The organism is Micromonospora sp. NPDC004336 (assembly GCF_053602615.1).
Map to the genome: position 1 here is coordinate 1 of NZ_JBSGDY010000017.1, position 55,306 is coordinate 55,306.

58 protein-coding genes (1 of these 58 cut by a window edge) are annotated in these 55,306 nt (G+C 73.4%); 30 read left to right on the top strand and 28 right to left on the bottom strand.

Annotated elements, in window-relative coordinates; all coding sequences use genetic code 11:
* Window positions 1-2,083, bottom strand: a 2,083-nt coding sequence (locus ACWENR_RS06285) for an MMPL family transporter (RefSeq protein ID WP_452276053.1), incomplete at its 3' end; no start/stop codon positions are given.
* 138 nt (window positions 2,084-2,221) lie between these two features.
* Between ACWENR_RS06285 and ACWENR_RS06290 the strand changes: the two genes are divergently transcribed.
* The 3 genes from ACWENR_RS06290 (at window position 2,222) to ACWENR_RS06300 (ending at window position 5,517) form a co-directional block, all read left to right on the top strand.
* On the top strand, window positions 2,222-3,526 hold the full coding sequence (locus tag ACWENR_RS06290) for a sensor histidine kinase (protein ID WP_452275990.1): 1,305 nt from the start codon (window positions 2,222-2,224) through the stop codon (window positions 3,524-3,526).
* Window positions 3,478-4,122 (top strand): LuxR C-terminal-related transcriptional regulator, encoded by a 645-nt coding sequence (locus ACWENR_RS06295; RefSeq protein ID WP_452275991.1) that lies wholly within the window; start codon window positions 3,478-3,480, stop codon window positions 4,120-4,122. The genes ACWENR_RS06290 and ACWENR_RS06295 overlap by 49 nt, the downstream gene beginning before the upstream one ends.
* Before the next feature lie 213 nt (window positions 4,123-4,335).
* Window positions 4,336-5,517, top strand: coding sequence for a peptidoglycan DD-metalloendopeptidase family protein (locus ACWENR_RS06300; protein WP_452275992.1), 1,182 nt, complete (start codon window positions 4,336-4,338; stop codon window positions 5,515-5,517).
* 197 nt (window positions 5,518-5,714) lie between these two features.
* Here ACWENR_RS06300 and ACWENR_RS06305 read toward each other — a convergent pair whose 3' ends face one another.
* Entirely contained in the window at window positions 5,715-6,803 is a 1,089-nt protein-coding gene (locus ACWENR_RS06305; protein ID WP_452275993.1) for a sensor histidine kinase, read from the bottom strand.
* Window positions 6,800-7,462, bottom strand: coding sequence for a response regulator transcription factor (locus tag ACWENR_RS06310; RefSeq protein WP_452275994.1), 663 nt, complete (start codon window positions 7,460-7,462; stop codon window positions 6,800-6,802). The genes ACWENR_RS06305 and ACWENR_RS06310 overlap by 4 nt, the downstream gene beginning before the upstream one ends.
* A gap of 117 nt (window positions 7,463-7,579) precedes the next feature.
* Between ACWENR_RS06310 and ACWENR_RS06315 the strand changes: the two genes are divergently transcribed.
* Entirely contained in the window at window positions 7,580-8,467 is an 888-nt protein-coding gene (locus tag ACWENR_RS06315; RefSeq protein ID WP_452275995.1) for an ABC transporter ATP-binding protein, read from the top strand.
* On the top strand, window positions 8,464-9,453 hold the full coding sequence (locus ACWENR_RS06320; RefSeq protein ID WP_452275996.1) for a transporter: 990 nt from the start codon (window positions 8,464-8,466) through the stop codon (window positions 9,451-9,453). The genes ACWENR_RS06315 and ACWENR_RS06320 overlap by 4 nt, the downstream gene beginning before the upstream one ends.
* Window positions 9,454-9,464: 11 nt before the next feature.
* On the opposite strand, the gene ACWENR_RS06325 is transcribed toward ACWENR_RS06320, so the two are convergent.
* Window positions 9,465-10,610 (bottom strand): CapA family protein, encoded by a 1,146-nt coding sequence (locus tag ACWENR_RS06325; protein ID WP_452275997.1) that lies wholly within the window; start codon window positions 10,608-10,610, stop codon window positions 9,465-9,467.
* A 148-nt stretch (window positions 10,611-10,758) separates the two neighbouring features.
* Here ACWENR_RS06325 and ACWENR_RS06330 point away from each other — a divergent pair, with 148 nt between their 5' ends.
* Window positions 10,759-12,366, top strand: coding sequence for an amidohydrolase (locus ACWENR_RS06330; RefSeq protein WP_452275998.1), 1,608 nt, complete (start codon window positions 10,759-10,761; stop codon window positions 12,364-12,366).
* Between the two features lie 209 nt (window positions 12,367-12,575).
* Here ACWENR_RS06330 and ACWENR_RS06335 read toward each other — a convergent pair whose 3' ends face one another.
* Both ACWENR_RS06335 and ACWENR_RS06340 read right to left on the bottom strand, forming a co-directional pair.
* Window positions 12,576-12,989, bottom strand: coding sequence for an SgcJ/EcaC family oxidoreductase (locus tag ACWENR_RS06335; protein WP_452275999.1), 414 nt, complete (start codon window positions 12,987-12,989; stop codon window positions 12,576-12,578).
* Between the two features lie 51 nt (window positions 12,990-13,040).
* A complete protein-coding gene (locus tag ACWENR_RS06340) occupies window positions 13,041-13,994 on the bottom strand; it encodes an alpha/beta fold hydrolase (protein WP_452276000.1) in 954 nt (317 codons plus the stop codon).
* Between the two features lie 222 nt (window positions 13,995-14,216).
* Here ACWENR_RS06340 and ACWENR_RS06345 point away from each other — a divergent pair, with 222 nt between their 5' ends.
* The 6 genes from ACWENR_RS06345 to ACWENR_RS06370 all read left to right on the top strand — a co-directional run bounded on the left by ACWENR_RS06345 (window position 14,217) and on the right by ACWENR_RS06370 (window position 19,011).
* Window positions 14,217-14,678 (top strand): MarR family winged helix-turn-helix transcriptional regulator, encoded by a 462-nt coding sequence (locus ACWENR_RS06345; protein WP_452276001.1) that lies wholly within the window; start codon window positions 14,217-14,219, stop codon window positions 14,676-14,678.
* A gap of 181 nt (window positions 14,679-14,859) precedes the next feature.
* Window positions 14,860-16,008 carry a sensor histidine kinase gene (locus ACWENR_RS06350; RefSeq protein WP_452276002.1) on the top strand — a complete coding sequence of 383 codons (1,149 nt, stop codon included), beginning with the start codon at window positions 14,860-14,862 and terminating at the stop codon, window positions 16,006-16,008.
* The gene (locus ACWENR_RS06355) at window positions 16,001-16,711 is read left to right on the top strand and encodes a response regulator transcription factor (protein ID WP_452276003.1); all 711 of its coding nucleotides are present in this window, start codon (window positions 16,001-16,003) and stop codon (window positions 16,709-16,711) included. The genes ACWENR_RS06350 and ACWENR_RS06355 overlap by 8 nt, the downstream gene beginning before the upstream one ends.
* Before the next feature lie 17 nt (window positions 16,712-16,728).
* Complete coding sequence (locus tag ACWENR_RS06360; RefSeq protein WP_452276004.1) at window positions 16,729-17,505, top strand: ABC transporter ATP-binding protein; 777 nt, start codon at window positions 16,729-16,731, stop codon at window positions 17,503-17,505.
* Window positions 17,502-18,287, top strand: a complete 786-nt coding sequence (locus tag ACWENR_RS06365; protein WP_452276005.1) for a hypothetical protein — start codon at window positions 17,502-17,504, stop codon at window positions 18,285-18,287. Before ACWENR_RS06360 ends, ACWENR_RS06365 begins: the two co-directional genes overlap by 4 nt.
* Before the next feature lie 13 nt (window positions 18,288-18,300).
* Entirely contained in the window at window positions 18,301-19,011 is a 711-nt protein-coding gene (locus ACWENR_RS06370) for a hypothetical protein (RefSeq protein WP_452276006.1), read from the top strand.
* A 144-nt stretch (window positions 19,012-19,155) separates the two neighbouring features.
* Here ACWENR_RS06370 and ACWENR_RS06375 read toward each other — a convergent pair whose 3' ends face one another.
* Both ACWENR_RS06375 and ACWENR_RS06380 read right to left on the bottom strand, forming a co-directional pair.
* A complete protein-coding gene (locus ACWENR_RS06375; protein WP_452276007.1) occupies window positions 19,156-19,647 on the bottom strand; it encodes an SRPBCC family protein in 492 nt (163 codons plus the stop codon).
* A gap of 213 nt (window positions 19,648-19,860) precedes the next feature.
* Window positions 19,861-20,505, bottom strand: coding sequence for a dihydrofolate reductase family protein (locus ACWENR_RS06380; RefSeq protein WP_452276008.1), 645 nt, complete (start codon window positions 20,503-20,505; stop codon window positions 19,861-19,863).
* A 470-nt stretch (window positions 20,506-20,975) separates the two neighbouring features.
* On the opposite strand from ACWENR_RS06380, the gene ACWENR_RS06385 reads away from it, so the two are divergent.
* Window positions 20,976-21,290 carry a PadR family transcriptional regulator gene (locus ACWENR_RS06385; protein WP_452276009.1) on the top strand — a complete coding sequence of 105 codons (315 nt, stop codon included), beginning with the start codon at window positions 20,976-20,978 and terminating at the stop codon, window positions 21,288-21,290.
* Window positions 21,290-22,195 (top strand): hypothetical protein, encoded by a 906-nt coding sequence (locus ACWENR_RS06390; protein WP_452276010.1) that lies wholly within the window; start codon window positions 21,290-21,292, stop codon window positions 22,193-22,195. The genes ACWENR_RS06385 and ACWENR_RS06390 overlap by 1 nt, the downstream gene beginning before the upstream one ends.
* A gap of 75 nt (window positions 22,196-22,270) precedes the next feature.
* On the opposite strand, the gene recD2 is transcribed toward ACWENR_RS06390, so the two are convergent.
* The 3 genes from recD2 to ACWENR_RS06405 form a co-directional block, all read right to left on the bottom strand.
* Window positions 22,271-24,475, bottom strand: coding sequence for an SF1B family DNA helicase RecD2 (gene recD2 / locus ACWENR_RS06395; RefSeq protein WP_452276011.1), 2,205 nt, complete (start codon window positions 24,473-24,475; stop codon window positions 22,271-22,273).
* Window positions 24,476-24,724: 249 nt separating this feature from the next.
* Entirely contained in the window at window positions 24,725-25,009 is a 285-nt protein-coding gene (locus tag ACWENR_RS06400; protein WP_452276012.1) for a DUF3817 domain-containing protein, read from the bottom strand.
* A complete protein-coding gene (locus tag ACWENR_RS06405; RefSeq protein ID WP_452276013.1) occupies window positions 25,006-25,506 on the bottom strand; it encodes a hypothetical protein in 501 nt (166 codons plus the stop codon). Before ACWENR_RS06405 ends, ACWENR_RS06400 begins: the two co-directional genes overlap by 4 nt.
* An 82-nt stretch (window positions 25,507-25,588) precedes the next feature.
* Between ACWENR_RS06405 and ACWENR_RS06410 the strand changes: the two genes are divergently transcribed.
* The 4 genes from ACWENR_RS06410 (at window position 25,589) to ACWENR_RS06425 (ending at window position 27,771) form a co-directional block, all read left to right on the top strand.
* Complete coding sequence (locus tag ACWENR_RS06410; protein WP_452276014.1) at window positions 25,589-25,936, top strand: helix-turn-helix transcriptional regulator; 348 nt, start codon at window positions 25,589-25,591, stop codon at window positions 25,934-25,936.
* Window positions 25,933-26,664 (top strand): permease prefix domain 1-containing protein, encoded by a 732-nt coding sequence (locus ACWENR_RS06415; RefSeq protein ID WP_452276015.1) that lies wholly within the window; start codon window positions 25,933-25,935, stop codon window positions 26,662-26,664. The genes ACWENR_RS06410 and ACWENR_RS06415 overlap by 4 nt, the downstream gene beginning before the upstream one ends.
* Before the next feature lie 92 nt (window positions 26,665-26,756).
* Entirely contained in the window at window positions 26,757-27,278 is a 522-nt protein-coding gene (locus tag ACWENR_RS06420) for an Imm21 family immunity protein (protein ID WP_452276016.1), read from the top strand.
* Between the two features lie 58 nt (window positions 27,279-27,336).
* Window positions 27,337-27,771, top strand: coding sequence for a VOC family protein (locus ACWENR_RS06425; protein ID WP_452276017.1), 435 nt, complete (start codon window positions 27,337-27,339; stop codon window positions 27,769-27,771).
* An 89-nt stretch (window positions 27,772-27,860) separates the two neighbouring features.
* On the opposite strand, the gene ACWENR_RS06430 is transcribed toward ACWENR_RS06425, so the two are convergent.
* The 4 genes from ACWENR_RS06430 to ACWENR_RS06445 form a co-directional block, all read right to left on the bottom strand.
* Entirely contained in the window at window positions 27,861-28,268 is a 408-nt protein-coding gene (locus tag ACWENR_RS06430; protein ID WP_452276018.1) for an arsenate reductase ArsC, read from the bottom strand.
* Window positions 28,269-28,395: 127 nt separating this feature from the next.
* Window positions 28,396-29,481 carry an ACR3 family arsenite efflux transporter gene (gene arsB, locus ACWENR_RS06435; RefSeq protein ID WP_452276019.1) on the bottom strand — a complete coding sequence of 362 codons (1,086 nt, stop codon included), beginning with the start codon at window positions 29,479-29,481 and terminating at the stop codon, window positions 28,396-28,398.
* Window positions 29,478-29,786, bottom strand: a complete 309-nt coding sequence (locus ACWENR_RS06440) for an ArsR/SmtB family transcription factor (protein ID WP_452276020.1) — start codon at window positions 29,784-29,786, stop codon at window positions 29,478-29,480. Before ACWENR_RS06440 ends, arsB begins: the two co-directional genes overlap by 4 nt.
* Before the next feature lie 212 nt (window positions 29,787-29,998).
* Complete coding sequence (locus ACWENR_RS06445; protein ID WP_452276021.1) at window positions 29,999-30,328, bottom strand: ArsR/SmtB family transcription factor; 330 nt, start codon at window positions 30,326-30,328, stop codon at window positions 29,999-30,001.
* Between the two features lie 62 nt (window positions 30,329-30,390).
* On the opposite strand from ACWENR_RS06445, the gene ACWENR_RS06450 reads away from it, so the two are divergent.
* Window positions 30,391-31,509, top strand: coding sequence for a flavin-containing monooxygenase (locus tag ACWENR_RS06450; RefSeq protein ID WP_452276022.1), 1,119 nt, complete (start codon window positions 30,391-30,393; stop codon window positions 31,507-31,509).
* 39 nt (window positions 31,510-31,548) lie between these two features.
* On the opposite strand, the gene ACWENR_RS06455 is transcribed toward ACWENR_RS06450, so the two are convergent.
* A complete protein-coding gene (locus tag ACWENR_RS06455; protein WP_452276023.1) occupies window positions 31,549-31,923 on the bottom strand; it encodes an ArsR/SmtB family transcription factor in 375 nt (124 codons plus the stop codon).
* 86 nt (window positions 31,924-32,009) lie between these two features.
* On the opposite strand from ACWENR_RS06455, the gene ACWENR_RS06460 reads away from it, so the two are divergent.
* The 7 genes from ACWENR_RS06460 (at window position 32,010) to ACWENR_RS06490 (ending at window position 37,235) form a co-directional block, all read left to right on the top strand.
* On the top strand, window positions 32,010-32,159 hold the full coding sequence (locus tag ACWENR_RS06460) for a hypothetical protein (RefSeq protein ID WP_452276024.1): 150 nt from the start codon (window positions 32,010-32,012) through the stop codon (window positions 32,157-32,159).
* Between the two features lie 16 nt (window positions 32,160-32,175).
* Window positions 32,176-32,418 carry a hypothetical protein gene (locus ACWENR_RS06465; protein ID WP_452276025.1) on the top strand — a complete coding sequence of 81 codons (243 nt, stop codon included), beginning with the start codon at window positions 32,176-32,178 and terminating at the stop codon, window positions 32,416-32,418.
* Entirely contained in the window at window positions 32,415-33,659 is a 1,245-nt protein-coding gene (locus ACWENR_RS06470; protein ID WP_452276026.1) for a M28 family peptidase, read from the top strand. Before ACWENR_RS06465 ends, ACWENR_RS06470 begins: the two co-directional genes overlap by 4 nt.
* Window positions 33,660-33,667: 8 nt before the next feature.
* Entirely contained in the window at window positions 33,668-33,997 is a 330-nt protein-coding gene (locus ACWENR_RS06475) for an ArsR/SmtB family transcription factor (RefSeq protein WP_452276027.1), read from the top strand.
* On the top strand, window positions 33,997-34,494 hold the full coding sequence (locus ACWENR_RS06480) for an N-acetyltransferase family protein (RefSeq protein WP_452276028.1): 498 nt from the start codon (window positions 33,997-33,999) through the stop codon (window positions 34,492-34,494). Before ACWENR_RS06475 ends, ACWENR_RS06480 begins: the two co-directional genes overlap by 1 nt.
* A 78-nt stretch (window positions 34,495-34,572) precedes the next feature.
* A complete protein-coding gene (locus tag ACWENR_RS06485; protein WP_452276029.1) occupies window positions 34,573-35,982 on the top strand; it encodes an FAD-dependent oxidoreductase in 1,410 nt (469 codons plus the stop codon).
* The gene (locus ACWENR_RS06490) at window positions 35,982-37,235 is read left to right on the top strand and encodes an MFS transporter (protein WP_452276030.1); all 1,254 of its coding nucleotides are present in this window, start codon (window positions 35,982-35,984) and stop codon (window positions 37,233-37,235) included. Before ACWENR_RS06485 ends, ACWENR_RS06490 begins: the two co-directional genes overlap by 1 nt.
* Before the next feature lie 152 nt (window positions 37,236-37,387).
* Here the strand turns inward: ACWENR_RS06490 and ACWENR_RS06495 are convergent, their stop codons facing one another.
* On the bottom strand, window positions 37,388-38,167 hold the full coding sequence (locus ACWENR_RS06495) for an NAD(P)H-dependent oxidoreductase (protein ID WP_452276031.1): 780 nt from the start codon (window positions 38,165-38,167) through the stop codon (window positions 37,388-37,390).
* Between the two features lie 143 nt (window positions 38,168-38,310).
* On the opposite strand from ACWENR_RS06495, the gene ACWENR_RS06500 reads away from it, so the two are divergent.
* Complete coding sequence (locus ACWENR_RS06500) at window positions 38,311-39,174, top strand: helix-turn-helix transcriptional regulator (RefSeq protein WP_452276032.1); 864 nt, start codon at window positions 38,311-38,313, stop codon at window positions 39,172-39,174.
* 8 nt (window positions 39,175-39,182) lie between these two features.
* Here ACWENR_RS06500 and ACWENR_RS06505 read toward each other — a convergent pair whose 3' ends face one another.
* From ACWENR_RS06505 to ACWENR_RS06545, 9 genes are all read right to left on the bottom strand, one after another.
* Window positions 39,183-39,788, bottom strand: coding sequence for a hypothetical protein (locus ACWENR_RS06505; RefSeq protein ID WP_452276033.1), 606 nt, complete (start codon window positions 39,786-39,788; stop codon window positions 39,183-39,185).
* Window positions 39,785-41,122 (bottom strand): hypothetical protein, encoded by a 1,338-nt coding sequence (locus tag ACWENR_RS06510; RefSeq protein WP_452276034.1) that lies wholly within the window; start codon window positions 41,120-41,122, stop codon window positions 39,785-39,787. Before ACWENR_RS06510 ends, ACWENR_RS06505 begins: the two co-directional genes overlap by 4 nt.
* Window positions 41,119-41,916: an ABC transporter ATP-binding protein gene (locus tag ACWENR_RS06515; RefSeq protein WP_452276035.1), complete on the bottom strand. Its 798-nt coding sequence runs from the start codon at window positions 41,914-41,916 to the stop codon at window positions 41,119-41,121. Before ACWENR_RS06515 ends, ACWENR_RS06510 begins: the two co-directional genes overlap by 4 nt.
* A gap of 24 nt (window positions 41,917-41,940) precedes the next feature.
* Entirely contained in the window at window positions 41,941-42,729 is a 789-nt protein-coding gene (locus ACWENR_RS06520) for a zf-HC2 domain-containing protein (protein ID WP_452276036.1), read from the bottom strand.
* Window positions 42,726-43,268 carry an RNA polymerase sigma factor gene (locus tag ACWENR_RS06525; RefSeq protein WP_452276037.1) on the bottom strand — a complete coding sequence of 181 codons (543 nt, stop codon included), beginning with the start codon at window positions 43,266-43,268 and terminating at the stop codon, window positions 42,726-42,728. The genes ACWENR_RS06520 and ACWENR_RS06525 overlap by 4 nt, the downstream gene beginning before the upstream one ends.
* Before the next feature lie 378 nt (window positions 43,269-43,646).
* On the bottom strand, window positions 43,647-45,035 hold the full coding sequence (locus ACWENR_RS06530; RefSeq protein WP_452276038.1) for a multicopper oxidase family protein: 1,389 nt from the start codon (window positions 45,033-45,035) through the stop codon (window positions 43,647-43,649).
* Window positions 45,032-45,487, bottom strand: coding sequence for a hypothetical protein (locus ACWENR_RS06535; protein ID WP_452276039.1), 456 nt, complete (start codon window positions 45,485-45,487; stop codon window positions 45,032-45,034). Before ACWENR_RS06535 ends, ACWENR_RS06530 begins: the two co-directional genes overlap by 4 nt.
* A gap of 11 nt (window positions 45,488-45,498) precedes the next feature.
* Entirely contained in the window at window positions 45,499-46,656 is a 1,158-nt protein-coding gene (locus tag ACWENR_RS06540; RefSeq protein ID WP_452276040.1) for an amidohydrolase family protein, read from the bottom strand.
* A 180-nt stretch (window positions 46,657-46,836) separates the two neighbouring features.
* Complete coding sequence (locus ACWENR_RS06545; protein WP_452276041.1) at window positions 46,837-47,970, bottom strand: citrate/2-methylcitrate synthase; 1,134 nt, start codon at window positions 47,968-47,970, stop codon at window positions 46,837-46,839.
* Window positions 47,971-48,038: 68 nt separating this feature from the next.
* Here ACWENR_RS06545 and ACWENR_RS06550 point away from each other — a divergent pair, with 68 nt between their 5' ends.
* Window positions 48,039-49,238: a citrate/2-methylcitrate synthase gene (locus tag ACWENR_RS06550; RefSeq protein WP_452276042.1), complete on the top strand. Its 1,200-nt coding sequence runs from the start codon at window positions 48,039-48,041 to the stop codon at window positions 49,236-49,238.
* Window positions 49,239-49,811: 573 nt separating this feature from the next.
* Window positions 49,812-50,801 (top strand): ArsR/SmtB family transcription factor, encoded by a 990-nt coding sequence (locus ACWENR_RS06555; RefSeq protein WP_452276043.1) that lies wholly within the window; start codon window positions 49,812-49,814, stop codon window positions 50,799-50,801.
* 6 nt (window positions 50,802-50,807) lie between these two features.
* Here ACWENR_RS06555 and ACWENR_RS06560 read toward each other — a convergent pair whose 3' ends face one another.
* Together ACWENR_RS06560 and ACWENR_RS06565 are read right to left on the bottom strand one after the other, a co-directional pair.
* Window positions 50,808-52,787 carry an ABC transporter ATP-binding protein gene (locus ACWENR_RS06560; protein ID WP_452276044.1) on the bottom strand — a complete coding sequence of 660 codons (1,980 nt, stop codon included), beginning with the start codon at window positions 52,785-52,787 and terminating at the stop codon, window positions 50,808-50,810.
* Between the two features lie 223 nt (window positions 52,788-53,010).
* Window positions 53,011-53,181: a hypothetical protein gene (locus tag ACWENR_RS06565; RefSeq protein ID WP_452276045.1), complete on the bottom strand. Its 171-nt coding sequence runs from the start codon at window positions 53,179-53,181 to the stop codon at window positions 53,011-53,013.
* A 219-nt stretch (window positions 53,182-53,400) separates the two neighbouring features.
* On the opposite strand from ACWENR_RS06565, the gene ACWENR_RS06570 reads away from it, so the two are divergent.
* On the top strand, window positions 53,401-55,306 hold the 5' portion of the coding sequence (locus ACWENR_RS06570) for a lantibiotic dehydratase (protein ID WP_452276046.1). The gene runs 1,196 nt beyond the window's last position; the window shows 1,906 of its 3,102 coding nt (coding positions 1-1,906); it begins with the start codon at window positions 53,401-53,403; its stop codon lies beyond the right edge, outside the window.

The following is a 55,306-nucleotide window of genomic DNA, read 5'->3' on the forward strand; positions in this document are numbered from 1 at the left end:
CCCGGACCGGCGCCGCCCGCCGCGACAGGACGCCCGGCCACCAGGTGCGGCGGCCGATCTCCAGCGCCAGGGCCGGGACGAGCAGGCTGCGCACCAGGAACGTGTCCAGCAGGACGCCGACCCCGACGATGACGGCCGACTGCACCGACGGCACCAGCGGCAGCACGGCGAGCGCGCCGAAGGTGGCCGCCAGCACCACGCCCGCGCTGGTGATGACGCCGCCGGTCACGGTCAGCGCGTGCAGCACGCCCCGCCGGTGCCCGAGCCGCGCCGCCTCCTCCCTGGCCCGGGTGGCCAGGAAGATCGTGTAGTCCACGCCGAGGGCGACCAGGAACAGGAACGTCTGCAGCGGGATGCCGACGTACAGCCTGGGGTAGCCCATCGCGTCGAGGATCAGCCCGGCCGCGCCCATCGCCGCCACGTAGGACAGCACCACGCTCGCCAGCAGCAGCAGCGGGGCGACCAGGGCCCGCAGCAGCAGCACCAGCACGGCGAAGACCACCGCCAGGATGAGCGGGACGACGACCCGGTTGTCCCGGCCGACGGTGCGCTCCTCGTCGAGCAGGTACGCGCTGTCGCCGCCGACGAGCGCCTGCGCGCCGGGTACGGCGTGCACGGCGGCGCGGAGCCGGTCGACGGTGTCCAGGGCGGCGTCGCTGTCCGGCGTGTCGGCGAGGACGGCGGCCACCCGGACCCATCGGCCGTCGGGGGAGCGCTGCGGCTCGCCGACCTCGGCGACTCCGGGCACCGTACGGGCGGCGGTCACCACCTGGTCGGCCGTGCCGGCGGCGGCCAGGATCTCGGCGGGCGCCACCGTCCCGCTCGGGTAGTGCGCGGCGATCATCCGCTGGCCCGTGACCGAGCCGACCTCGGTGGTGAACGACTGCTCCCCGGGCATGCCGATGCTGAGGTTGCCGATGCCGAAGGTGAGGGCGACCAGCGCCGCGGCGGTTCCCACCCAGACCGCGCGAGGGCGGCGGCCGACGACGCCGGCGACGCGGCGCCACAGCCCGTGCCCCGCGGTGTCGTCGTCGCCGACCGCGTCGGGGCTGTGCCGGGGGACGAACGGCCAGAACAGCCAGCGCCCGAAGACGACCAGCACGGCGGGCAGCAGCGTGGTCATGGCGAGGAACGCCGCGGCGATGCCGACCGCGCCGACCGGGCCCAGGCCCCGGGTGGCCGGCAGGTCGGCGGCGAGCAGGCACAGCAGGCCGACCGCCACGGTCGCCGCCGAGGCGCAGATCGCGCCGATCGAGCGCCGCAGCGCCACGGCCATCGCGGCGTGCCGGTCGGCGTGCCGACGCAGCTCCTCCCGGTACCGGGCGATGAGCAGCAGGGCGTAGTCGACGCCGACGCCGAAGACCAGCACCGTGAGGATGCTCTGGCTCTGGAAGTCGACGGCCAGGCCGCCGTGCTCGGCCAGCAGGTAGACGACCGCGCTGGCGAGCTGGCTGGCCAGCGCGACCGTGACGAGCGGGATCAGCCACAGGATCGGGCTGCGGTAGGTGACGAGCAGCAGCAGCGCGACGGTGCCCGCGGTCGCCAGCAGCAGGGCGACGTCCATTCCGGCGAACGCGTCGAAGACGTCCTCCGTGGCGGCGGCCTCGCCGGTCAGGGCGGTGCGCAGCCCGCCGGGCGCGCCGGCGGCGAGGAGGTCCCTGATGTCGGCCACCGCCTCGGCCCGTCGCGCGTCGTCGCCGGCGACCGGGAAGGACAGCAGCACCGCCCTGCCGTCCTCGCTCGGCACCGGCGGCGGCACCTGGCCGCCGTCGGCGAAGGCGGCGTACGCGGCGCGGTCGGCGTCGACCTTCGCGCGGTCGGCGTCGGTGAGCCCGCTGTCGCGTACGTAGACGGCGACCGCGAGCGCGGCCTGGGAGTCGGGGAAGGCGGCCTCCGCCCGCTGCACGGCGCGGCTGGACTCGACGCCGGCGGGCAACGCGCCGAGGGTGTCGTTGTCCTGCACCTCGGTCAGCCTGACCGCCAGCGGCCCGGCCACCGCGACGAGGACGAGCCAGAAGACGAGCATCGCGTACTTGGTGCGCCGGCCGGACGGTAGGCCGGCCAGTCGTTGCCGCCGGGACATGTGGCGGCTCTCCTGCCTGGTTGTGGTCACGCCTCGATCCTTCGGCGAGCGGGGGCTGGGGGCAGGGGTGTCAGGTCCCGAACGCGGGTGGTGCCAGCACCACCGATTCCGGCCGGGCCGGTGCCGCAGAATGGGCGCGTGGACAGCTCCCTACGCGCGTTCGTCCGGCGGTCGGTCCGGCCCGGCGCGGTGGCCGCCGCGCAGGGCCTGGCCGTGTCCCTGCTCTGCCTGACGACCAACGCGGCGCTGTTCGCGCTGTCGGTGGTGTCGCTCGCCCTGATCCCCGCCCTCGGCATCGGGTTCGCGCTGTTTCCCGCGGTTACCGTGCTGGTGCGGTGGTCGGTGGGGCTGCAACGCCGGCTGGCCGGGTGGGGCGGCACGCCGATCACGACGCCGTACCCGCCGCTGCCCGAGGACGCCCGGCTCGGCACGTGGCGGCGGTTCCGCTGGGTGGTGGGTGATCCGGCGACGTGGCGGGACCTCGCCTGGCTGGTGCCGGGCGGGGTGACCGGCGCGGCGTGCCTGCTGGCGTTCGTGCTGCCGGTCTACGGGCTGGAGGGCGTCCTGCTGGTGCCGGTGGCGCTGTTCCTCACCCTCGACTGGTACGGCTACGGCGTGTTCTGGCCGATGGACAACCTCGCGCAGGCGGTGCTGTCCGTACCCCAGGGGTGGTTGTTCCTCTACGCCGGCCTGGTGGTCGCGCCGTGGCTGGTGTGGCTGCACTTCCGCTTCGCCGGCTTCTTCCTGGCCCCGACCCGCGCGCAGGAGCTGGCGCTGCGGGTCCGCCAGCTCACCACCACCCGCGCCGACACCGTCGACACCCAGGCCGCGGAGCTGCGGCGCATCGAGCGCGACCTGCACGACGGGGCGCAGGCCCGCCTCGTCGCGCTGCGGATGAGCATCGGTCTGGCCGAGAAGCTGTTGGCCGACGACCCGGCCGCGGCCCAGCGGCTGCTGACCGAGGCGCAGGAGGCGAGCGGGCAGGCCCTGGTGGAGCTGCGCGACCTGGTTCGCGGCATCTACCCGCCGGTGCTGGCCGAGCGTGGCCTGGACGGCGCCGTGCGGGCGCTCGCCCTGGCCGTGCCGCTGCCCGTGGACCTCGACGTGGAGCTGCCCGGCAGCCCACCGGCGGCGGTCGAGTCCGCGGCCTACTTCGCGGTGGCCGAGGCGCTGGCGAACGTCACCAAGCACAGCGGCGCCGCGCGGGCGTGGATCCGCCTGGCCTACGGCGACGGCGCGTTGACGATGGTGGTCGGCGACGACGGCCGGGGCGGCGCGACGCCCGGTTCGGGGACCGGCCTGTCGGGCGTGCGCCGCCGTCTGGCAGCCTTCGATGGCACGATCACCGTGACCAGTCCGCCGGGCGGACCGACCGTCGTGACCATGGAGCTGCCGTGCGAGTTGTCATCGCGGAGGATCTCGCCCTCCTCCGGGACGGGCTGACGCGCATCCTCGACGCGTTCGGCTGCCAGGTGGTCGAGGCCGTCGCCGACGGGCCGTCGGTGCTGCCGGCGCTGGTCCGGCACCGTCCGGACGTCGCGGTCGTCGACGTGCGGCTGCCGCCGACCTTCACCGACGAGGGGCTCCAGGCGGCGTTGCAGGCCCGCACCCGGCTGCCGGGCCTGCCGATCCTGGTGCTGTCCCAGCACGTCGAGCAGTTGTACGCCCGGGAGCTGCTCGCGGACCGGGGTGGGGGAGTGGGCTACCTGTTGAAGGACCGGGTGTCCAACGTCGACCAGTTCGTCGACGCGGTGCGCCGGGTGGCCGCCGGCGGCATGGTGATGGACCCCGAGGTCGTCTCGCAGCTGCTCGCCCGCAACGCGGCGGCGCAGCCGTTGCGGGAGCTGACGGCCCGGGAGCGCGAGGTGCTGGGTCTGATGGCGGAGGGCCGGTCGAACGCGGCGATCGCCGGGCGGCTGTTCGTCACCGAGAAGGCGGTCAGCAAGCACATCAACAGCATCTTCAGCAAGCTGGGCATGCCGCCGTCGGAGGACGACAACCGTCGGGTGCTCGCGGTCCTCGCCTACCTGCACGGCTGAGCGGGCCGCCGCCGGCCGGATCCGTCGGCGCGGGCGGCGGGCCGGCGGCGCGGGCGGGGGGCAGTGACGCGGGCGGGGGCTGACGGCGCGGGCGGCGGGCCGGCGGCCGAAACATATCTTCATTGCCGCGGTGCCAACATGTAGACAATATTCCGCGTTCTGTCTATCGTCGGCAGCACTCAACGATGTCTCTCGATGGAAAAGAGGTCGTCAATGGTGCGGATCAGACGATGGGCCGGCATCGCCACGGCTCTGTTGGCGGCGGAGCTCGTGGTCGCGGGCACCGCCGCGCACGCCGCCCCGGCGGCACCGGACGCGGCACGCGCGAGCGTCGAGGAGGCGGTCACCGCCAAGCTGCTCGGCCAGGCCCGGACCAGCGGCGAGGCGCACGCCGACGAGTCGGACACCCGGGTCACCGTCACCCGCAAGGGCGGCCGGTGGGCCTTCGGCACCGCCGTCACCGTCACCTCCCACGACAAGGACGTCCACCCGACCGGCGCGATCTTCATCGCCCGCGCCGAGGCCGACGGGTGGCGGGTGGGCTTCGACGGCGAGGCGGAGTTCGGCGCGCTGGCCGCCGAGTCGCCCCTGGTCGGCAAGCAGGAGCGGGAGGTGCTCACCCGCACCCCCGGCACGATGTACGCCGGCGGCGACTACCGCACCGGCATGGCCCTGCCGTTCGCCGTCGGCCAGACGTGGACGCTCACCAGCGGCCCGCACGGCTGGGGCGGCAGCGAGTCGCCGTACAGCTCCATCGACCTCGCCGGCGGCGACGAGGTGGTCCGTGCGGCCCGGGGCGGCACGGCCTACACGATGTGCACGGGCTGGATCCGGGTCATCCACGATCGCGGCTACTCGACCGACTACTACCACCTGTGGAGCAGCATCTCGGTCAACGGCGCCGCCGTCGGCCAGGGCGCCTACCTCGGTTACACCGGCACCGACGTGACCTGCGGCGGGGCGGCGTACGGCCGGCACGTCCACTTCGGCCTGCGGCAGAACAGCGCCTACGTGCCCATCGCCGGCCACGGCATCGGCAAGTGGGTGTTCGAGAACGGCGCCGCCGCCTACCAGGGCGGCGCGCGGCACGGCTCGACCTGGCGGGGCGCCGGCGGCGCGGTCTACAACTACGGCGTGCTGGGCTTCAACCAGGCGGTCGTCGACGCCAACGGCGGCGGCACCCTGACCAGACGCTCCGGCCCCGGCACCGGCTACGCCGCGCTGGGCTCGGTGAGCGACGGCGCCACGGTGACGGTCTCCTGCTCCGCCAACGGCACCAGCCACGCCGGGCGGTACGGCACCACCGCGCTGTGGAACCGGCTCAGCGACGGCAGCTGGGTCTCCGACGCCTACCTGTGGACCGGCGTGAACGGCCCCGTCAACGGCTGGTGCTGACCGGCGCCGACCGTGCCCCGGCCCCGCGCCGCCACCGACGACCCGCCTGACCTGCGCACGGTCCCGGGGCCGTCGGCCCCGGCCGCGGTACGACCCCCGCCTGTCGCGGTCCACCGGATCGCGCCGGCGGGGGTGCCGGCGGGCTCGTGGTCGCCCCACCCCGGCTGCCGCCGTCGCGACTGGTGCCGGCGGCTCGGTCAGCCGGGGAAGGCGATCTCGATGTCGAGACCGCCGGCGGCCCGGGCCCTGGCGTCGACACTCGCCCCGTGCGCCTCGGCGATCGCACGGACGATGGCCAGTCCGAGCCCGTGCCCGTGCCCGTCGGGATGCGTGGTCCGGCGGTTGCCGACCTGCCGGAACGGCTCGAACAGCGCGTCGACCTCGCCCGGCGGCACCACCGGACCGGAGTTGCTGATCCGGATGGCGCCGCCGGTCGCGGTGGCCGTGGTGCTGATCTCCACCCAGCCGCCCGGCGCGTTGTGTCGCACGGCGTTGTCGACCAGGTTGACGACCAGACGCTCGACCAGGTCGGGGTCGCCGGTCACCGGTGCCCGCTGGAGGCCGGTGCGCATCCGGACGCCTCGCCGGTCGGCGTCCTCGCGGCGGGCGGCGACCACCTCGGCGACGGTGCGGGCGACGTCGAGCGGGGTGTGCGACTGGAGGCCCCGTTCACCGTGTGCCAGGGTGAGCAGCGCCTCGATGAGGCGTTCCTGTCGGTCGTTGAGCGCGAGGACCTCGTGGCACGCCGACCGTAGTGTCTCGGCGGTGGCATCGGGGTCGGCGAGCGCCACCTGGAGCACCGTCCGCTCGGCGGTGAGCGGGGTACGCAGTTCGTGGGAGGCGTTGGCGACGAAGTGCCGCTGCGACTCGAACGTGGCCTGCAACCGCCGGAACAGGTCGTCGAGCGTCTCGGCCAGGTCGGTGAACTCGTCGTGCAGACCGGTACGGCCGAGCCGGCGGTGCAGGTCGCTGGCGGAGATTTCCCTGGCGGTGGCGGTGATGGTGCGCAGCGGGCGCAGGAACCGGCCGGCGACGAACCAGCCGAGCAGCAGGGAGACCACCACCAGGCCGGCCACGGCCCATGCCGAGGTGGTGAGCTGCCGGTCCAGGTGACCGCCGTCGCCGGACAAGCCGGTGGGGGCCTCGACCGGGCCTGCCGGGACGGCCTGCTTGTCGCCCAGCAGCGACATCGCGAGCAGCGCGACGCCGGAGACCAGGAAGGGCACGGCGTAGAGCAGCGTGAGTTGGACGTGCAGGCTGCGCCGGGGGATCCGGATGCGCGTCACGGCTCGCCGACCCGGTAGCCGCCCTCGCGCACCGTCTGGATGATCGGGGGGTCGCCCAGCTTGGACCGCAGCCGGCGGACGGTGGACTTGACCGCCGTGGTGAAGGGGTCCGCCGCCTCGTCCCAGACCCGTTCGAGCAGATCCTCCGCCGACACGAGGCGACCGTGCGCGGCGAGCAGGCATTCCAGGACGGCGAACTCCTTCGGGCTGAGGTCCAGCCGGCGTCCTCCGCGGGTCACGACCCGGCGCCCGGGGTCCAGCGTGAGCTCCCCGTACTCCAGGATCGGTGGCACCGCCGTGCCCGGCCGCCGGCCGAGCGCCCGCACCCGCGCGACCAGCTCGGCGAAGTCGAAGGGCTTGGGCAGGTAGTCGTCGGCGCCGAGACCCAGGCCGTCGACCCGCTGTCGCACCGACGAGGCCGCGGTCAGCATCAGCACCCGGGTCGCCGGGTGCCCGGCCACGATGTGCCGGCACACCTCGTCGCCCGGCACGCCCGGCAGGTCGCGGTCGAGCACCACCACCGCGTAGCGGTTCACGGCCAGGCGTTCGAGGGCCGCGTCGCCGTCGAGCACCACGTCGACCGCCATGCCCTCGCGGCGCAACCCGATCCCCACCGTACGGGCCAGCACCTCGAAATCCTCGACCACGAGCACGCGCATGGTTCCACCATGCCACCGGGCGGGTGTCAGAACGGTGTCAGCCGGAGGCACCGTCGTGACACCGGCGTCCCCGTAGAACGGAACCCGCAAAGCGTCGACAGGACGGAAGGGTTACGGATGGACATCGTCGTCGAGACCGACCAGCTCGGGAAGAGGTACGGCGGAGCGTGGGCGCTGCGGGACTGCTCGCTGCGCCTTCCGGCCGGGAGGGTGGCCGCCTTGGTCGGCCCCAACGGAGCGGGCAAGAGCACCCTGTTGCACCTGGTGGTCGGTCTGCTGCGGCCGGACGCCGGCGCCGTGCGGGTGTTCGGCCGGACGCCGTACGACGACGTCGCCGTCCTGTCGGGGGTCGGCTTCGTGGCCCAGGACACCCCGCTGTACCGGGACTTCACGGCGGCTGAGCTGTTCACGATGGGCGCCAGGCTGAACCGGCGCTTCGACACGGCCCTGGCGGAACGCCGGCTGGCGCAGATCGGCATTCCGCGCGACAAGCCGGTCGGCAAGCTGTCCGGCGGTCAGCGGGCCCAGGTCGCCCTCGCGCTGGCGATGGCCAAGCGCCCACGGCTGCTGCTGCTCGACGAGCCGGTCGCCAGCATCGACCCGCTGGCCCGGCGCGAGTTCCTCCAGGCGCTGACGGGCATCGTCGCCGAGACGGGCACGACGGTGCTGCTGTCCTCGCACATCCTGGCGGACCTCGAACGCACCTGCGACCACCTCATCGTGCTGCACGCCTCGCAGGCGAGGCTCGCCGGCGACGTCGGCGCCCTGCTCGCGGAGCACCGGCGGTTGGTCGGCCCCCGGGACGGCGGCCCGCTGCCCGCCGGGGTCTCCCAGGTCGTACGGGCCGAGCACACCGACGGGCAGTCCACGCTGCTGGTCCGCGTGAAGGAACCGCTGCGGGGCCCGGGGTGGCGGGCGCACGACGTGACACTGGAGGACCTCATCCTCGCCTACCTCGGCGACGGCGACTCCCGGCCGCGTACCGCGTGGGAGGTGCCGGCATGATCTGGCTCGCCTGGCGTCAGCACCGCAAGCAGGCACTGTTCACCGCGATCGGCCTCGCGCTCCTCGCCGCGTTGCTGGTCCCCACCGGTCTGGCCATGCGGGGCACCTTCGCCGACCTGGGCCTGGACGACTGCGTCCGCGCCCTCGGCACCGCCTCGACGGTCCCCGCCGACGCCGACACCTGCGGCAGGGCGTCGCAGCAGTTCAACAGCCGGTACGGCGTGCTGACCACGATCGGCGTGCTCTTCCTCGTCCTGCCGTTGCTGGTCGGGCTGTTCTGGGGCGCGCCGCTGGTCGCCCGCGAGATCGAGCAGGGCACCCACCGCATGGTCTGGACCCAGGGCGTCAGCCGGGGACGCTGGGCGCTGGTCAAGTTCGGGCTCGCCGGCGCCGTCGCGCTCGTCGCCTCGGTGGTCTACGGACTGGGCGTCTCGTGGTGGCTGACCCCGATCAGCCGGGCCGGGCAGCACGGCCGCTTCAACACCTTCTTCTTCGACATGCAGGGGACGGTCCCGATCGGCTACACGATCTTCGCGGTCGCGCTCGGCGTCTTCGCGGGCACCGTCTGGCCGAAGGTGCTGCCGGCGATGTCCGCCACCCTCGTCGGGTTCCTCGGGCTGCGCGTCGCCCTGACGACGCTCGCCCGGCCGCGTTTCCTGCCCGCCCGCGTCCTGACCCTTGCGGTCAAGGACGCGACCGAGCAGACGAATCCGGCCGCCGGCGACTGGGTCCTGTCCTACGGCATCCGCGACGCCTCCGGCCGGATGGTCGCGTCCAACGCGCAGATCGCCTGCGCGCCCGACGCCACGGGGCCGGGAGCCGCGTGCGGCGCCGACCTCGGCATCCCCTCGGGCGCCTACAACTGGCAGCTCTACCAACCAGGAAGCCGGTTCTGGCTGTTCCAGGGCATCGAGACCGGCATCTTCGTCGCCCTCGCCGCCCTACTGCTCTACCTCGCCGTCCGCCGCGTCCGTCGCGTCGCGTGACCGACGAGCGCTCACTGCGGCATCCGCAGCCCGGTGGAGAAGGCGCCCCGCAGGTCGACGTACCCGTTGATCCGCCTGACGATCGCGGCGTAGTGCGCGCGGCGGGCGGCGGGCAGCCGCGGGTCGCTCAGCGCGGCGGTCAGGTCGACCACGCGCGCCATCGGCCGGTACTCCATCCAGGTGGGCAGGACGCTCACGCCGGTGACCTCCCACCTGCCGGGCGCGGTGCGGGTGAAGGTGAACTCGGGCAGGACGGCGTCCTGCGTCTTCTCGGGGGAGCCGTCGCCGAACCGGGCGGTCAGGTTTCCCATGCCGTAGGCGACCCACTTGGCGCCGATCTTCTCGAAGGGCTGCACCACGTGCACGTGGTGGCCGACGATCAGGTCCACATCGGGCGAGGCCAGCAGCCGGTGCGCCAGGTCGACCTGGTCGGCGTTCGGCTCGTGCTGGTATTCCGTACCCCAGTGCATCGACAGGATGACGATCTCCGCGCCGGCGTCGCGTGCCCGCCGTGCCTCGGCGAGGATGGCGTCCTCGTCGATCAGGTTGGCCGCCCACGGCCTCCGCGCGGGCAGTGGGATGTCGTTGAAGCTCAGGGTGTACGAGAGCTGACCGACCTTGACGCCGCCCACGTCCAGGATGGTGGGGCGGCGGGCCTCGGCCTCGGTGCGGGCCGTGCCCGTGTGTCGCAGGCCCACCCGGTCGAGGTTGTCGAGGGTGCGGGCGATGCCCTCCACCCCGCTGTCCAATGAGTGGTTGGAGGCCGTCGAACAGGTGTCGAAGCCGGCCCAGGCGGCGGCGTCGGCCAGCTCGGGCGGCACGCTGAAGTTCGGCCAGCCGGTGAACGGTCCGGTGGGCTCGGCCAGCGGGGTCTCCATGTGACAGATGGCCAGGTCGGCGGCGCTCACCCGGGCGCGGACCGCGGCGAGCACCTGGGTGAAGTCGTGGCCGTCGCGTCCGCTCCGGCGGGCGTCGGCGGCGGCCTGCTCGCTGAGCGCGGGGTGCACGAGCAGGTCACCGGCCGCCACCACGGTGAGGGTGGTCCGGGGGCCGGGGGTGACGGCGGACGGGCTGGGCGGCTGCGCGGTCGACTTCGGCTCCGGTGCGTCGCAACCGGACGCCAGGGCGGCGACCAGGAGCACGATCGCAGCGGACATTCTTCTCATATCAGCAGATGATGCCGCTGCGCCGACCGCGGCGCGGGGGAAACATCGAACATCGGGCGGGGGCATGGCCGGGGCCCGCCGTCGCGCACCGAACCACCTACCATGGGTGCCCCCGTCCAGCCGTCGAAGAGGCGACCCCATGACCGGTACGGTTTTCGAGAACGCCCGCATCCACACGCTCGACCCCGCGCGTCCCCTGGCCGAGGCCATGCTGGTGCGCGGCGAGCGGCTCGTCGCCGTCGGTAGCCTCGACGAGTGCCGCGACCGCGCCGGCGGCGGGGCGCGCCGGGTCGACCTCGGCGGGATGACGGTGCTGCCGGGCCTGATCGACAGCCACATCCACTCGGCGTCCTACGTGCGCGGCCTGGAGCAGGTGGACCTGCGCGGCACGACCAGCCTCGACGAGGCGCTGGCGCGGATCGCCCGGCACGCCGCCACCCTGCCGCCCGACGCCTGGCTCTTCGGCGGACGCTGGGATAGCCACAAGTGGGACCGTCCGGTGCAGCCGACCCGGGCCGACCTGGACCGCGTCTGCCCGGACCGGCCCGCCGTGCTGCCCAGCGTCGACGGGCACACCACGTGGGTCAACACCGCCGCCCTCCGGCGGCTCGGCATCGACGCCGGCACCCCCGATCCGATCGGCGGGCAGATCGTCCGCGACGAGCGCGGCGAGCCGACCGGGATCCTGCGGGAGGCGGCCGGTGACGCGGCCGCCGACGTCATGCGCACCTCGCTCGCCGGCGACCTGGTCGCGCAGTTGCGTACCCACCTGCCCCGGCTGCTCGCCGTCGGCCTCACCAGCATCCACGACATCGACGGGCAGGACTGCCGAGCCGCCTACGAGACCCTGTACGCCCGGGGCGAGCTGCCGCTGCGAGTGCACAAGTCGATCCCGTCTACCGCGCTGGACGAGGCCATCGACGAGGGCTGGGCGACCGGCGACGGGGACCGCTGGCTGCGTACCGGCCCGGTGAAGATCTTCACCGACGGGGCGCTCGGCTCGCACACCTGCCTGATGACCGAGCCGTACGACGGCGAGCCGGACAACCACGGCATCGCGGTCACGCCGGCGGAGGAGTTCGAGCGGCTGGTGGCGAAGGCGGCCGGGGCCGGCATCGCCGTCGCGGCGCACGCCATCGGCGACGCGGCCAACCAGATGGTGCTGGCGGCGTACGCCCGGTGGCAGGAGCGGGCGCGCACCGACCCGGCCGGCGCGGCGACGGTACGGCGGCTGCGGCACCGGATCGAACACACCCAGCACCTGCGGCCGGCGGACGTGCCGCTGCTCGCCAGGCTGGGGGTGATCGCCTCGATGCAGCCGACCCACTGCACCAGCGACATCCCCCTGACCACCAGCATGCTCGCCGGCCGTGACCTGGCCTCGTACGCCTGGCGCAGCCTGCTCGACGCCGGCGCGACGGTGGCGTTCGGCTCGGACGCCCCGGTGGAGGACCCGGACCCGTTCCACGGCATCCACGCGGCGGTCACCCGACAGCAGCCCGACGGCACCCCGCCCGGCGGCGTGGACCCGCACGAGCGGCTCGACCTCGACGCGGCGCTGCACGGCTTCACCGTCGCCGGGGCCTACGCGTCCTACGAGGAGCACCTGAAGGGGCGGCTGCGCCCGGGGATGCTCGCCGACTTCGTCGCGCTGCCCGCCGACCCGTACCAGGTCGAGCCGGCTGGCCTGCGCGACCTCACGGTGGCGCTCACGGTGGTCGGCGGGGTCGTCCGCTGGCAGCGGTGACCGCGCGGGCGGCCGGTGTACGGGTCAGCCGGACGGCGCCCGGCCCGGGCTGCCCGACGGCTCGCCGACCGGAACGCCCCGCGACCAGCGGCATCGCTGAGCACGGGGCGTTCCGGTCTGTCAGGTCAGACCCGGCTCCGTCCAGCCTTCGGCGACGGGCGGGGCGGGCGACCGGCGATCGCCAGCTCGGGCGACCCCGTCTTCGTCGGTCAGACCAGTACGTTGGTGTTCTGCATGGCGCTGATCCACCATGCTCCATCCATCTTGATCGTCACGACCGTGCCGTGGTTGCTGAAGCTCCTGCCGGGAGTTGTCGTGTCCTGCTTCACGTGTACGACGGCGACCTCGTGGCTCAACCGGCTCACGCTGAGCACGGAGAACCGGGTGGACCAGTCACTGACGGCACCGGCGAGCCGGCCGGTGTGGTACTCGTAGAGTTCGGTCCATCCCCGCAACACCGTGCCGTCGGGCACGATCAGGACGGCGTCGGCGGTGAACCGGCCGTCGAGGATCGACGCGTCCTTGCGGTTGAACCCGTCCTGGAGCTCGGCGATGAGCTCCTCGAGCTGCTTGACGTCGGCCTCGTCGGCGGGAACGGGGTAGGCGTGGGGGCGGTCGGACATCTCTGCTCCAGTTTTGCGTTCGGCGGGCACTCCCTCGGAGTGCCCGTGTTGTCACAGGGACTCGAGGAAGGAGACGAGCGCTCGATTGACCTCTGCGGGGCGTTCCTGCTGGGTCCAGTGGCCGCAGCCGGGCAGCACGATCGCCTTGCGCAGGTTTGGCACCACTGTCGAGGTGCCGGCGATCAGTTCCTTGCCGCCCGGCAGCGTCGAGGCGGTGTCCCTGTCGCCGGTGACGTAGAGGGCCGGTGGCAGCACCGCGGCGTCGTGCCAGGGCGCGGTGAGCGCCCAGTTCCGGTCCAGGTTGCGGAACCAGTTCAGGGCACCGGTGAAGCCGGTGCGTTCGAACTCCGCGGCGTAGAAGGCGAGATCCTCTTCGGACAGCCAGGCGGGTAGCTGTTCGGGTTCCCGCCAGGTGTCCAGCAGCCCGCCGCCTTCCGGGACGACCGGATTCCACGGATGGCCCTCGCCGGAAGCGCCGTAGAGCGCCCGGCGGATCGTCGTGCGTGGATCCCGCTGGAGTTCCTGGTCGGCGACTCCCGGCTGCTGCAGATAGGCGACGTAGAAGTTGTCGCCCGCACTCTCGCGAATGGTGGCGAGCGGAGGGGTGGCCGGCCGCGGCCCTTGCGGTGCCCCCAACCCGACCACACCGCGGATGCGGTCTGGCCGCATCAACGCGCTGTGCCAGGCGACCCCCGCGCCCCAGTCGTGGCCGGCGACGACGGCCTGCTCCTCGCCGAGTGCGTCGATCAGGCCGATGAGGTCGCCGACGGTGTGGAGGATCGTGTAGTCCTCGACCGCGCTCGGACGGTCTGTCAGGCCGTATCCCCGCTGGTCGGGGGCGACGGCGTGATAGCCGGCGTCGGCCAGGGCGACCAGTTGGCGACGCCAGGAGTACCAGGACTCCGGAAAGCCGTGGAGCAGGACCACCAGCGGTCCCGAACCTGCTTCGGCGATGTGCATCCGGATACCGCCGGCCTGCACGTGACGGTGCGTCACGTCGGTCATCGCCGCACCTCCCGCAGCGGGGCGAGGGCGTCGGCCCACGCGACGACCTGGTCGAGCATGCGCTGTAGGACCGCGATTGGGGTCATGCCGTAACTCCTTCCAGCGGCGACGTGGCGCGGCATGCCGGTACGGGCGCTGCCACGCCGACCCTCCGTTTTCGTTGGAGTCCCAACGATAATCGCAGACTCGTTGGATGTCCAACGAATCTGTTAGGCTGGTCGGGTGCCCGAAGCCCTGCCGAGCCAGGAAGCCCTTCCGCCAGAGCGGCTGCGAGGGTTGACGTCCTGGCTGCTGCACCACGCCAGCTCGCACGCGAACCGACTGGTCGCCGCGCATGCCGGCCGGCCGGGCTTCCGGCTGCGGTACGCCCTCCTCGCCGGGCTCGACCAGTACGGATCGCTCAGCCAGGCCGAACTCTGCCGGCGGCTGGGAGTCGACCGCGGCGACGCCGTGTCGGCGCTCAACGGAATGGAGCGCGACGGGCTGGCCCGGCGGCTGCCCGATCCGGCGGACGCGCGCCGCAACGTCGTCGAGATAACCCCGGCGGGCTGCGAGGTGTTGTTCGAACTCGACGCCGTGGTCACCGCGGCGCAGAGCGAACTGCTGCAGGGGCTGACAGAGGAGGAGCGCAGCCAGCTCAACGTCCTGCTGCACAAGCTGATCGAGCCGCCCGAGCCGCGGTGACCCGCAGCCCTGAGTTCCGCCAACTCACCTGACGCGGTCCGACGAAGCGGGACCAGGCCGTGCGGGCCAGCCCGCCGAGCACCGCGGGGAGGGCCGGGAGGGACCGACCGGCCTGCCGCCGATGAACGACCGCCGCGTCGGCGGTGCCGGCCGGCCGACGGCCGGTGGGTAGTGTGCGGACATGACCCGGCCGCGTCAGGTCCTGTCGACGTCGGTGCCCTCGGTCGGCCTGGACCTCGGTGCCGCGCTGCTCTGCGTTCTGGTCTTCTGGCTGCCGCTGACCGACCGCGCCGACTGGTCCCGCCCCGTGCACGCCTGCGCCGTCGTCCTGTTGGTCGTGGGGATGCTGCTCCGGTCGCGCTGGCCCCTCGTGGCGTTCTGCATCGTCACCGGTGTGACTCTCGTCGGCGCGGTGTCGGGCCTGACCCACGACCCGTTCGTGGCCGCCGCCTGGACCCTGTTTCCGGTAGCGGTCTCGCGGGGCAGCGTCAGGCTGCTCCCCGCCGTCTCGGTGGCGATCGCGGCGGTGGTCGTCCTGGTGGCTGTCGGCGGGCCGGCCGGGGCCGAGGAGGTCGTCCGGTACGTGCTGATGAGTCTGTTGGTGCTGGCCGGGACGTGGGCGCTGGGCAGCGCGATCAGGCGGCAACGCCGGGAGGCCGAGCACGCGTTGCGGGCCGAGCGGGACCACGCGGTCACGGCGGAGCGGCTTCGGATCGCTCGGGAGGTGCACGACATCGTGTCGCACTCGCTGGGCACGATCTCGGTCGTCTCCGGGGTCGCGCGTCAGGTCGGCGGCGACGACGCCGGACGGCTCAGGGCGAAGCTCGCGCAGATCGAGACGACCAGCCGCGAGGCGCTGGACGAGCTGCGGGCGGCGTTGACGGCGGTCCGCGACCCCGGTGACGGCGCGGCGCGCTTCCCGCAGCCGGGCATCGACGACCTGCCGGGGCTCGTCGAACGCGTCGAGCGGGCCGGGATAGCGTTGACCCTGACGGTGAACGGCTGCGAGCGGGTTCCGCCCGGTGTCGGGCTGGCCGTCTACCGGATCGCGCAGGAGGGGCTGACCAACGTGACCCGGCACGCGCCCGGCGCCAGTTGCCAGGTGACGGTCGTCGGAGGCGACACCGACGTGCGGGTCGAGATCGTGGACAGCGGCCCGGCTGGCGGGTCGGTGCCCCACGGCGTGAGCACCGCACCCGGCTTCGGGCTCGTCGGCCTGCGGGAGCGGGTTCGGCTCATGGGCGGCGCGCTCGCCGCCGGGCGCCGGGCCGGGGGCGGGTTCGCCCTGCATGCGGTCGTCCCGCTGCGGCACGAGGTGAGCGGTGGCTGAGCGGATCGGCGTGCTGATCGCCGAGGACCAGGACCTGGTACGGGCGTCGTTGCGGGAACTGCTCGAGAGCGATCCGGCGATCGTGGTGGCGGGTGAGGCGCGCGACGGCCGGGAGGCGGTCGCCGCGGCAGACCGGGTCCGGCCCGACGTGGTGTTGATGGACATCCGCATGCCGGTGATGGACGGACTGACCGCCACGGAGTTGATCTGTCAGCGACGGCCGGCGACGCGGGTCCTCATCCTGACGACGTTCGACCTCGACGAGTACGTCTACGCGGCCCTGCGCCTCGGCGCCTCCGGTTTCCTGCTCAAGAACGCCGCGCCGGCGGAGACCCTGCGCGCCGTCCACGTGGTGCACGCCGGCAACGCGATGCTCGCGCCGGAGGTGACCCGCCGGCTGATCGCCGACGTCTCCGCCCGCTCCGGCCACCGACAACCCGACCTGGCCCGATTCGACGTCCTCACCGACCGGGAACGCGATGTCGTGGCGGCGATCCTGCGCGGCATGTCCAACGAGGAGATCGCCGCGGAGCTGTTCCTCAGCCGGGCCACGGTCAAGACGTACCTGAGCCGCCTGTTCCTCAAGCTCGGTGTGCGGGACCGCACGCAGCTGGTCATCCTCGGCTACGAGTGCGGGCTCGTCGACCACCTCCGTCAGCCGGACGGCTCACCGGTCGCGCAGCTCGGACGGCGTCGTCGGTAGGTGTCAACCTTTGGCCGATGACCCGTTCCGGGCCCGGCCGGATGCTGTACGGCGTGATCGACGTAGTGAACCTGACGAAACGTCATGGCCGGAAGACCGTCGTCGACGACCTGAGCTTCACCGCGGCTCGTGGCCGGGTCACCGGGTTTCTCGGCCCGAACGGCGCCGGGAAGTCCTCGACCCTGCGCGTCCTGCTCGGCCTTGACTCGGCCGACGCCGGCTCGGCGCTCATCGCGGGCGTGCCCTACCGGACGCTGCGCCAGCCGCTGCGTACCGTCGGATCCCTGCTCGACGGCACCGGCGCGCACCCGTCCCGGACCGCCCACGCCCACCTGCGCTGGGTCGCACGGAGCAACGGCATCCGCATCAGCCGCGTCGACGAGGTGTTGGAGATCGTCGGGCTCAGCGACGCCGCCGGCAGCCGCGTCGGGAGGTACTCGCTCGGCATGGGGCGGCGCCTGAGTCTGGCGACGGCGTTGCTCGGCGACCCTGAGCTGCTGATCCTCGACGAACCGGTCAACGGCCTCGACCCGGGCGGCATCCGCTGGATCCGCCGGTTCCTCACGGAGTTCGCCGCCACAGGACGCACCGTGCTGCTCTCCAGCCACCTCATGGCCGAGATGGCCGACATCGCCGACGACCTCGTCGTGATCAGCGGCGGACGGGTCGTCAGCCAGGGGCCGCTCGACGCGGTGACCGCCGGGTACGCCTCCCTGGAGGAGGCGTTCTTCGCCCTCACCGATCCCAGCGGCGGGCGGTCCGTCGACCGCCCGGGCAACGGGGGTTGGTCGTGACCGGCATCGTCATCGCCGAGTTCAGGAAGCTGCTCGGGCTGCCGGCGACGTTCGTCGCGATCGCCGTCAGCGTGCTCGGTACGCTCGGGCTCGCGGCCCTCTCGGCCACCTCGATGCGTGCCGCGCTGGACCGTGGGGACACCGCGCGGTTCACCGAGGGGAGCACGGTCGACGTGGGGCTCGACCTGCTGCCGGTGGGAGCCGTGGGCGCGATCGTGCTGGGCGTCGTCGTCATCAGCAGCGAGTACAGGTCCAACCCCGTGGACGCAGGCGGCGGCCGGCAGATATCCACCACCCTGACATGTACGCCTCGGCGGGTGGCCGTGCTCGTCGCGAAGGTCATCGTGGTGACGGTGACGACCGGGGTGCTGGCGAGCGTCACCGTGCCCGCGGCGGTCCTCGTCTCCCACACGCTGCTCGGGGAGCACGGGCGCCCACTGGGTGACCTCGTCGACAGCATCGGGTGGCGGATCTTCGGGGCCGTCGTCTACCTGGTGCTCACCGCGCTGCTCGCGTGCGCCCTCACCGTCCTCACCCGAAGCGGCATCGTTCCCCTGGCCGTCCTCATCGCCAACACCGCCTTCGTCTCCGTCTCGCTGCTGCTGACCCGCGTCACGGGGTGGGCCAGGTACCTGCCCGATGTCGCGGGGACGCAGATGGTCCACCCGGACTATCCGGCGGAGGACATGCTCGGTCCCGTCGCCGGGGGTCTCGTCATGGCCGCCTGGACCGTCGTGATGCTGGTCGTCGCGGCTGTCGTGTTCGCTCGGCGCGACGCCTGAACGGAGGACAGGAATGGCTTCCGGGTTCAGGAACGTCGCGGCCGCCGAGCTGATCAAACTGCGCACCCTTCCGGCCGTCGCCGGCACCGTCGGCGCAACCGTCCTCGGCGTGCCGGGACTGGCCCTCGTCCTCGACGCGGCCACACCCGAGCCGCCCGGGAACCCCGCCGCCTCCGCCACCGACGTGGCGATCCAGGCCATCGGGTACGGACAGGTCGGGCTGATCCTGCTCGGCGTGCTCGCGGCGGCGACGGAGTACAGCGGGCGTCAGATCCACACCACCGTGCGCAGCGTGCCCGACCGGCCGCTGCTGGCGGCGGGAAAGGTCGTCGCGCATGTCGCCGTCGCCGCGGCGACGGCCGTCCTCGCCGTCGTCGCCCTGGCCTTCCTCGGTGGACGGGGAGCGCCCGCCGGCCCGTTGGCCGGGGCGGCGGCGTACCTGCTGTTGATCAGCATGCTCGCCTATGCCGTCGCCCTGTTGACCCGGGACGCCGTAACCGCGCTGGCGATCATGCTTGGTTTCGTCTACGTCGCCTCGCCCCTGCTGGCCCGGGTCACCACGGTGGCCGGATACCTGCCGGACCGGGCCGGCAGACAGATGTACCAGACCGCGCCCCTCCCCGACGTCACGTTGACGGCAGGACAGGGGGGAGCACTGATGGCGCTCTGGGTCGCGTTCACCCTTGCCCTGGCGACGACGGCTTTCGTCCGGCGTGACGCCTGAACACCGGAGGTGGGACCGAAGCTCCACGGTCCGCCGCCCCGCACGCTCGCCGCGGCCACCGCCGGTGCGGGGATCCACGCCGGAGCCGCCTGCGCGGTGCACGGGTGGATCGAGGCGAACGGCGGTCCCCGGTCCTGCCGGGCCTCAGCCGCCGGACCTGTTGTCGTCCACGGCCCTGGCGAATCGATCGAGGACGCCGGCCCAGCCGCCGTCGCCGCCGACCGCGTCGTGCATCGCCTGGCCGCCGGCGAGCCGGTCGAGGTGGCGGTGTTCGAGCTCGACCACCGTCTGGTCGGGCCCCGCCGGGGTGAACCGCACCTCGATCTCGCTGGCGCGCCCCGGGTCCGGGTCGTACCGCCACTCGCCGTTGATCTGCCAGGTCAGCACCAGCCGGTGCGGGGGCTCCCAGGCGAGCACCCGCCCCCAGTCGCACTCGCTGCCGTCGGTGCCGCGCTCGTACCATCGGCCGCCCTCGCCCTGCTCCAGCACCGCACCGGCGTAGTCGGCCCGGCCGATGTGGTATTCGGCCGGCCACCAGCTGTCGATGGAGTCGGTGAAGACGCGGAAGGCCCGTTCGACGGGCGCGGCGACGGTGATCGTCCGGCGGATCGGGGGGATCGCGGGTGTGGCGTTCATCCGGAGCTCCTGTCGGTTTCGGGTTCGGTGGGGGCCGCCTCGGCGGCCTGCTGGAAGGCGGTGAGCGACTCGTTCCAGAGCCGGTCCAGGTATGCCCGCACGGCGGCCAGTCCGGCCGGGTCGAGCCGGTAGACCCGACGGGTGCCGGCGGCCTGGTCGACGACCAGGCCGCCGGCCTTGAGCGCCCGCAGGGGTCGCCGGGCGGGGGCGGCTTCAGTCGTCGCGTCCGGCGCCGCGATCGGGTGCGCTCATGTCGCCCGTCCCGGGCGTGCCGTCGGCGAGCCGGTAACGCAGGTACACGGTGCCCTTCGGGCCGGCCGCCGGCGGTTCGAGCAGGCTGAGGCTCGTGGGCACCGCGCCACCGTCGAACACCTTCTTCCCGACGCCGAGCACGATCGGATGCACCCAGAGGTCGAGCCGGTCGAAGAGCTTCTCGCGCAGGAGGGTCTGCACCAGATTCAGGCTCCCGACCACCTTGATGTGCTCGTGCCGGTCGCGGATCTCGCGTACGGCGCCGGCCAGGTCCGGGCCGAGCTGCGTGGACCCGGCCCACGAGAGGTCGGGGCGACCACGCGACGCCACGTACTTCGGGACGCTGTTGAAGAGCGTGGCGATCTCGTTGTCCTGGCCGCCCTCCTGGTGCGGCCAGTAGGCGGCGAAGATGTCGTAGGTCCGCCGGCCGAGGAGGAGGGCGTCCGTGCCCTCGTACGCGGCGCCGACCTGGGCCCCGGCGACCTCGTCGAGCAGGGGCGCCTGCCAGCCGCCGAACGGGAACCCCGCCGGGTCCTCGTCGGGGCTGCCGGGCGACTGCCCGACGAGGTCGAGGGTCGCGAAGAGTTCGATGTGGATCAGGCCCATGCCTAGCTCCCGATGGGTTGGTCGTCTCGGTCGGAAGGTGGACCTGTGGGCGCCGGCGAACTCATCGCCGCAACCCGGCTTGACGCCTGTGCACCGGCTCGCCCGGCGCGCCGGTCACCACTCCGTCCCGCGGTCAGCGGCACGTGCCGACCGGCCCGGAGGCGTGGTAGGCCCTGCTCACGCCGCCCGGCCGGGGCGCCGCACCGGCACTGCGTCACCCAGGGTAGGTCACGGACCGTGCCCGAGCTGGGAGGTGCCGCGGCGTCGACGCTGTTCGTGGCTCGGATCAGTCCGGCGCCGCCGTGGCGGGTGACCGGGGGTGAGCCGGTCCGGGCGGACGCCCCGCTGCGCGTACGTGATCGAGGGGCGTGGTGCCGTACCCGGAGGGAACGCACTTGTCACCGTTGCATCGCACCGCGATACTACGCAGTACGATGTAACGCGGTGGACGACAGGAAGGGCGGTGGCAGGTGAGCGGTCTCGCCGAACTCGGCAGGTTCTCCGAGCCGGCTGTGCTGATCATGGTCAGTCTCGCGGAAGGACCGAAGCACGGCTACGCCATGCAGGACGACATCGCCGGCCTCACCGGCGACCGACCCGGGCCGGGCACCCTCTACGGGGCGATCCGACGGCTCGAGGAGCGGCGCTACATCGAAGCTTTGCCGGAACGGGATCGGCGCAAGCCGTACCAGCTCACCGATGCCGGCCGCGCCGCGCTCCGCCTGGAGTTGCGGCGGATGGAGTCGGTGAGCAGGGCGGGCCTGCGCCGGCTGGCGGTGGCGTGATGTCTCCCTGGCTCATCCGCCGCGTGCTGGCCCTCTACCCTCGGGCGATCCGGGAGCGCTACGGCCCGGAACTCGCCGACCTGCTGGCCCGGTCCCCCCGACCCGGCCGTGACCTGGTCGACGTGGCGTGGTGCGCGTTGTCCGACCGGGTGGCCGGCGGGCCGCGGGCGCTGACCAGCGCCCGGACCCGTCACCACCTGGCCACCCTGGCCAAGCTGGTCTGCGCTCCGCTCGGCTTCGGTTTCGCCCTCCTGCTGCTGATGGCGGGGGCGGGCCAGGTGCTCAACCTGCTCGGATCGACCGACATCGACGTCGTCGCCGTGACCCCGGTCGTGTTCGCGGCCATGGTCGTCCCGGTCGGGCTGCTGGCGCTGTGGCGCGGGCGGGCGGTCGCCCGGACGGGGCGGATCGCGGCGGCCGGTCTGGTCGTGCCGGTCGCGCTGACGGTGGGCCTGCTCGGGGTGGCGAGCGTGCCCGGGCTGGGCCAGTCCCTCGGCGAGACCCTCCAGTCCTCGGTCCTGGCCACGCTCTGCTGGTGCGTCGGGGTGTTGGCCGTGGGTCGGCTGGCCGCCGCGCTCGGCGCACGAGGGCGGCCGGTGCTCGGGCGGCTGACCTCGATGGTCGGCGCCCTCGTCGTGCTGCAGGCCAGCACCATCGCGTACGTGCTCACCGCGATCCCCGCCCCGATAGCGCCACGCCAGGACGCGCTGTGGTGGTATCCCTCGGTCGTCTCGGGTTACGACCCTGGCCTCGTCGACGCCGGCGTCGGTCAGCTGTCCGATGCGCTCAAGGGCCTGCCCGCCGTCCTGACCGTCTGCACCGTTTTCGCGCTGAGCGCGATGGCGACCGCCGCCGACCGGCGGGAGCCGGCCGCCGAGGTCGGGGTGCCGGTCGGGGACGCATAGCGGCGGATCACAACCGGACTGCCTCCCGCCGCCGCGCCGGCCGACCGGAACGAGCGACGCCGGGTGGATCCGCGTTCAGGCGAGGCGGTGGTCGAGGGCGGTGTGGCGGCGTCCGGCGCCGACGGTGCGTACGGCGGCGGCGAGGGCGCGGCGGGAGCCGACGAGGACGACGAGCTTCTTGGCGCGGGTGACGGCGGTGTAGAGCAGGTTGCGTTGCAGCATCATCCAGGCGCTGGTGGTGAGCGGGATGACCACCGCGGGGTACTCGGAGCCCTGCGAGCGGTGGATCGTCATGGCGTACGCGTGGGCCAGCTCGTCGAGCTCGTCGTAGTCGTAGTCGATGTTCTCGTCCTCGTCGGTGCGTACGGTCAGGGTCTGCTCCTCCGGGGTCAGGGCGGTGACGATGCCGACGGTGCCGTTGAAGACGCCGGCCTGGCCCTTGTCGTAATTGTTGCGGATCTGGGTGACCTTGTCGCCGATGCGGAACACCCGGCCGCCGACGCGGCGCTCGGGTTGCCCGTCGCGGGCGGGGGTGAGGCGCTGTTGCAGCAGCGTGTTCAGGGCCGCGGCGCCGGCGGGCCCGCGGTGCATGGGGGTGAGCACCTGCACGTCGCGGCGGGGGTCGAGGCCGAAGCGGGCGGGGATGCGGGCGCAGGCGACGTCGACGGTCAGGGCGGCGGTGGCCTCGGTGTCGTCGCACGCGAACAGGAAGAAGTCGTCGAGGCCCTGGAGCAGGGGCGGCTTGCCGGCGTTGATGCGGTGGGCGTTGGTCACGACCCCCGACTCCGCGGCCTGGCGGAAGATCTGCGTCAGCCGGACGCGGGGGATGGCGGGGGCGGCGAGCAGGTCCCGCAGGACCTCCCCGGCGCCGACGGAGGGAAGCTGGTCGACGTCGCCGACGAGCAGCAGGTGCGCGCCGGGCGGTACGGCCTTGACGAGCTTGTTGGCCAGGACGAGGTCCAGCATGGAGGCCTCGTCGACGACGAGCAGGTCGACGTCGAGGGGGTTGTCCCGGTCGTGGCTGGCCTCCCCGCCGGGGCGGAGCTGCAGCAGCCGGTGCACGGTGGCGGCGGGGTGCCCGGTCAGCTCGGAGAGCCGCTTGGCGGCGCGGCCGGTCGGCGCGACGAGGGTGACCTTGGCCTTCTTGGCGGCGGCGAGTTCGACGACGGAGCGGACGGTGAAGCTCTTGCCGCAGCCCGGCCCGCCGGTGAGCACGGCGACCTTGGCGGTGAGGGCGAGCCGGACGGCCTCGACCTGCTCGGGGGCGAGGTCGGTGCCGGTGCGGGCCTTCAACCAGGCCAGTGCCCGGTCCCAGTCGACGGCGGCGAAGTGGGGCAGCCGGTCGGCGCGGTCGTTCAGCAGCCGCAGCAGCGAGCCGGCCAGGGACCGCTCGGCGCGGTGGAACGGCACCAGGTACACCGCCGTCGTCGCCTCGCCGTCCGGCCCGGGCAGCGTCTCGCGGATGACGCCCTCCTCGGCCACCAGTTCGTCGAGGCAGGTGGTGACGAGGTCGCCGGGCACGTCGAGGATCTTGGTGGCGTCGGCGACCAGTCGGGCGTCGGGCAGGTAGCAGTGGCCGTCGTCGGTGGCCTCGGAGAGGGTGTACTGCAGGCCGGCCTTGACCCGCTGCGGGCTGTCGTGCGGGATGCCGACGGACTGGGCGATGGTGTCGGCGGTCTTGAAGCCGATGCCCCACACGTCGGCGGCCAGCCGGTACGGCTCGTTGCGCACCACGGTGATGGAGGCGTCGCCGTACTGCTTGAAGATGCGCACGGCCAGCGAGGTGGACACGCCGACGCCCTGGAGGAAGACCATCACCTCCTTGATGGCCTTCTGCTCCGCCCAGGCGGCGGTGATCTTCGCGGTGCGTTTCGGCCCGAGGCCGGGCACCTCGACCAGGCGGGCGGGCTCGGTCTCGATGACGTCCAGGGTGTCGAGGCCGAAGTGGGCGACGATCCGCTCGGCGAACACCGGGCCGATGCCCTTGACCAGCCCCGAGCCGAGGTAGCGCCGGATGCCCTGGATGGTGGCGGGCAGCACGGTGGTGTAGGAGTGGACCTCGAACTGCCGGCCGTACTGCGGGTGTGAGGACCATCGGCCGGTCAGCCGCAGGCTCTCCCCGGGCTGGGCGCCGAGCAGCGCCCCGACGACGGTGAGCAGGTCGCCGCCGCGGTCGGTGGAGACCCGGGCAACGGTGTAGCCGGTCTCCTCGTTGACGTAGGTCAGCCGTTCGAGTACCGCGTCGAGCACGGCCGACGGCGGGGGAGTGGGGGCGGGCACCCGCCCATCCTGCCGGTGGCCGTCGCGGCGTCGCCATCAGCCCGGCCGGTGGCCGCCGTGGCGCCGACGTTCGGCCGGCGGCGTTCCGTCCCGCCCCGCGAGTGGCCCGGCGCGCGAGTGGCCCGGCGCGACGGGAGGCGGCGCGGCTGCGCACCTTGGAGGCGGGCACCGGTCTGGGGCGGGTGCGCGGTCGTGGACCCCGCCACCGTGCTCGACCTGGCCGGCACGCCGGGCGCCCGAAGACCCACCTCATCCGGCTTCGGTCCCGCCGCCGGCCGGGGCGGGGGCGCGCGCGATCCGGCGCAGCGCGAGCAGGCCGCCGACGCCGGGGACGACGGCGAGCCAGCGGGCGGCGGGGGTGGCGGTGGCCGTCAGCCAGGTGCAGGCGATGACGGCGAGGTAGCAGGCGCCGTGGACGGGTCCGCCCAGGGCGGTGACCGCCGGGGCGTGCGCGGTGGCCAGGTTGGCCAGCAGGACCGCCAGGGAGGCGGCCTCGGCCTCGGCCACGATCCGCAGGGTACGCACGGCGGTCACACCCCCGTCGTGGAGCCGGGCCGGACGATCATCAGGACGACCACGATCGCCCACAGCAGGTTGAAGATCCCGGTGGTCATGGCGAGTCGGCTCGCCGCCGCCCGGGTTCCGCCGCCGACGGCCGTGGCCGTGGCCTCGGCCGGGGCCAGCAGGCGTCGCTGGCCGGGGAGGATGACCAGCGCCAGCAGGGCGGCGGCGATCGCGGTCAGGGCGATCGAGGTGACGAGCCAGGCGTCGGTCAGGACGCCGAGTCGCGCGCCGGTGGCGAGCCCGAAGGCGGGGACGACCACGCCGACGACGGTGTAGGCGCGGCAGGTGCGGTGCAGGAAGGCGGCGACCTGGGGCGCGTGCCCGCCCGGGGCAGCGGCGTCGCCCTTTCCGTCGGAGCCGACGCGTCGGGCACCGGCGTAGCGGGGGAAGAGTGAGGCGGCCACGGCGATCGGTCCGATCGCGAGGATCGCCGCCAGGACGTGCACCGACAGCAGCAGCTTGGTCACTCGTGCTCCTTCGCGTTGGCTACCTACATATTGGCTCCCAATGGATAGCACACCTACATGATGTCCGGTAGGCTGCCTACCGATGAAGGAGGACGCCGTCCGCGGGCACCTGGACGCGCTGCTGCTCGCCGCGTTGGAGCAGGGGCCGCTGCACGGCTACGCGATAATCGCGGCCGTGCGCGAACGCAGCGGCGGGGCGCTGGAGTTGCGCACCGGCACGATGTATCCGGCCCTCAACCGGCTCGAACGGCTCGGCCTGCTGCGCAGCGACTGGCAGTCCGTCGGCGAGCGCCGCCGCCGCTGCTACGAGCTGACCGACTCGGGCCGGCGGGCCCTGGTGGACAAGCGCACGGCCTGGCGCGAGCTCACCTCCGCGATCGGCGCCGTCCTGGATCCGTCGCCGTCGCCGTCGCCGAGGCCGGCCACGTGACGGCCCCCGACCGCCGCGCCGGGCGAGCCGGTGCGGGTGCGCGGCCTGCACCGCCTTGGCACGATCCGATCGAGGAGCATCTCGCCGGCCTGGCGGCCGTCCTGCACGGTCCGGCCCGGGCCAAGACCCGGATGCTGACCGAGGCGCGCGACGGCCTCACCGACGCCGCCGCGGCGCTGGCCTGCGACGCCGCCCTCGACGAATCGGCCGCCAGGCGTGCGGCGGTACGCGACTTCGGCAGCATCGAGGAGGTCGCCCCCGCCTTCCAGCAGGAGCTCACCGTCGCCCAGGCCCGCCACACGGCCCGCGTCGTCCTGCTCGCCGTGCCCTTCCTGATGGCCTGCTGGCACCTGGTGGCGGTCGTCGGCCAGGGCCAGCGCCGGCAACTGTCCGACCTCGCGCAGACCCTGGCCGCCCATCTGGGTGGCGTGGCGGCCGCCGCCGCCCTACTGGCCGCGACGTCGCTGGCCGCCACCGGCGTCCTGGCCCGCCGGCTGCCCACCCCGCACCAACTGCCGCTGATGGTGGCCTGGGCCGGCACCATCGCCACCGTCGCGCTGGTGACCAGCGCCCTCACCCTCGCCGTCGCGGCGGCGCTGGCCGGCAACTGGGCGCTCGGCGCGCTCGTCGGTGCGCTCACCGTCGCCCTGCACGCCAGGATCGCCGCCGCCGCCCGCGCCTGCCGCGAGTGCGCCCGCGCCCCGGTCGTGGCGCCCGTCGACGGATAGCCGGCGGGGGACCGCGAGCGGGAGCGCGGGGACGCCGGAGGCGTCCGGGTGAGATCATCGGCGACATGTCCGACCTCCCGGAAGACCCCGCCGTGACGCGCAGACCGGCCGGCGGCCCGCACTGGATCGACAGCTCCGGCGGGCCGCTGGTCGTCGTGCCGGCGACTGCCCTGTCCGCCTGGCGCGGGGTGCCCGACGACTTCGACCCCGACGACCTCGACACCTGGGGCGACTACGGGCGGGCGTGCGCGGTCGACGGATACGCGGGCGTCCTGCGGGTGGGCGACGCGGAGGCGCTCGTCCTGGCCGACGAGCCGGCCACCACCACCTACCTTCCCGGACACCGCCTCTTCGTGCGATGGATCCGCGCCGACTCCGAGGCCGAGGTCGTCCGGCTCGTACCCGACGCGTTCGACCGGGCCGACTGGGCGGACGCCGGCAGTTGGCCGACGGACGGGCCGGCCGTGCTGTTCGACGCCGCCCTCGGCGGGGACGAGACCGAGCCGGCCGGCCGCCTCCTGGTCGAGGTGGAGCCGGGCACCTACCGGCTCCGTACGGCATGCGTCGAGATCGGCGACACGACGGCGCTGGGACTGCTCCACCTGGCCGGATAGCCGCCGTCGGCTCCTCGGCCCCGCCTCGACTGTCGGTGGTGGGCGGTACCGTCCCGCCATGGCAGCCAGAATCGACCTGACCCTCGACTGCGCGGACGCGAAGCTCCTCGGCGAGTTCTGGAAGACGGCGCTGGGCTATGTGGACGAGCCGCCACCCGCGCCCTTCACCAGCCGCGAGGAGTGGCACGCGAGTTTCGACCCGCCCGAGGGCGACTCGGTGGACGACGCGGTGTGGCTGTGCGACCCGCAGGGCGTCGGGCCCCACCTGTCCATCCTCCGGGTCCCCGAGCCGAAGACGGCGAAGAACCGCCTCCACATCGACGTCCGGGTGCCGGGGCACGGTGACCCCGACGAGCGGTGGGCGCGGATCAGGGCCGAGTCCGAGCGGTTGGTGCGGGCCGGCGGGACCGTCCTGGCGGAACACACCGGGCACCACATCGTGATGGCCGACCCGGAGGGCAACGAGTTCTGCGTCGCCGCGACCTCCGCGTGACACCGCTGACCGTAGCTTCCCCGCCCGGCGACCTTCGGCGGGCGTACCACCCGTCGAGTGGGACCCGGCGGGCGGAGACGAGGGTGCGGTCAGGCGGTGGGGAATAGCTCGGTGAGCAGTTTCTCCACCCGGGTACGGATCTCGTCGCGGATCGGGCGCACCGCGTCGACGCCCTTGCCGGCCGGGTCTTCGAGTCTCCAGTCCTCGTAGCGCTTGCCAGGGAACACGGGGCAGGCGTCGCCACAGCCCATGGTGACGATGACGTCGGAGGACTCGGCCGTGGCGTACTCCAGGAGTTTGGGGGTCTGGTCGGTGATGTCGATGCCGACCTCGCGCATGGCCCGCACGGCGGCGGGGTTGACCTGGTCGGCGGGGGCGCTGCCGGCGGAGCGGACCTCGACGGTGTCGCCGGCGAGGTGGCGCAGCCAGCCAGCGGCCATCTGGGAGCGGCCGGCGTTGTGGACGCAGACAAACAGGACGCTGGGTTTGTCGCTCATCGTGTCCTCCAGGTTCAAGTGGTTGCCGAGTGGTGGGCCGCGTCGCGGGCGGTGCCGCGCAGCAGACCGCGGCGGCGCGGTGGTGTGCGGATCCCGATGACGGATGCGCACCCGCAGTCGAGGCGACTCACGGCCGGGGTGCCGGGGCGGGGAACAGTCGGCGACGGGCCCACAGCGACACGTAGACCAGGCCGACGAGAACGGGGACCTCGATGAGTGGGCCGACGACGCCGGCGAGGGCCTGGCCGGAGGCGATGCCGAACGTGCCGATGGCGACCGCGATCGCCAGCTCGAAGTTGTTGCCGGCCGCGGTGAACGCCAGGGTGGTGGTGCGTTCGTAGTTCAGGCCGACGGCCCGGCCGACCAGGAAGGAGCCGGCCCACATGAGGGCGAAGTAGGCCAGCAGCGGCAGGGCGATACGAGCCACGTCGACCGGTCGGTCGGTGATGGCTTTGCCCTGCAGGGCGAACAGGATGACGATGGTGAACAGCAGTCCGTACAGGGCGACGGGTCCGATCCTGGGCAGGAATCGCCGCTCGTACCAGTCGCGGCCCCTGGCGCGCTCGCCGAGGCGGCGGGAAAGATAGCCCGCGAGCAGCGGGATGCCGAGGAAGACGAGCACGTTGCCGGCGATGTCCCAGCCGGAGACCTCCAGCGCGGCGCCGTCCAGGCCCAGCCAGCCGGGCAGCACCGACAGGTAGAACCAGCCGAGCAGGCCGAAGGCGAGCACCTGGAACACGGAGTTGAGGGCGACGAGGACGGCGGCGGCCTCCCGGTCACCGCAGGCGAGGTCGTTCCAGATGACGACCATGGCGATGCAGCGGGCCAGGCCGACGATGATCAGGCCGGTGCGATACTCCGGCTGGTCGGCCAGGAACACCCAGGCCAGGGCGAACATGATGGCGGGACCGACGATCCAGTTGAGGACCAGCGACGAGACCAGCAGGCGGCGGTCACCGGTGACGGTGTCGAGGCGGTCGTAGCGGACCTTGGCCAGCACCGGATACATCATGATCAGCAGGCCGAGGGCGATGGGCAGGGAGATGCCGCCGATCTGCACCGCGTCGAGAGCGTCGTCCAGCCCGGGAACGGCCCGGCCGAGCAGCAGACCGGCGACCATCGCCAGGCCGATCCACGCCGGCAGGAACCGGTCGAGGCGCGACAGGCGGGCCGCCACCGGTGGGGCTTGGTCGGCTCGGGTGGCGGTGCTCATGGACATTCCCGTGGGTTGTCTGTGCTGGCGTGTGCGCGCCGGGCGAGGTCACCCAGGTGTCGGGCGGCTGCCTCAAGCGCCTGCGGGTCGAGGCGGTAGTAGGTGTAGCGGCCGCGGGGCTCGGGGGCGACGAGTCCGGCTTCCCGCAGGGCACGTAGGTGGTTGGAGACGTTGGACTGCCGGGCCCCGGTGTCCTCAACCAGGTGACAGGTGCAGGCAGGCCCGTCGGCGAGCAGCTCGACGATGCGGGCACGGAGGGGATCGGCCAGCAACCTGATCACATCAGCGTCACGTGATATCAGCACGGAATGATGCTAACCCGGCTGCTGGCTCTCACGCTCCGCCCGTGAGCCAGGTCATGAGGCCGGGACGCCGACCTCGTTCGGCGGGCGGCGGAGCGGCGTTCGATCTCGTCGTGGATCGGCCGCAGCCGACCAGGTCGAGGCCGGCGGACTCGTCGACGGCCCGGTTCTCGTAGCGGGTGCCGGGGGAGACCGGCCGGGCGTCGCCGCAGCCGTCAGCAGCAGGTCGTCAGGTAGGAACTCAGGTCCGCGAGGGCGGTGAGGGCGCCATCCCGGTCGGCCCGGTAGAACACCGTCTTGCCGTCGCGCCGGGAGGTGACCACTCCGCCGCGTCGCAGCAGGGTCAGCTGCTGCGACGCCGTGGCCTGGCTGATGCCGACCCGCTCGGCGACCTCTCCCACGGACATCTCGGCGCCGCGGGCGAACAGCGCCATGATTCGCTGCCGGGTGGGGCTGCCGAGAGCCTTGAGGAACTCCTGCGTCTGCGGCGCAAGACCCGGAGTGGCGCTCTGTGGCCCGGTCGACTGGTCGGCGGTCTGGCTCATGGTCACACCCTTCCTCGTCGGCTTCATATTGTCATTCAACGAAATAACGATATGATCTGCCCATGACCGCTCGAACCGAGCCCCTGATCATCGTTGGCGGCGGCCAGTCCGGCCTTGCTGCCGCCCGCGCCGCCCTCGCCGTCGGCCTGCGTCCGGTCGTCCTGCACGCCGGTGACCTACCGGCCGGTTCCTGGCCGGACTACTACGACAGCCTGACCCTGTACTCTCCCGCCCGCCACAGCGCCCTGCCCGGCATGGCCTTCGCCGGGGACCCCGACCACTACCCCCACCGTGACGAGGTCGTCGCCTACCTGCGCCGCTACGCCGGCAGTCTCGACGTCGAGATCCGCACTGGCGTGCGGGTCGTCGAGGTCCACCCGCGCGCTGACGGCGGCTACCTCGTCCGTACCGACGCCGGTGACCGGATCGCCGCGGCCGGTGTCGTCGCCGCCAGCGGGTCCTTCGGCAACCCGTACCTGCCCGACCTGCCCGGCCGGGGCGACTTCACCGGCGACCTGGTGCATGTCGCCGACTACCGCCGGCCCGGTCCCTACGCCGGCAAGCGGGTCGTCGTCGTCGGGGCGGGCAACTCCGCGGTGCAGGTCGCCTACGAACTCGCGGCGCACGCGCGCGTCACCCTCGCCACCCGGGAACCCGTCCGGTTCCTGCCGCAGCGCATCGGTGGGCGGGACCTGCACCACTGGCTGAGTGTCACCGGCGCGGACCGCCTCCCCCGGCGCGTCCTCACCCGTCTGATCCGGCATGCCGCCGTACTCGACACCGGCGTCTACCGCCGTGCCGTCGCCTCCGGGCAGCTCGCCCGCCGGGACATGTTCACCGCCTTCACCCCCGACGGCGTCGTCTGGGGTGACGACACCGTCGAGCCCGTCGACGCGGTCGTCTTCGCCACCGGCTACCGCCCGGACCTGGGCTACCTGGAACCCCTCGGCGCCCTGGCGCACGGCATGCCCCGACAGGTGGGCGGACTCTCCACCAGCCACCAGGGGCTGGCCTACGTGGGGCTGGAGTTCCAGCGATCCTTCGCCTCGAACACGCTGCGAGGCGTCAGCCGCGACGCCACCCGCGTCATGCGTGCCCTCGCCACGCGCCTGTCGTCCGGGCGGCGCAGAAGGGCGGGCTCGGCGCGTGTCCCGCCGTTCCCGGCTGGCGCACCACGCTGATCGCTGTCCGGCCGGCGTCGTGCACGGCGCCGAATGGCGTCACGGCCCGGCTGGCTCGACGGTGAGCAGGGCCGCCAGTTGGCGCAGGATCCCCGGTCGCGCCCGGTAGTAGACCCAGGTGCCGCGCCGTTCGGCGTCCACCAGACCCGCCTCGCGCAGCGTCTTCAGGTGGTGCGAGATCGTCGGCCCGGTCAGGTCGAACGCCGGCGTCAGGTCGCACACGCAGGCCTCCCCGCCCTCGGCGGAGGCGATCATCGACATCAGCCGCAGCCGCACCGGATCGCCGAGGGCCTTGAACGCGGGCGCGAGGACCGCGGCCGTCTCCGCGGGCACCTGGCGCTGCGCGAGCGGCGGGCAACAGGGCGCATCGGCGTTCAGGTCGATCACGGCGAGCGGCGCCGGTTGCTTTGACATGCCTCTAGGTTGACATCTCTCTAATCAGCGTGCAAGTCTCTGCTTAGACGGACGTCAAGACAAGCGCTCGTCGGGAAGGAATCGTCATGTTCGGCAAGACCCGGCGGTCGTCGACAGCCCCGGAGGAAGTGCTGTTCTGCGACTCCTGCGCCGAGGTGTCCACCCCCGCGCAGCGAACCCAGCGTCGCTACGAACAGGCCCGCACCACCGTCTACACCCTGATCAGCCCCCGATAGCCGAAAGGAAGTTCTGATGAGCGAGAACACCCAGACCGCCGGCGGGTTCGCCGGCGACCCGACCGCCGCCCTCGCGGTCACCGGCTCCGGCTCCTGCTGCGGGAGCCCCGCCCAGGCGGTCGGCTCGGTCCTGCCGCCCGCCGGTGGGACGGCTACCGTCGGCGGGTGCTGCGGCACGGCGGAGGCCGCACAGGTGGTCGGTTCCTGCTGCGGCACCGAGACCGGGGCCCCCACGGCGGCACAGGGGTGCTGCGGATGACCTCGGCCCTGCCGGCAGACCTGCTCGGCCAGATCTCGGCCGACCGGATGGCGGCCACCGTCGCCACCCTCGCCGGGGACGACTTCGCGGGCCGACGCGTCGGGTCGGCCGGTGGCGCCGCCGCCCGGGCGTGGCTCGTCGAGCGGCTCACCCGCCACGGTGCCTCCGTGACGACCGAAGAGTTCCCGGTCCGCTCCGTGCCACAGGTGTACGCGGTTCCCGCGACCACGTGGGGCGGTGGCGGCACCGCCGCGCCGCTCACCTTCGGCCGGCAGGTCGCGATCCACGCCGCCTCGGCGCAGCTGAGCGAGGTGCGCCGGGGGCCGCTCGGCCTGGCCGGACGCGACGCTCCCGCCGGCAGGTGGCTCGTCGTGCCGGCGGGAACCAGCCTGTTCGACGCCTACCGCGACGCCCAGGGAGCGGCCGGGTTGCTGATGGGCCGGGCCGTCGACGCCGACGGATGGCAGTTCACTGCCCTGGCCGGACCCGACCCCGGCCCGCTGCCCATCCTGACTCTCGACGCGGACACCCACCGCGACGTCCTCGCCGCCGCCGGCGTGGCGGGGGCCTGGTTCAGCGGGAACGCCCCGCTGCGACGCGACGACGTCACCGGTGTCAACGTCCACGCCGTCGTCGGCGCCCCGGCTGGGCCCGATGCCTGCGACCTTCTGCTGACGGCCCACTACGACGGGGTCGGGGACCACCCGGGGCTGCGCCAACCCGGCGCGGCGGACAACGCGAGCGGGGTCGCGGTGGTTCTCGAGGTGGCCCGGGTCCTGTCGACCGGGCTGGCGGAAGGCGTCGGGCTGTCGGTCGCGCTGCTCGACGGCGAGGAGGTCGGCGCGCTCGGCTCCGCCCACCACGCCGCCCAACTCCGCGCCGCAGGGGCCGCGCCGCTGGTGGTCAACGTGGACGGCGCCGGTCGGCTGGGCGCAGCGGCGGCGATCGAGGCCGGTGGACCGGCCCATCGGCTCCTGGCGCTGCTCGACCAGGCCGGTCGGCACACCGGCGTCCCGCTCGCGGCGGGTCCGGTGGCGTCCGACAACCGCCGCTACGGGGCAGCCGGGTTCGCCGCGGTCGGCATCGGAGCCGGCATGGGCGGCTACCACAGCCCGGCCGACACCGCGGACCGCGTCGAGCCGCGCACGCTGACCGCGATCGCCCGACTCGTCGTCGCCACCGCCTGTCTCGCCGCGACGACACCCGCTACACTTCCATCGCCAATCGGCGATAAACGATAGAGGGGTGGATGGTGGACGAACTGCTCGACCGGACGACCGCGCAGACCTACGCCTCGTGGTTCCGGGCCCTCGCGGACCCGACGCGGGTGCAGATCGTCGAGTACCTCGCCCGACATGCCCGGCCCATGAGCGTGGGGGAGATCGTCGCCGCGGTCGGGTTGGCGCAGTCCACCGTCTCCCAACACCTGAAGATCCTCACCGAGGTGCGGTTCGTGCTTGTCGAGCCGGTCGGCACCGCCCGCCTCTACCGCATCAACGACGCGTGCGTCGGCTGCTTCCCCTCCGCTGCCGACGTCGTCATGGGCCGCCCCGCCCCGCACCCGAACGGAGCTTGCTGATGGTCGACATCGTCGTCCGCGCGATGACGGCCGACGATGCCGATCGGGTCCTGACGATCTACCAGGCCGGCCTCGACACCGGCGACGCCAGCTTCGAAACCGCCGCCCCGACCTGGGCGGAGTTCGACGCCGGCAAGTTGACCGACCACCGGCTGGTAGCCAGCGACGCAGACGGGGCCGTCATCGGCTGGGTCGCCGTCTCACCCACCTCGACCCGCATGGTCTACGCCGGTGTCGTCGAACACTCCGTCTACATCGACCCCGCCGCCCGCGGCCGCGGCACCGGCCGACTGCTCCTCGATGCCCTGATCGCCTCCACGGAAGCCGCTGGCATCTGGACCATCCAGTCCGGCGTCTTTGGCGAGAACACCGCCAGCCTCGCCCTGCACCAACGGGCCGGGTTCCGGGTCATCGGCACCCGCGAACGGGTTGGCCGCCACCACGGCCGCTGGCGCGACGTGATCCTCCTCGAACGCCGCAGCCCCACCATCACCTGACGCCCCACAACCGCCGCCGTGGGCCCGCGCCCTACTGCACCATTCTGATTCGATGAACATCGACACAAGGAGTTTCTGATGAGCACCCTGGACCAGCTGCCGGTCGCCGTCATCGGCGCCGGCCCGGTCGGCCTCGCCGCCGCCGCTCACCTGCACGAGCGCGGTCTTCCCTTCACCGTCCTCGAGGCCGGTGACGTCGCCGGCGCCGCCGTGCGGCAGTGGGGCCACGTGCGGGTGTTCTCCCCGTGGCGGTACAACATCGACCCCGCCGCCCGTCGGCTGCTCGACGACGCCGGCTGGGTCGCTCCCGACCTCGACGCCCTGCCCACCGGCGGCGACCTCGCCGCCGACTACCTGCAGCCCCTCGCCGAGCTTCCGCAGCTCAAGCCCCACCTGCGCTACGGCGCCCGGGTCGAGGCGATCAGCCGCCTCGGCTTCGACCGCCTCCGCACCGGCGGACGCGAACAGGCCCCCTTCCTGATCCGCCTCACCACCGGCGAGGAGATCCTCGCCCGGGCCGTCATCGACGCCTCCGGCACCTGGGGCACCCCCAACGTCCTCGGCGCCTCCGGCCTGCCCGCCCGCGGTGAGACCGGTGCCGCCGCGCACCTGGAGCACGCCCTGCCGGACGTGCTCGGCGGCGACCGGGACCGGTTCGCCGGTCGGCACACCCTCGTCGTCGGCGCCGGTCACTCGGCCGCCAACACCCTGCTCTCCCTCGCCGACCTCGCCACGCGGGCACCTGGCACGGAGGTGACCTGGGCGATCCGCTCCGCGTCCCCGGCACGCACCTACGGCGGCGGCGACGCCGACGCCCTGCCCGCCCGCGGCGCCCTCGGCTCCCGCCTGCGAGATCACGTCGAGGCCGGCCGGATCCGCCTGCTCACCGGCTTCTCCGTCCACGCCGTCACCCCGGCCGAGGGGCGGGTCACCGTCGTCGTCCGTCACACCGGCGGCACCGACGAGTCCGTCACGGTCGACCGGATCGTCGCCGCCACCGGCTTCCGGCCCGATCACTCCATCGCCGCCGAGCTGCGCCTGGATCTCGACCCGGTCATGGGCGCCGCCCGGGCGCTCGCCCCGCTGATCGACCCGAACGAGCACTCCTGCGGGACCGTCCCGCCCCACGGCGTCGACGAGCTCGCCCACCCGGAGCCCGGCTACTACGCCGTCGGCATGAAGAGCTACGGCCGGGCGCCGACGTTCCTGATGGCCACCGGTTACGAGCAGGTCCGCTCCGTCGTCGCCGCTCTCGCCGGCGACTGGACCGCGGCCCGGGACGTCCAGCTCGACCTACCCGAAACCGGTGTGTGCAACAGCAACCCCGCCGAGGCCACCGGCGCCGACAGCTGCTGCGGCCCCGTCCCGGAGCCGGTCGGTAAGGGGCTCGCCACCGGCGTCTCCGGGGGTCTGCTGTCCGCGCCGCTGAACCTGATCAGCCTCGACACTCCGGCAACCACCCAGACCGGTGGCTGCTGCGCCGGCTGATGACCACCTCCACGACGGCGCCCGCCGGCTCCAGGGCCGGCGGGCGCCACGAGTGGCGCATCGTCGCCGCCCTCGCCGTCACCTCCACGGTCGGCTACGGCACCCTCTACTACGCCTACGCGGTCCTGCTCACCCCCATGGCCGCCAGCCTTGAGGCCTCCACCACCGCCGTCACGGGGGCGCTCACCGCCAGCGTCCTCGCCAGCGCGCTGATGGCCGTCCCCGTCGGCAGGTGGCTCGACCGGCACGGCGGACGCGGCCTCATGACCGTCGGCTCGATCGCCGCCACCGGGCTGCTGATCGCCTGGTCCCAGGTCCAGACCATCGGGCAGCTCTACGCCGTCATGACCGGTATCGGGATCACCGGCGCGATGGTCCTCTACGAACCGGCCTTCGCCGTCATCGTCTCCTGGTTCGCCCCCGACCGACGACCCACCGCCCTGCTCGCGGTCACCGTCGTCGCCGGGTTCGCCAGCACCATATTCATGCCCCTCACCGGCCACCTGGTCGCCCACCTCGGCTGGCGCGGCGCCCTACTCGCGCTCGCCGCCGTCCACGGCGTGTCGACCGTGCCGCTACACGCCCTCACCGTCCGCAAGCCGCCGCACGTCACGGCGTCCACCTCCAGACCGCGACCGGACCGCACCTCGCGGCGGGCGGCGGCGCGCGCCGCGATGCGCGATCCCCGGTTCTGGGTCCTCGCCGCCGCCCTCGTCGCCCACGGCACCGCCACCAGCACCATCGGCGTGCACCTCGTCGGCTACCTCACCAGCCGCGGCCACTCCGCCACCTTCGCCGCGTCCGCCGCCGGCCTGCTCGGCGTCCTGTCCGTCACCGGACGACTCGTCCTCACCGGTGCCCGGCGCCGACTCCCGGTCACCACGATCGTCGCCACGGTCTTCACCGTCCAGGCCGTCGCCGTCCTCGCCATGCCCCTCGCCGCCGGGACCGGCGTCGGAGCAGTCGTCACCGTCACCGGATTCGGCCTCGGCTTCGGCATCGCCAGCCTCGCCACCCCCGCCCTCCTCACCGACCGCTACGGAACCACCGCCTACGCCACCATCGCCGGGCGACTCGCCGCCCCCGTCACCGTCGCCAAGGCCACCGCCCCTCTCGGCGGCGCCGCTGTCCTGCACGCCGGCGGCGGATACCCCCTCCTGCTCGGCATCGTGGCCACCTGCTGTGTCGTCGCCGCCGCCGGCATACTCACCCGCCTGACGCCCCCACCGAACGGCATCGTGGCGGCGGCCTGAGGCGTGTTTCGTAAGTCGAGTGATCCGCGACGTTGGGCGTGGCGGTGATCGGTGGCGGCAGCCCTACCCAAGGTCGACGAACACATCCGCGACCACGACCGACGGCTGATCCTCGGGCTCGCGCCCCGGATCGGTCCTGCCCTCCTCGGCGGCTAACCCCGTACGTGCAGGCCGAAACCCTTGCGGCCCGGCACTTCCAGGCCTTCCTTCAAGCGCAGTGACGGGATCTCGTAGTCACCGAAGTTCTGGCGCCGGAACGCGATCGGCTCGGTCGTCTCCAGCGACAGCAGCCGCTCCTTCCACGCCTTTGCGGCGTCCTCGAAGTCGCCGCCGGTGATCTTGTCGGCGCCGTACAACACGAACGGCGGCAGCACCTCCATGCCCGGGTAGTACAGGATCCCGTGGTGGATCGGGAACAGCAGGTCCTCTATCGGGCCGTTGATCCCGCGATCGGTGTAGTGGGACTCCGGGCCCCCGAGGGTCACCGACAGGATCGCCCGCCGCCCCTGCAGCGTTCCCTCACCGAAACGCTCGCCGTACCGGGTCTCGTCGTGCGCTCCGACGCCGTAGGCGAAGTGGAAGGAGAACACCCGGTCCACCCAGCCCTTGAGGATCGCCGGCATCGTGTACCACCACATCGGGAACTGGAAGATCACCGTGTCGGCCCACCGCAGCTTCTCCTGCTCGGCTGCCACGTCGGCCGTGAGGGCGTCGGCGTCGTACGCCCCACCCGAGCTCGGCACCACCCGCAGCGGGCTCGTGGCGTGCGCGCCGAAGTCCGCCGCGTCCACCACGGCCTTCCAGTTCATCGCATACAGGTCGCTCACCCGCACCTCGTGCCCGGCGGCTTCGAGCGTGGACACGGCGAGGTCCTTCAGCGAGCCGTTCAGCGAACGCGGCTCGGGGTGGGCGTAGACGATGAGCGTCTTCATGGCTGTTCCCTTCAAGGAGGTGTGTCGCCACAGATGCTCGGCCGCCAGGGCTGCGTCGTTCAGGGGCTCCTCTTCCGTCGGACGGGACTTCCTGGTAACGACAGGACCACCTTCACGTGTGTCACCGCAGCCATACTGAGCACATGGACGATCTCGCGGGCTTCCTGCGCACCCGGCGCTCCCGGATCGACCCTTCCGCCGTCGGCATCCCCACCGACAGCCGCCGCCGCGTCGAAGGGCTGCGTCGCGAAGAGGTCGCGCACCTGTCCGGGGTCAGCGTCGACTACTACGTACGCTTGGAGCAGGGCCGCGCCACCCAGCCCTCCGAACAGGTCCTCGACGCGCTCGCCCGCGTCCTCGGCCTCGACGAGACCGAACGCGAGCACCTGTACCGGCTCGCCCGGCAGCGCCGCCGCCCCGCGAGGTCGCCCAGCGGGCGCCTGCGGCCGGAGCTGCTCCGCGTACTCGACCTGGTCACCGACGCGCCCGCCCTGATCCTGGACCACCGGCTGGACGTGGCCGCCGGAAACCGCCTCGCCAGGCTCCTCTACGGCCGGGAGCTGCCGGGCTTGAACACCGCCCGGCACATCTTTCTCGACGAGGCCGAGCGCGGCCTGTACGCCGACTGGGAGAAATGCACCCTCGACGTGGTCGGGCACCTGCGCCTGGCCGCCGGGAAATACCCCGACGACCCGCGCCTGGCCTCGCTCATCGGCGAGCTGGCGATGGGCAGCCAGCGCTTCCGCCGCCTCTGGGCGCGCGCGGACGTGCGCGCCCGCACGCATGGCCGCAAGGCGTACCGGCACCCGCTGGTCGGACTGCTCGAACTGCACCAGGAGAACTTCTCATTGCCGGATGAATCGGGGATGGAGTTGCTGGTGCTGTCCGCGCCACCCGGCAGCCCCGCCGAGGACGGGCTGCGCCTGCTGGGCGCGCTCAGTGATGACGGACATCCACCGGTGGCGACCTGGGACAGCGCGTGGTCGAAGCGGCCCAGCAAGGCGTGAGGGATGCCTCACGGTGCGGCGGCATCGGCGGGCGCTCTGCGGGCCGGCCCGGTCACCGCGTACGCGATCAGGCCCGTCACGGCCAGCGTGGCTGCCGTGACGGCCGCGGCCCTGCTCGGGGGTTCCTGCGTCTGCCAGGTCAGGACGCGGCCCAGGAGGTTGTCGCCCCGGGGGAACAGGACGGCGGCCAGGGTCCAGCCCAGCGGCAGGAACCATGCCTTGGCCGTACCGATGACGGCAGCGCCCAGCGCGGTCAAGCCCAGCAGGCCGGCGGTGTCCCGGAGCACCAGCGACATCGGACCGAACCGGGCGCCGGTGAACCGGGTGATCAGCAGCAGGCCGCCGATGAGCACCAGGGCGGTCAGCAGATGGAGGGCCCGACGGGCCGGCCAGGCCAGCGCGCCGGTCCGGTCCAGCTCGTCGTCGGGGCCGCTCAGCGTCATCGTCAGGGCGGCGACCATCAGCAGGACGCTCAGTACGACCATCTGCGAGCCCGCCTCGGGGCTGTCGGAGCTCGTCTCCCACAGCACCCACATCAGGACGAGGATGCCGGCGGCCGTGCCGATCGCGACGGGGGCGCGGCGGGATCTCAGGTAGAGGCGCAACCCCCTCATCGGAGCACTCCCTCACCGGGCCGGCAGTTCACCGCGGCCTGCCGCAGGGCGGCCACGCGGGACGTCGCTTCCTCCTCGGGCATGGCGCGCAGCCGCTGCCACACCTCGGTGGCCTCGACGCTCGGGTCCTCGGAGACGTCGCCGGGCTCGGGCCGGCCGTTCTGGTCCCGGTCCGGCGGCGCGGGCCTGGTGCCCGTCAGCCAGTGGGCGGCGGCCAGCCGGTCGGCCCAGGCGGGAGCGTCCTCGCAGGTCGGCGGGCCGGCGAAAGCCCCGGTCAGCACGTCGGTGAGCACGCTCGACCCGTTCGCCAGGCGACCCTTCCGGTCGGCGTCGACGCGCAGCAGGACGGTGTCGGCGTGGAACTCGACGTAGGTGTCCGGGAAGACGGAGGTGTCCTCGTGCACCCGGGTCGGGGCGCCAGGCAGCTTCTTCAGGAGGGCCAGGGCCTCGCGGGCCGGTGCGGTCACCTCGGGCAACCGCCGCTCGTGGACCCGGCTTACGCACACCCGCGGTTCCCCGTCGGCGCACACCAGCTCGCGTGCCACCGGGTCGACCGCGTCGGTGACGAGTCGGTTCTCGTGCGGCACGACGGTGACGGCGAGCGCTACGCCCACGACCACGGGCAGCACCGCCGCGACCCGGGAGCGCCAGCCGCTGGAGGCGAACAGCAGCGCGGCGGCGACCGCCAGTCCGGCCAGCCACAGGCTCTGCGCGGCGCTGACCCGGCCGGGGACGGTGGCGTAGTCGTCCGGCATGTTCATCTCGACCATCGGCGAGAGGATCAGGGCCAGCCACCCGAACGGCCTGGTGGCGAACGGCACCGTCAACAGCAGGCCCAGTCCCGCGACACCGACTGCGGGAGCGGTCACCGGGGACGGCAGCAGCCGGCCGACGGCCAGGCCGAGCCAGGCCGCGGCGATCAGCGCCAGCGCGCCGACGGCGGTGACGACGAAGACCGCCACCGGCAGGTAGCCCGCGGTACCGAAGATCCAGGCGGCGCCGGCAAGCCCCATCACCAGATATCCGGCGACCACGGCGATGGCCATCGCGGCGAGCGTCGGCAGCACCCGCTGCGGTACGGGACGGGGAGTGGTGGCGAACAGCTCGCCCACGTTCGAGCGGTGCTCCCGGCGGGCCTGCCAGGCGCCCGCGGCCAGCATGAGCGGCCAGAGCAGGGCCAGGTACCAGCGCTGAGTCATCGCCAGCTGCATCCAGCCGGCCGAGAACGCGATCCCCTCGGCGAAGTACATGGCCAGCGAACCGACGACGGCCAGGCTGACGGCGGCGCCGATCGCCGCGGAGCGGCGCAGCTCGATGCCCAGGACGCGGCTCATCGGGCGACCGCCCGGTGGCGCCGCAGCAGTGCGGAGTAGCCGCGCTCGGCAGGGCTGTCGCCGGGGTCGCCGTCGGCGCCCTGCGCGGTCAGTTCGGCCGGCGTGCCCTGGAAGACCAGGCGGCCTTCGTTGACCATGACGACATCGGTGCAGGCGGCCACCACGTCCTCGACCAGGTGGGTGGAGACCAGTACGCAGCTGTCCGTGCCCACGTCGCGCAACAGTTCCCGGAAGTCGAGGCGCTGTTCCGGGTCCAGACCGACGGTGGGCTCGTCGAGCAGCAGTACCGCCGGATCGTTGACGATCGCCTGGGCGATGCCGGCCCGGCGCAACATGCCGCCGGACAGCGTCTTCATCCGCGCCTCCGCCTTGGCGGCCAGGCCGACCCGCTCGATCGCCCGCTGGGTCGCGCCGGGTACGGCCTGCTTCGGCATCTCCTTGAGCCAGGCCATGTACTCGACGAACTCGCGCACCGTGAAGCGTGGGTAGAATCCGAACTGCTGCGGCAGGTAGCCCAGCCCTCGGCGTACGCGTCGCAGGTCGGTGCGGGCGTCCACCTGCTCGCCCAGCAGTTCAAGCCGGCCGCCGGCCGGCTTGAGCACGGTGGCCAGCGCCCGCATGAGGGTGGTCTTGCCCGCGCCGTTGGGCCCGAGCAGACCGTGCACACCGGTGCCCAGAGCCAGGTCGAGCCCGTCCACGGCCATGTGTCGGCCGGCTCGCACGCGCAGTCCCTCGGCGTGGACCGCCCAGGGGTGAAGGGTGGGGGCCGTCTCGGCCGCGCTCACCGTACGCATCTGTTGCTCCTTGGTCGTGGCTGGTCAGCCGTGGCTGGTCAGCCGGCGGAAGTGGTCGGCCCGGGTGGCGGCCAGGCCGGCCAGGGCGAGAGTGATCAGAGCCCACCCGGGCGCGGTGCCCGGTCGCAGCACGGCGGGCAGGTCGCTCGTGACGACGGTCGGTGTGATGACGGTGAGCGTCCAGGCGGCGCCGAGCCCGGCGGCGGCGCGGCGGACGCCGACGAAGGCGCCAAGCGCGACGGTGGCGGCGGTGAAGGCCAGGCACGGCAGCAGCGCCAGGGCCAGGGAGACCCCGACATGGGCGCCGGCCAGGGCGAGCGCCGGCACGATCACGGCAAGCACCGCGGCAGTACGCCGCAGCAGCATCGCCAGTCCGGCGGTCGGTGTACCGGCGATCAGTTCCCAGGCCGGGTCGAAACGCCGGCTCCACGCGACAGCAACCGCGGGCAGCGGAGCCACCGGGGCGAGCAGCAGCACCAGCGCCGGGAAGCCCGGCAGCGTCGACTGGATCAGGACCGCGCAGGCCAGGACGGCCAGTGTCATGGTCAGCCACGGCAGCAGGGCCCAGACGAACCAGCGGCGTCGGGCCGCCGACCAGCGGCGGCGCGGAGCCGGGGCCGGCCCGGTGGCGATCGCGGCGTCCAGGGTGGCGGCGACCCGGGCGAGCAGGTCGTCGCTGCCGGTCGCCAACCCGGCGCGGCAGTCGGCGCAGGCTTCCAGGTGCACCTCGACCGACCAGGTGGTGACCTCGTCGAGGTCGGCTTCCCGGTCGGCGTAGCGGGCGAGCACGGCGGGACTGGGGTGGGTGGTCATGACAGCGCCTCCCGAAGGGCGATCCGGGCCCGCCGGGCCCGGGACTTGACCGTGTTCTCCGGCACGCCGAGCAGCACCGACGTCTCCCGTACGGAGAGCCCGTCGAGCACCATCGCGCGCAGCACCTCGCGGGCGTCGGACGGCAGTTCGAGCAGCGCCTGCTCCATCTCGTGACCGACCAGGCCGGCCAGCACCTCGTCCTCGGCAGCCGGTGCGACCGTCTCGGCCAGCGGCACGGCGGGCACCTGCCCAGCCCGGGCGCGGCGGCGGAACGCGTCGACGAGGCGGTGCGCCGCGATGGTCCACAGCCAGCCGACCGCGCTACCGGAGGTCGCGGATCCGGCGAAGCTGCCGGCCGCCCGCCACACCGCCAGGTAGGTCTCCTGCATCACGTCGGCGACCACGTCGTCGTCGGCGCACCGGCGGCGCAGCCGGGCGAGCAGCCACGGCGAGGTGCGCCGGTACAGCTCGTCGAACGCGCGCCGGTCGCCGGCGGCGATGCGGCGGACGAGGTGTTCCTCGTCGGGACTCTGTCTCACGATCAGCTAGACGACACCACGTCCGCAGGCAGGTGCACTTCCTCCTGTGACTCGGGTCACCATGGCGCCGAACCTTCGTCGGTGGTCGGCGCGCCAACAAAGGACCGGGATCGACCACCGCGGTGACCGGTGACGTTGCGTAACGAGCGCCGCCCGGCGGGCGAGCCGTTCGGCGTCCGCTCCGGTCGCGTTCGACGTCGGCTGGCCCTGGGAGAGCGGCGGAAACGGAGGCCGGCTACGCCGTCGATGTCCGCTCGATCCGAGCGCCACCTGCGTTCGATGAGACAGGTGTCGCCGGTGAGCCCGCCGGTCGGGCGGGGCCGGACCACCGGCGGCCCCGCCCCGAACGCCGACGGCCGGGGGAGAGGACTCCCGGTCCTACGTGGTGACGAAGTCGGCCATCATCGCCATGTCCTCGTGTTCGAGGTTGTGGCAGTGCAGCATGAACGCGCCCGCGTGATCGGTGAACCGGACGGCGATCTCGACCGCCTCCGACGGGCGTACGTCGACGGTGTCCTTCCAGCCGGCGTCGTACGGGCCGGGGGCCCGGTTGTTGCGGCTGATCACCTGGAACGGGTCCAGGTGCACGTGCACCGGGTGGTGGAAGTCGCTGATCAGGCGCCACACCTCGGTGGTGCCGAGGCGGGGCCGTGCCAGCGGGCGGCCGAGCCGGTTCACCAGCCGTACCCGGGTGCCCGGCCGGTAGCGGGAGAAGTCAACGAGCACGTCGAAGCGTTCGGCGGGCGAGATGTCGAGTTCGTCGTGGCGGACGGGATGTCGCAGCAGGCCGCCGTCGCCACCGATCTGCACCACGCCGCCACCGCCGGGCGGCGGGGGATCGAGCGCCAGCCGGTAGCGTCGGGCGTTGGAGGCGCTGAGCAACCGCAGCCGGTACCGGGCCCGGTCGGTCGCCAGCACCGGCCAGGGCGCGCCGTTGACCAGGATGACGTCGCCGAGCACGCCGTTCATGTACGGCTCGGTGACGCCGGGGGTGCGCAGGTTCGGGTCGACCAGCGGGTAGCGCAGCGACCCGTCGGCGGCGAACGACCGGTCGGCGATCATGATCGGCAGGTCGCGGTCCCCGGTGGGCAGCCGCAGGGCGTCCTCCTCCTCGTCGTGCACCAGGTGGAAGCCGGCGAGCCCGCGCCAGACCGCCACGCCGGTGTGCCCGTGCCGGTGGTCGTGGTACCAGAGCGTCGCGGCCCGCTGCCGCATCGGGTACGTGTAGTCCCGCTCCCCGACGCTGACCCGTCCCGGCGGGTGGCCGCCGTGGTGGTGGCCGTGGCCGTCGTGCCCGGCCGGCGCCGCGGTGGTCCCGCCCGCCGGCATGATCAGGTCGGCGGGGTAGCCGTCGCTGTCGGCGGGGGTGTGCCCGCCGTGCAGGTGGACCACCGTCGGGTGGGGCAGGGTGTTGCGGTGCCGCACGACGGTGCGCCGCCCGGCGCGGGAGCGGATCGTCGGGCCGGGGAAGCTGCCGTGGTAGGTCCACGCCTCGGTGGTGAGGCCGGGCAGGATGCTGAGCGCGGCCGGCCGCTGGACGATCTCGTAGTGGTCGGTAGTCGCGTCGGTGCGGACCGGCGCGAGCACCGGGGGGACGGGCAGCGGCACCTGGTAGGGGCGGGGCGGCGGCACCTCGCTGGGCAGCAGCCGGCCCGGCTCGCCGGGGCCGAGCAGGCCCCGGCCGGCCAGCCAGCCGCCGCCGGTGACCGCCGCGACGGTGGCGGCGCTCGCGCCGAGGAACCGGCGGCGGGTGACGCGTGGTCTCACGCGGCCACCTCCGTGCCGGTGGCGGCCGGCGTGCGTCGCCGCCCCGGGCCGGGCGCGGGGCGCCAGGCGCGCACGAGCGCCAGCGTCACGCCCACGGTCAGGCCCACGGCGAGAGGTACGTGGACGGTCAGGATCCGCTGCTCGCCGAGCGGGATCAGCGCGGCGGTGATCAGGAGCTGGATCAGGGTGACCCGCACCGGCCACGACGGGCCCCTGTTGGCCCGCCACCACACGAGGGCGGTGACCGCCTGCACGAGCAGGGTGAGCGCCACCAGGCCGCCGTTGAGGGCGTGCGCGGCGAGGGCGTCGTAGTGGCCGGAGAGGAAGCCGCCGGCCAGCGCCGCCTGGCCGAGGACCAGCAGGGCCGCCACGGTGGCCGTGGCGCGGAACAGCAGCCAGGACCGGCACCGGGCGGCGGCCGGGGTGGCCGCGAGGTGGGCGTTCGTCGTCACGTCGTCCGCCGTCACTTCCGCCGGGCGTCGGCGAGGGCCGGCTGCCGGTTCTGGCGTACGCCGCGCCGCCAGACGTCGACGACGGCGGCGGTGGCGGTGACGTCGGTGGTGGGGTCGCCGTCGACGAGGAGCAGGTCGGCGCGGCGGCCGGGCGCGACGCGACCGCGGTCGGTCAGTCCGAAGTGCTCGGCCGGCAGGCTGGTGGCCGCCGCGAGGGCTTCGGCGGGGGTCAGGCCGGCCGTGACGAGCAGTTCCAGCTCGCGGTGCATGGCGGTGCCGTGCTGCGGGGCGAACGGGGTGGCGTCTGTGCCGGCCAGCAGGGCGACGCCGGCCTCGCGCAGCATCCGGGCGGCGTGCACGGCGTTGGCGGCCGTGGCGGGGGTCATGTGGTCGGCGGCCGTGCCCTGGCCGATCGCCTCGAAGTAGGCGAGGGTGGTGACCACGAAGACGCCCTCGGCCGCGATCCGGTCCGCGAGCCGCCGGGCGGTCCCGTCGTCGGCTTCGGCGTCGGCGTAGACGTGCGCCAGCCCGTCGACGCCGGCGTCCAGGGCGACGGTGACCTCCCGGGTGGTGATCGCGTGCGCGATGGCCTTCAGGCCGGCGTCGTGGGCCGCGTCGACGAGGGCGGCCACGATGTCGGGGGTCAGCACGGGCAGGTTGGCCCCGTGCGTGGCCCCGTCGTCGACGACGATCTTGATGTAGTCGGCGCCCTCGGCGACCCGGGCGGCGACGAACGGCGCGGCGTCGGCGACCTCCGCGACGGTGGGGAACGGGCCGGCGGCGTTGCCGAGTGCCGCCAGCGCCTGCGCGTCGATGGCGGCCATGAGCTGGCTGGGGTGCCCGCCGGGGGCCGTGGCGAGCAGGCCGGAACTGCGCAGGTCGGCGACGTCGTCGCGGTCGGCGGCGAGCCGGCGCTGCCGGGCCAGGTTCTCCGGCAGGCAGAACATGTCCAGTTCCGTGGTGACGCCGGCCGCGAGGGCCTGGGCGAGGCTGCCGTCGAAGGTGTGGGTGTGGGCGTCGATCAGGCCGGGCAGCAGGGTCCTGCCGGTGCCGTCGACCCGCACGTCGACCGGTCGGTCGTCCGGCTCGACGATCAGGTCGCCGTCGATGAACACGTCGGCCCGTTCCACGGTGCGCCGTCCGTCGAACACCCGAACGTCACGGATCACGGTACGCATTGCGGCCTCCAGGTTGGGTCGGGCCGGGACGGGCTCGTCCCGACTCGCCAACCAGGAGGTCGCCGGTGCCGCCGAGTGTGACGCCGGTGGGGCCGCCGTGCGGAATGGATCACATCCGGGCGTGGACGTGTCACACCCCGTACGGCGGGCCTGGCCCCGGCCGTGTCGCGGCTAGGGCACGGGCTGCGGCGGGGGCGGTCCCACGTACCGCGAGTCCGGCCGGATGATCTTCGTGTCCCCGGCCTGCTCCAGCACGTTCGCGCACCATCCGATGACCCGGCTGGTGGCGAAGGTCGGCGTGAACATCTCCCGGGGCAGCCCGCACAGGTGCATCACGACGCCCGCGTAGTACTCGACGTTGGTGTGCAGTTCGCGGCCGGGCTTCAGCTCCGCCAGCAGCGACAGGACCCGCTCCTCGACGGCCACGGCGAGGTCCACGAGCGGCCCGCCGAGGGACCGGGCGATCTCCTTGAGCATGCGCGAGCGCGGGTCCTCGGTGCGGTAGATCGGATGCCCGAAGCCCATGATCCGTTCGCCGTCGAGGATGCGCCGGCGCAGCCACGCGTCGGCGCGGTCGATGGAGCCGATGACGTCGAGGGTGTCGAGGGCCCGGCTGGGCGCGCCGCCGTGCAGGGGGCCGGAGAGCGCCCCGAGGGCGGCTCCGACGCAGGCGTAGAGGTCGGCGCCGGTGGAGGCGACCACGCGGGCGGTGAAGGTCGACGCGTTGAAGCCGTGGTCGACGGTGGAGATCAGGTAGCGCTCGACGGCCCGCGCGTGGGGCTCGGACGGCTCCTCGCCGGTGATCATGTAGAGGTAGTTCGCCGCGTGCGACAGGTCGTCGCGGGCCTCGATCGGCGCCAGGCCCGCGCGCAGCCGGTAGAGGGCCGCCAGCAGGCTGGGCGTCAGCGCGCAGAGCGCCATCGCCTGGGCCCGCCGCTGCGCGGGGGGCGTGTCGTAGAGGGGGCGGGCGCCGGCGGCCAGGCCGGCGACGGCCAGCGCGGCGCGCAGCCCGCCCATCGGATCCTGCGACGCCGAGGCCGCGGCGATGTCGGGCAGCGCGGCGGCCACCGCGGGCGGGATGTGGCGCAGCGGCGCGATCTCGTGGTGCAGCGCCTTGGGCTCGGCGGGGAGGCGGCCGTCGATGAGCAGCGCCCAGACGTCCTCCAGCGTGCGGCGCTCGGCGAGGTCGATCGCCGAGTACTGCCGGTAGTGGTAGAAGCCCTCGTGGCCGCGGACGTGGCCGATCGTGGTGTCGGTGACCACGACGCCGGCGAGCCCGCGCGGAACGGTGATGGTGTCAGCCATGCCGGCAGCCTCACGCCGGCCGACGACCGCAGTCAACGTTGATCCAGTCAACATGAGAGCATGGCCACATGCCCGCGGACCAGCTGCTGACGACCGCCGAGGTGGCGCACCGCCTGCGCGTCAAACCGGAGACGATCTACGCGTACGTCAGCCGTGGGCTGCTCGCCAGGGTCAAGGTCCCCGGCGAGCGGACCAGCCGCTTCCGGCTGGCCGACGTCGAGCGGCTGGCGGCCCGCACCCGGGCCACCCGCCCCGAACGCGACGCCGCACCCGCCATGCGCACCGCCACCACGTTGATCGCGTACGGGCGACTCCACTACCGGGGGCTGGACGCGGCGAAGCTCGCGCCGGTGACCCCGTTCGAGGAGGTGGCCCGCTGGCTGTGGACGGGGCAGCGGCACCGCGAGGTCTTCACGGCCTCCGCGGAGACCCTGGAGCGGGCGCGGCAGGCGGCCCGCCACCTGCCGGGCCGGGCCCGGATCTTCGACCGGCTGCCGGTGATCGTCGCCGTCGCGGCGGCCATGGACCCGCTGCGCTTCGACCTGGCGCCGGCCACCGTGACGGCGCTCGCGCCCGCGCTGCTGTCCACCATGGTCGACGCGCTGCCCCTCGCCGGCGACGCCCCCGCCGACGACGGCCTGGCGGCCCGGCTGTGGCCCCGGCTGACGGGCGTGCCGGCGTCCGAGGCGGGGCTGCGGGCGCTCAACGCCGCGCTCGTCCTGCTCGCCGACCACGACCTGGCCGCCTCGACCATCGCCGTACGCGTGGCGGCGTCGACCCGGGCCAACCCGTACGCGGCGGTGCTGGCGGGCCTCGGCGCGCTGGACGGGCCGATGCACGGCGCGGTCGGCGGCAGCGTCCACCGGATGGTCGAGGCCGCCCTGCGGGACGGGTCGCCGACCGTGGTCGCCGAATGGCTGCGCACCGGCGGGCTGCCCGGCTTCGGGCATCCGCTCTATCCGGCGGGCGACCCGCGCGCTGCCGCCCTGCTCGGTCTCGTCGCGCGACTGCCCGTCGGGGGCGGGCTGCGGCGGACCCTCGACGACCTGGTCGCGACGGCGGCACGGCGGGACGCCCTGCCCAACGTCGACTTCGCCCTCGCCGCCCTGGCGCACGCGGCCGGCATGGGCCCGGGCGCGGCGGAGGTGATCTTCGCGGTCGCCCGGACGGCGGGCTGGATCGCGCACGTCGTCGAGGAGTACGCCCAGCCGAGCAACCGGTTCCGGTGGAGCAGCGGCTACACGGGTCCGGTTCCCGAGCCGGCGTGACCCCGGCCGCTGCTACCGGCAGTGCCCGCGCGCGTCAGCCAATGTCCGGTAAGGAGTGCGTCGGCCGGCTGCGCCATTTCGGTGGGCGGCCGAAGTCGAGATTCGCGTGATGTTGGGTGCAGTTTGCCGGTCTGTCTCATTTGCCGCGGGCGGCGGGCATTAGCCGGGGGTCGGTGGACGGTTACTGCGGGGCCCGCGTGTTCGTGGCATCCGTGCTACGGTCATTCAAGCGCATGCACGACACTCTATCTCTGAGAGTGGCGTCCCACCGCGCTGCGAATTTCTGGGCGTGTAGATCGTTGAGCTTTCGCCATGCGATACGGGGGTTTCCTGTGGCAGATAGCAGAGTCATTGCCAGATTTCGGCGAATACCCGGCACTACGGTTCTTGCGGCTTTGTCGTCCGGCGGCGGCGAAAGCATGCATTCCGTTCCCGCGGCTTCCCCCCATGCGATCCGTTGGCACCGTCGCCCGTTGTCGGGGAATTGGGGCGTCCGACGTTATGACGCACGGGTCGCGCCTGCGCGGGGCGCCGAACATGCCCGATGAGTCCTCGGGGGTCGACAGTGCCGGCGTGCGGATAACCACCAGCCAGTTGTGGGAGACGCTTTCCAGCCTGACGATTCTTCGACGCCACCGCAACCGAGCCCCATGGCCCTACGCGCGCTGGTCCCAACGGGCCTACCAGATCCTCCAGCGCAGTCCACAGTTGGCGGCCGTGCGGTGGTGGCAGGCGCAGGACCAGGCTCCCTCGCCAGTGGTCGTGCGACCGTTGACCGCCGCCACCGGGCCCGCCCTGCGCAAGGAGTTGGCCGCCCTGCGTTCCGGCGCGGACCCGGTGCTGGCCGAATGGCTGGCCGGGCGCGTCCCGCGCGACGGGGCACCGGCGATGCCTGACCACCCGAGCGTGGCGCTGCACCGGCTGGCCGACGGGTTCGGCGCGTACTGGCAGCTGGCGCTGGCGCCGTTCTGGAACCGGATGGGCGTCCTGCTCGACGACGAGCTGTTGCTTCGGGCCAAGACGCTGGCGACCGAGGGGCCCGCCGCGCTGTTGACCCGGGTGTCGGCACGCCACGGCGCCCAGTGGTGTCGTCGCGGTGACTCCCGGGCCGACCGTGGCCACACCTACGTCATGCCGCTGATCTTCCACACCGGCGCTCCCGCGACGTTGACGGACGACGCGGGAAACCTCGTGATCGTCTACCAGGCCGGCGGAGTGGCGGCCTTGGCGGAGGCGGTCGGCGACCCCGGCGAGGTCTCGGCCCCGCACGCCGGGGACGGGGTCCCGTGCAAGCTCGGCGTACTCATCGGCAGAGGCCGGTCGACGGTGCTGAAGGCGGTGGGTCACCCGAACACGACGGCGGGACTCGCCGACGAGCTCAGGCTCGCTCCCAGCACCGTCTCCGAGCACCTGGCCACCCTGACGGAGGCGGGGCTGGTGAGCCGGCGCCGGGTGGGCCGCCATGTGCTCTACGAGCGCAACTCCGTGGGAGCCGCGCTGGTCCGGCTGATGGACGGATCTCCGTCCCGTGCCGGGCTGGACCTCGTCCACGATCAGCCATGAGACCCCCTATCCGGCCGTGGTGTCGGCGGCGGCCAGGGAGAGGCCCTGGTCGGGACGGCGGGCGAACTGGGCGGCCTGCAGGCGATACATGTCCGCGTATCGCTGGTTGGCCCGCATCAACTGATCGTGGTGCCCGTGCTCCACGATCTCGCCGCGCTCGAAGACATAGACCCGGTCCACCCGCGACAGCGCGGCGAGCCGGTGCGTCACCAGCACGACCATGTGTCCCTGCCTGGCCAACTCGATGGTCCGGTCGAAGATGTCGATCTCCGCTTCCGGGTCCAACGCGGACGTCGGCTCGTCGAGGATCAGCAGCTGCGCGCCCCGATACCAGGCCCGCGCCAGGCCGATGCGCTGCCACTGGCCGCCGGAGAGGTTCGTTCCGCCCCAGAACTCCGGCGCGAGCAGCGCGTCCCAACCGTCCCGAAGCCTGTCGATGACCTGGTCCGCCCCGGTCGCCTCGGCCGCGGAACGCAGGCGGCCCGCGTCGGCGGCGATCTGCGAGCGGCCGATCGCCACGTTGGCGGAGGCGGTGAAGGGCCACTCCACGGGCTTCTGCGCGACCAACGCCACGTGGTCACGGAGTGTGGCCCTGTCCAGCTCGCTCGTGGGCACCCCGTCCCACTCGACGCTGCCGGCACTGGGCAGGTAGAGCCCGCTGAGCAGCTTGACCAGGGTCGACTTCCCGGAGCCGTTGGCTCCGACCAGGGCCACGACCTCACCGCGTCGCACGGTGAAGTCGACGCCGCGCAGCACCGGCGTGGGTGAGCTGGGGTAGCGGAAGGTCAGGGCCCTCGTGGCGATCGTGGCGGGTGCGGCCGTGACCGGTTCCCCGCCCCCGCCGTCGGACAGCTCCTCGGCGCGCTGGCACGCCTCCTCCCAGTCGGAGACGTAGAGGGTGTCCTCGAAGAGTTGCTGACCCTGGATGAGCAGGGAGCCGATGCTCATCGTCGCCGACCGGATGGCGAGCGCGGCGGTCGCCGCGAAGGCGAGGGGGATCTGCCCCTCGACAGCCGCGAAGATCAGAAGCCCGTAGGTCAGCATCATCGCGCCGCCGGCGGCCGCGCTCGTGGCCATCTGGACCCGCGCCTCGCGGTTCGCCAGCGAGATCTCCTCCGCCACCGACTCGAGCGAGAGCCGGTCGTGGTGGCCGAGCAGGAAGCGCTGCACCCGGTGGGCGCGCAGCTCCTCCGCGGCCTCCCGGGTGGTGAGCAGCCGCGCCAGTATGTCCAGCTGCCGCAACAGGGGCTGCCTGCGGCGCATCGAGGCGTGCCACCGGCCGGCGATGTGGATCGACGCCCACGCCCGCGGCACCAGGGGGAGGAAGAGCAGGGGCAGCAGCCGCGGGTCGAGCACCACCAGGACCGAGCCCACGGTCACCACGGAGATCAGCCCGCTGCACATCTGCACGCTGCTGTCGATCACCCGCTTGAGGGCGTCGACACCGCGCCGGCCCGCCGCGACCAGGTCGTTGACCTCCGGGTCCTCGACCGCGCTGAGCCGTGCGGACGCGACCTTGCCGAGCAGTTCGCTCTGGGCCGCGTGCGCGACCCGGGGGGCCAGGCGCCCCGAGAACCGGAGGCTGACCGATCTGAAGGTCCCTCCGCAAACCGACGCGGCGACGACGACCAGGAGGGGCGGCAGGAGCGTCGGCAGGCTTCCGTCGCGGGCGATGAGCCCGGTGAACAGGTCGCGCAGGGCAAGCAGGTTGACGGCCATGACGACGCCCGACAGGAGCTGGCAACCGACGACGAGCACCAGCGCGACCCGATCCACCGACCAGCTCCACCGCAGCACCATCGCAACGATGTGCGGCAGGCGACGGACCATCGCCGCCTTGTCCGCCGAGCGTGCCCGACGCCAGTCCTCCGGGGCCAGCCGGATTCCCGCGCCGAACAGCGCGTCCCTGTGCGACGCGTCCTTCGTGGCCGTGTCCGTCGCCCCGTCGTCGGGCGCGGACCCGCCAGTCGTCGCGTCCTGTGCCACGGCCGGCCGGCCTTCCTGGCGCAACCGCACCATCACCACCACATCCCAGGAATCGAGGAGCAAATCTGGCAGGAACCTGCGATCAGGTTGAATGGCAGGGAGCCGGCAGAGCGGCCGGCCGTGGGTACCACATGCCCAGACACAATTAGCGCACGTGTCCGGCGAATCGATTACCGCTGCCCGACCCGGTTCGACGTCGCAAACCGGCGGGCGGATGGTTCAACTAGCCCGCGCAGCGAGGGCACTCGTACGCGATGGTGACCGTGCCGCAGGTGTAGGCGCAGGTGTTCATGCAGGTCGCGAAACACGTCCAGAACGTGATGGAGTCGGGGCCCGCTTCCGCGCCCGTCGCCTGGACGCTGGTCGTCCGCAGATCGAGGTCGAACTCTCCCATTACCACTACCTTTCTCGTGTTGCGTCGGTCAATTCACGGAGGTGCCGGCATGGTTCTCCTCCGAGGATGCAACGTAGTGGCGCGGTAGGCGACCGCGCCATAATTCGGCCGCCGCCGAATATTCGTAAGGGTGTTGACCCGCGCTGTTCGCCTCGTGTAGCCAGTTGTTTGGCGGTCGATCGACGAAAGGCTAATGCGGTGACGGCGACTGGTGCAGACGTGACGAGCGAGGGGTTGGTGACCGCGGAGGCGTCGATCGGCAGGCTGGCCAGTCTGCCGGTGCACCATCCGACGCCCGTGCCTCCGGACGACCCCGACGACGCCGGCGCCGTCCTGGCGTTTCTCCGTGCGGTGGCGGCCGATCCGGTGCTCGCCGAGGCGATCACGGTCTCCAGCCCGTCCCTGGCGAGGACGTTGCGGGACGTGGCCGGGGCGCGCCGGCTCAAGCCCGCGAAGCTGCGGCGGGCCTGCTTCGCGACGATGAGCTACCTCTCCCGGGCGACGCACCGCACCACCCCGTTCGGCCTGCTCGCAGGCGTCTGCCCGGTCGCTCTCGGCGACGAGCCCAAGATCCGGATCGGCACCGGGCACGCCAAGTTCGCGTACGCCGACTACGGCTGGCTCGCCGGGCTGATGCGCGCCGTGCGCACCGATCCCGCGGTGCTGCCCACCCTCTCCCTGATCGCCAACGATCTCTGCCACGTCCGCGACGGCCGCATCGTTCTCGCCCACCTGCCCGTCGACGACGCGCAGGCCAGGAGCCGCGACCTGGAGCGCACCGTCCGGTGTACCCGGGCCACCGCCCTCGCCATGGCCACGGCGCGCACCCCCGTCCGGTACCCGGACCTGCTCGCCGTGCTGCGGTCGGAGTTCCCACAGGTGGAGCCGGCGGTCATCGCCCGGGCGATCGCGGGGCTGGTGGAGAGCGAGTTCCTGCTGACCGACCTGCTGCCGCCCGCGACCACGGCGGACTCGTTGCGCCACATCGTGGACCGGCTGCCGCGCGACCATCCCGTCCGAGGCGCGCTCGCCGACCTCGACGAGCGGATCCGCGAATACTCGGCCACCGCGATCGGCGGCGGCCGGGACTCGTGGCGGGACACCGCCGCACGCGCGGACTCCCTGCACCACGCGGAGAACCTCCTGCAGGTCGACCTGCGGGTGGACGCCGAGATCACGCTCCCTCGCGAGCTCGGCGCCGAGGTGGCGGCGGCGGTCTCCTTGGCGTGGCGGCTGCAGGACACCACGACCGACGCGGCGTCGGCGTTGGCCTCCTACCGGCTGGCCGCCGTCGAACGCTACGGCGCGGGCCGGCTGGTGCCGCTGCGCGAACTGCTCGACCCGGTCGTCGGCCTGGGGCTGCCGGACCACTACGAGGGCCACCGCCACGACGCGAAGGAATCGAAGCGGCGCGACCGCGCACTCGTCGCCCTGGCCCAGGAAGCGGCGTTCACCGGTCAGCGTGAGGTGCTGCTCGACGAGGCGCTGGTGGCGCGGCTGGTCAACCGCGGCGGGAGGCCGGGCCCGGCCGAGAGCGCCGAGGTGCTCGCCGAGGTGCTCGCCGACGACGACGAGGCCCTGCGCACCGGCAACTACCGCCTGGTGGTGACGAACGCCGGCAGCCGACCCGGCGCCATGTTCGGCCGGTTCCTCCACGCGGTCGGCGAGCTGGCCGACCCCGTGGCGCATCGGCTCCACGACCTGCACACCGCGTCGCCGGGCGGTACGGCGGCCGTGCCGGCCCAGGTGTGCGTGCCGCCGGGAACCTCGCGGTCGTTCAACGTGCTGCGTGCCCCCCTGCTCGCCGGCAGGGCGATCTCCATCGGCGGCGGGCTGGGCTTCCCGGGACCGGAGACCACGGTGAGCACGCTCGACGACCTGGCCGTCGCGGCGTACCACGACCGGATGGAGGTGCACTGCACCCGCACCGACGCCCAGCTCCTGCCGTTCGCCCCGCACGCGTTGAACCCCGCGCAGTTGCCGCCCGCGGCCAGGCTCCTGCTCGACATCGGTGCGCAGTCGGCACCACCCGTCATGCCCTGGTACTGGGGTGCGGCGGCCAACGCGCTGCCGTACCTGCCGCGCATCCGGCACGGCCGGGTGGTGCTGTCCGGCGCCCGCTGGA

Coding starts and splice junctions, on each gene's coding strand:
- ACWENR_RS06300 (WP_452275992.1), top strand. CDS start 4,336: ATGGTGCGGATCAGACGATGGGCCGGCATCGCCACGGCTCTGTTGGCG.
- ACWENR_RS06310 (WP_452275994.1), bottom strand. CDS start 7,462: ATGCGCGTGCTCGTGGTCGAGGATTTCGAGGTGCTGGCCCGTACGGTG.
- ACWENR_RS06315 (WP_452275995.1), top strand. CDS start 7,580: ATGGACATCGTCGTCGAGACCGACCAGCTCGGGAAGAGGTACGGCGGA.
- ACWENR_RS06320 (WP_452275996.1), top strand. CDS start 8,464: ATGATCTGGCTCGCCTGGCGTCAGCACCGCAAGCAGGCACTGTTCACC.
- ACWENR_RS06325 (WP_452275997.1), bottom strand. CDS start 10,610: ATGTCCGCTGCGATCGTGCTCCTGGTCGCCGCCCTGGCGTCCGGTTGC.
- ACWENR_RS06330 (WP_452275998.1), top strand. CDS start 10,759: ATGACCGGTACGGTTTTCGAGAACGCCCGCATCCACACGCTCGACCCC.
- ACWENR_RS06335 (WP_452275999.1), bottom strand. CDS start 12,989: ATGTCCGACCGCCCCCACGCCTACCCCGTTCCCGCCGACGAGGCCGAC.
- ACWENR_RS06340 (WP_452276000.1), bottom strand. CDS start 13,994: ATGACCGACGTGACGCACCGTCACGTGCAGGCCGGCGGTATCCGGATG.
- ACWENR_RS06350 (WP_452276002.1), top strand. CDS start 14,860: ATGACCCGGCCGCGTCAGGTCCTGTCGACGTCGGTGCCCTCGGTCGGC.
- ACWENR_RS06360 (WP_452276004.1), top strand. CDS start 16,729: ATGACCCGTTCCGGGCCCGGCCGGATGCTGTACGGCGTGATCGACGTA.
- ACWENR_RS06370 (WP_452276006.1), top strand. CDS start 18,301: ATGGCTTCCGGGTTCAGGAACGTCGCGGCCGCCGAGCTGATCAAACTG.
- ACWENR_RS06375 (WP_452276007.1), bottom strand. CDS start 19,647: ATGAACGCCACACCCGCGATCCCCCCGATCCGCCGGACGATCACCGTC.
- ACWENR_RS06380 (WP_452276008.1), bottom strand. CDS start 20,505: ATGGGCCTGATCCACATCGAACTCTTCGCGACCCTCGACCTCGTCGGG.
- ACWENR_RS06390 (WP_452276010.1), top strand. CDS start 21,290: ATGTCTCCCTGGCTCATCCGCCGCGTGCTGGCCCTCTACCCTCGGGCG.
- ACWENR_RS06410 (WP_452276014.1), top strand. CDS start 25,589: ATGAAGGAGGACGCCGTCCGCGGGCACCTGGACGCGCTGCTGCTCGCC.
- ACWENR_RS06425 (WP_452276017.1), top strand. CDS start 27,337: ATGGCAGCCAGAATCGACCTGACCCTCGACTGCGCGGACGCGAAGCTC.
- ACWENR_RS06430 (WP_452276018.1), bottom strand. CDS start 28,268: ATGAGCGACAAACCCAGCGTCCTGTTTGTCTGCGTCCACAACGCCGGC.
- arsB (WP_452276019.1), bottom strand. CDS start 29,481: ATGAGCACCGCCACCCGAGCCGACCAAGCCCCACCGGTGGCGGCCCGC.
- ACWENR_RS06445 (WP_452276021.1), bottom strand. CDS start 30,328: ATGAGCCAGACCGCCGACCAGTCGACCGGGCCACAGAGCGCCACTCCG.
- ACWENR_RS06450 (WP_452276022.1), top strand. CDS start 30,391: ATGACCGCTCGAACCGAGCCCCTGATCATCGTTGGCGGCGGCCAGTCC.
- ACWENR_RS06455 (WP_452276023.1), bottom strand. CDS start 31,923: ATGTCAAAGCAACCGGCGCCGCTCGCCGTGATCGACCTGAACGCCGAT.
- ACWENR_RS06460 (WP_452276024.1), top strand. CDS start 32,010: ATGTTCGGCAAGACCCGGCGGTCGTCGACAGCCCCGGAGGAAGTGCTG.
- ACWENR_RS06465 (WP_452276025.1), top strand. CDS start 32,176: ATGAGCGAGAACACCCAGACCGCCGGCGGGTTCGCCGGCGACCCGACC.
- ACWENR_RS06470 (WP_452276026.1), top strand. CDS start 32,415: ATGACCTCGGCCCTGCCGGCAGACCTGCTCGGCCAGATCTCGGCCGAC.
- ACWENR_RS06475 (WP_452276027.1), top strand. CDS start 33,668: ATGGTGGACGAACTGCTCGACCGGACGACCGCGCAGACCTACGCCTCG.
- ACWENR_RS06480 (WP_452276028.1), top strand. CDS start 33,997: ATGGTCGACATCGTCGTCCGCGCGATGACGGCCGACGATGCCGATCGG.
- ACWENR_RS06485 (WP_452276029.1), top strand. CDS start 34,573: ATGAGCACCCTGGACCAGCTGCCGGTCGCCGTCATCGGCGCCGGCCCG.
- ACWENR_RS06490 (WP_452276030.1), top strand. CDS start 35,982: ATGACCACCTCCACGACGGCGCCCGCCGGCTCCAGGGCCGGCGGGCGC.
- ACWENR_RS06495 (WP_452276031.1), bottom strand. CDS start 38,167: ATGAAGACGCTCATCGTCTACGCCCACCCCGAGCCGCGTTCGCTGAAC.
- ACWENR_RS06500 (WP_452276032.1), top strand. CDS start 38,311: ATGGACGATCTCGCGGGCTTCCTGCGCACCCGGCGCTCCCGGATCGAC.
- ACWENR_RS06505 (WP_452276033.1), bottom strand. CDS start 39,788: ATGAGGGGGTTGCGCCTCTACCTGAGATCCCGCCGCGCCCCCGTCGCG.
- ACWENR_RS06510 (WP_452276034.1), bottom strand. CDS start 41,122: ATGAGCCGCGTCCTGGGCATCGAGCTGCGCCGCTCCGCGGCGATCGGC.
- ACWENR_RS06515 (WP_452276035.1), bottom strand. CDS start 41,916: ATGCGTACGGTGAGCGCGGCCGAGACGGCCCCCACCCTTCACCCCTGG.
- ACWENR_RS06520 (WP_452276036.1), bottom strand. CDS start 42,729: ATGACCACCCACCCCAGTCCCGCCGTGCTCGCCCGCTACGCCGACCGG.
- ACWENR_RS06545 (WP_452276041.1), bottom strand. CDS start 47,970: ATGGCTGACACCATCACCGTTCCGCGCGGGCTCGCCGGCGTCGTGGTC.
- ACWENR_RS06550 (WP_452276042.1), top strand. CDS start 48,039: ATGCCCGCGGACCAGCTGCTGACGACCGCCGAGGTGGCGCACCGCCTG.
- ACWENR_RS06565 (WP_452276045.1), bottom strand. CDS start 53,181: ATGGGAGAGTTCGACCTCGATCTGCGGACGACCAGCGTCCAGGCGACG.